This is a genomic window from Lacihabitans sp. CS3-21 (assembly GCF_024343675.1).
Classification (GTDB): Bacteria; Bacteroidota; Bacteroidia; order Cytophagales; family Spirosomataceae; genus Leadbetterella.
Window position 1 is genome coordinate 115,343 of sequence record NZ_RJUD01000008.1, and the last position, 45,140, is coordinate 160,482.

A 45,140-nucleotide genomic window follows, 5' to 3' on the forward strand; every position below is an offset into this window, starting at 1 on the left:
ACTTTTACACGCCATAGACCACATTCCGTGTGTGGCTAAAAAGGCTGCTTGGGCAATGCGTTGGATAGAAAATGGTAATTTTATTGAGCGTTTGATAGCATTTGCGGCAGTAGAAGGTATATTTTTCTCAGGCTCATTCTGCTCGATTTTCTGGTTGAAAAAACGTGGTTTAATGCCTGGTTTGACTTTCTCTAACGAACTAATATCTAGAGACGAAGGCCTTCACAGGGATTTTGCGTGCATGCTCTATACGGAGTATATCAAAAACAAAATGAATCCGGCTGATGTAACAAAAATAATTACTGACGCTGTGGAAATAGAGAAAGAATTCGTTTCTGATTCCTTACCAGTTTCATTGATTGGCATGAACGCTCCTCAAATGTGCCAATACATAGAGTTTGTGGCCGATCACCTTTTGGAGCAATTACAGCTGCCTAAGGTTTACAATGCCACCAATCCTTTTGATTTCATGGACTTGATTTCGCTTCAAGGCAAGACCAATTTCTTTGAAAAAAGAGTGGGTGAATACCAAAAAGCTGGCGTAACTTCTGACAGAGAAAAAATGTCCTTTTCGTTGGACGAAGACTTTTGATTTAAACTTAGTTTTTGGTAAAAATAATAAAAGCCTCACTCAAAAAGTGGGGCTTTTGACATTTACGATTAACCTAAACTATTTTAATTTTTTTTTAGAAAGGTTGGCATCAAATACTGACTTGTCCTTCTCTCTCTATTGCTAAAATTCCATTGATTTTTTTAAACTTCAATATGTCCTTTTCATTGGCATTTATTACAATTACATGAATTGTCTCCAGTTCTGAATGGACTTCACATTTAAGCCTTTTTAGCTCTGAAATCACGCTTTTATATTGCAAAGAATCCACTGATACTAACCATTTTACTTTTTTCATCTTAGCCATTATTAAATTTTTCCAGCAATTTAGAAAACCAAAATTTTGGAGAGCACATCAAAGCTCTCCAAAATCAATATCAACCAAATGGCGGTATTGGTCTTTTTATTGGGAAAGGCCTAGGAAATGGCTCTAAAATTATTCTTTTATTAGGTGCTTGCACCAAGCCAGCACCCACATCTCTTGTTGGATGGGCGGTCAATGGCTTAGCGGTGGAAGTAAGTTTCCTCCATAAATTCATTCCTCTAACACCCGAAGATTGAGCCCAAAGAGCCGCAATGCCCGCCACATGTGGGGTAGCCATACTTGTGCCGTTCCAGGTGGCATACCTAGCAGGCATTTTAACACTTGAAAACACGCCTACACCTGGGCCAGCAATATCAACTGCTCCATAAGTAGAAAATAAGCCACCGCATGAGAAGTTGGCAACATTCAAAGCACTATCCACAGCACCTACTGCCATTATGGAAGGACAATTGGCAGGGTGTGAAACCGGCTTTATAACTCCCGGTCTTGTGGAAGCATTTCCAGCCGCAGCTATTATTAAACAACCATTATTCAATGCATTAACTGCAACATTCTCATAAACAGCTGAATACCCAGCTCCGCTGACATTTCCACCCAAAGACATGCTGATGACAGCACAACCGTTGGCTATGGCCCAATTGATACCTGCGAGAATTCCACCATCACCACCACTACCGGCATTATTCAGTACTTTTCCGATATAGATAGAAGCATTGTAAGCTATGCCATATCTTTCTACTGCTGGTGTAGGATTCAATGGACCACAAGCTGTACCTGTGCAGTGTGTTCCATGTCCGTGACCATCCTGTACGGCCTGACCTGAAACAAAACTTTGATGTACAATGGGTCTGCCTACAAAATCTGGATGGGCAAGATCAAAACCCGTATCCAAAATAGCTACTTTAATACCCGCACCAGAATATGGATTTGAATACATAAAAGTTGAAGGAATCACTTTTGTGGCTTTTAGGCCCCAAGTAGACCCCACTGCACTTATCTCAGCCTCTTCTTCTTCGGTCATTTCTTCTTCAGGATTCTGAAGCAAAATATCGGCTAGAGAATTTACAGCATCTCTATAGCCTTTGATGTAATTTTCTGAGGATGACTCTAAAATACCTGTAGCATAAACAACTCTTTCTGGTTCCACTACCATGTTGGAATTTACAGAAAGTCCAGCAATCGCACTTTCAAATTTTGGATTTTTGTTGACAATGGCTACACCAATTTTGTCAAGCAAAATTCCATCACAGTCGTCAAGATCTTTTTCGGTAAAAATTTCCCCATCAAATTCAGTTGAATTCTTGAGATTCAACCCACTTACGGCATTGATTTGATTAATAGAGTTTTGAGAATCAGAATTCTCAGGCATAAGTACAATATACCTTCCTGTATACTCTACTTCTTCTTCATTTTTTTTTGTTTTAGACATGGCTTTAAAAAAATTAATTTTGTGCTTACTCTCTTGGTCGGTTTTCAGCATTCCCGACTATTCTTCGAACTACTTATAGAATTACAAAATCACGTCATAAGGCCTAATAAAACACTGTTTTATCAAATCTCATTTTATAAAAAAAAGATTTCTATATTTTATAAGTAGTACAAAGAATAAATTTTCATGGCTATAAATTTTATAGTTTTCATGGTGTAAAAGTACACCAAGCCACGAAACGATTTTAGCGTAGAATTTCCTGAATTTAAATACCGTAGAAATACTTTTTGAACAAGTAGAAAAAACAAAATAGCTTATTTTCTGAGGATATTTTGCAAAAAAGCTGTTAGAATTTTAAGGCCATTTTCAAAATGCTTGTTGTTGTTGATAATGATGTCGGCGTCTTGCTTGGTAGGCTTTATAAATTTTTCGTAGGTAGGTGCTACGTGATTTTCCCATCTATAAAGCACTGAATCAAGGTCATAACCACGTTCATTGTTATCTCTTATAATCCTTCGGCGGATTTTTATGTGTTCCAAGGCATCTATAAAAACTTTGAGATTGAGTAAATCTGAAATGTATGGATCATGAAAAACAAAAATACCTTCTACCACTATTATGGGTGCGGGCTTAAAAACAAGAATATTGGGTTCTTTGTCAAAAATATCGAAAGTATACTCCTGCATTCTAACTTCTTTTCCGTTCTTGAGATCGTTGATATGTTGTGAAAACAACTCAAAATCAATAGACTCAGGTAAGTCGAAATTCTCAACTTTATTGTTGTCTTTAGGTACAAGATCGCGAGTTTTGTAATAATTGTCCTGTGAAATAAGACAAACTTCGTCTTTTGTAAAATGGCTGAGTAAACTATGAAGAAAATAGGTTTTACCAGAAGCACTTCCTCCCGTAATTCCGATTATATAAGGCTTAGGCATTTATTTTACCAAGAATTGTTAAAAATTGAAATTTCGGATACAAAACTACTAAATCTCGGTGGGGAATCGACCTTTTTTTGGGAGAAAACATTTTTATCAAACCATTGTATTTCAAAAATCGTTGTGAAATAACTATGAATACAATATCGATTTTGGGTTGCGGCTGGCTGGGGAAACCATTAGCTGTAGCGTTTTTAGCAAAAAACATGAAAGTGAAGGGAAGTACAACGACCCAAGAAAAAATTCAGACTTTAGAAAATTCTGGAATCAAAGCTTTTCAAATAGCTTTTCAACCTGAATTTAAAGGAGATTCAGCTTTCTTTGAATCGGAATTATTAGTGATTAATATTCCCCCCAAAGCCAAAACCTTAGGCGAAGAATATCATCTTACACAAGTAGAAAATATTTTGACAGAATGCGAGAAATCTAAAAAGATTCAGAAAATAATATTTGTGAGTTCTACTTCGGTTTATCCAAATATCGAAAAAGAAATGAAAGAGAAAGATGCAGATTCAAACCATTTTCTGGTGAAAGCTGAAAATCTCCTTATTGATTTTAGCAAAAAATACAAAAAAGAATTTTTGATAGTCAGGTTTGGCGGTTTGATGGGAATGGACAGAAACCCCTGCAAATATTTTACTTCAGAAACAGCAAGTGATTTCACAAAAGTGAATTATATCCATCAAAATGATGCTGTGGGCTCTATTTTAAGCCTAATTGAAGAAAATATTGTCAACGAAACATTCAATATAGTCAGTCCAAAGCATCCCACAAGAGCTGAGATTTGGGAGAATTGTTCTCAAAAACAGACACAGATTTTAACTCAGACCAGAAATTCTTCAAAAAAGACCATCAATACAGATAGTTTTTTTTCAAAAAGCAATTATCAGTTTCAATTTCCAGACCCTTTGGCATTCAAGTATTTATAAGGTTTTTGAAAATCTGAGAAGCCAATGTTATGACTTCTTAGCTTAATAAATTAAAATATTTTTGGGAAACTACTTGGAAGAATTGGACAGTTGACTTAATTTTGCACCCACATTACAGGATTGGCTTATGGTGTAATGGTAACACAGCGGTTTTTGGTGCCGTTATTCAAGGTTCGAGTCCTTGTAAGCCAACAGAAAAAGTCGCTTTCGAGCGACTTTTTTGTTTTTTATACCTCATCATCCTCATTTTCCTTTTTATTATTTGCTTATCCTAAAACTTTTTGCCTAATTGAATTCCAAATAATATTCAATTCTTTAACATGAGTTTTACCGAAAAAGACCTTAAACAAATAGCTGACCGAGGTAGCGATTTAACCACCTTAGAACAGCAAATAGAAAACTTCAAATCGGGTTTTCCTTTCATGATAGCCAAAAGAGCCGCAACCATAGGTGATGGCATGATAAAACTCGACGAAAAAGAACTCAGTGAATATTTAGATGTTTTTAATCAAGAAGCCGCTAAAAAGAAACTTTTGAAGTTTGTACCTGCGTCAGGTGCGGCAAGTAGGATGTTCAAGTCGCTCTACGCAGCCAAAGACGAGGGCAAGTCAGACAAGTCGGTGGAACAATTTCATGAGCAAATCAAATCTTTTGCTTTTTATAAAAGCCTTTCTAAATTTTTAAAAACCACCGAAAAACAAGAACAATTAGAAGCACTTTTGGGCTCAAATGGGCTGGATTATGGCAACTTACCCAAAGGCTTATTAGAGTTTCATGCCTATGGGGATTCTACCCGCACCGCATTAGAAGAACACCTTGTGGAGGGAGCACAATATGCCAACAACAAAGGTAAAGTAAGGTTGCACTTCACGGTTTCTCCAGAGCACCGAAAAAAATTTAAAGAACTCATAAACAAGGTTTTAAAAAGCTATGAAGCCGAGTTCAACGTAAAGTTTGACATATCGTTTTCTGAACAAAAAGCCTCAACCGATACCATTGCAGTAGGTATGGACAATGAGCCTTTTCTAGACAGCAAAGGTAATTTACTTTTTAGACCAGCAGGCCACGGGGCACTTCTCGAAAACCTAAATGACGTTGATGCCGACATCATTTTCATCAAAAATGTAGACAATGTAGTGCCTGACCACCTCAAAAGTGAAACTATTCTCTATAAAAAAGCATTGGCGGGTTTATTATTGAGTTTCCAAAAACAGATTTTCTATTTCCTAAAAAGATTAGAAAAACCTGAGCCTTCGGTTTATATGGTAAACAAGGCTATCAGATTTATCAAAGAAAAACTCAGTGTAGAAACTCCGAAAGGATTTAGAAATTGGTCGCCTGAAGAAAAATATAAATTTGCGTTAGCCAAACTTAATCGACCGTTGAGAATATGCGGTATGGTAAAAAATGTCGGTGAGCCGGGTGGAGGACCTTTCTGGGCAAAAAACAGTGACGAATCTATATCGCTACAAATCGTGGAGTCTGCTCAGTTTGATATGAGAAACAAGAAGCAAAAAGAGATTTTTGAAAAAGCAACGCACTTTAACCCAGTAGATTTGATTTGTGCCACAAAAAATCACAAAAAGGAAAAATATGATTTACTAAAATTCAGAGACCCTAAAACAGGATTTATAACAGAGAAATCACAAAGTGGAAAAACGCTAAAAGCTCAAGAACTACCTGGACTATGGAATGGAGCCATGTCTGACTGGAACACTTTATTTGTGGAGGTACCTTTAATTACTTTCAATCCAGTAAAAACCGTGAACGATTTACTAAGAAAAGAACATCAACCCGCTTAATATTAGCTAGTTAAATATTTGTAATTATAAAAAATTGTCGTATATTCATATCATATTAACCCTAAATAAATATAATTATGAACACGAACAAATTGATTTTTGGAACATTACTCGGATTTGTAGGCTACTTTATGGGTGGTTTTTTGATGTACACCATCGTTTTTAAAGATTTATTGGCTAGCACAAATCCAGGTATGGCAGGCGTCCAAGCTGAGCCAAACATGTTGGCCATTGCGGTTGGAAACTTAGCAGCTAGCTTTCTTCTAACTTACATTTTTGAAAGATGGGCAGGAATCAGAACTTGGATGACAGGAGCAATATCTGGGGCGATGATCGGAGCATTGGTTACCTTCAGTTACGACTGTATGATTCTTGGAACTTCCACATTGATGACTTGGTCGGGCGTTTTCGTAGATGTATTGGTTTACGCTATCATATCTGCAATTGCAGGTGCTTTATCTGGCTGGATGTTGGGGTTTAAGAGAGCCTAAGCTTATAAATTGAAGAAGAGCAGCTGAAGCTGCTCTTTTTTAATATACTTTCTCACCTTTGTTTACCCATACTCCCCATTTTTTATTGTAGGCATGGATTTTTTGGGTAGGTTGGTTCTGCATATCTACTATTTCGTTTCCTTGATTCACCCACTCAAAAATACTTCCGTAGCAATTTTTCACGTTGGTGTAGCCTGCGGCCAAAAGTTTTTCTCCTATTTTTTCGCTTCTAACACCTATGGAACAGTACACAACAATCGGAGCGGTTTTGGGAATATCCTTAATGCCTTCCAAAGAAAAATTATTAAAACCTACATATCTGGCATTCCTTAGGTGACTTACTTCAAATTCTTCCAATTCTCTGGCATCCAACAATACCACTTCAGTACTTTTTGATTTCAGCTCTTGCACTTTGATAATGGGAACTGTTTTTTTAATTAAGCCTCTCAAAAGCACATCAAAAGATTTGGATTGAGCTATGGATGCAGATGATTGTAACAGAGCCAAAACGATAAAAATTATTTTTTTCATTGAGAAAAGATAGACCTAAGTAAAACAAAATAAAATCAATAAAATTTCATAAATTTCGAAAAAAACCAAATAAACAAACAATGCGATTCATCAAACACTTTTGGAGCTATCTGGTCATGGTTGGCTTGATATTTTTGCTTCATAAACCCATGGGTATACTTCCACCTTTGGGCCGATTATTCAGTCCTTTTGAAGGATTTCTACAAAACACTACGAACAAAAGTACGCTTTCAGATCAAACTCTTGACTTAAATGGGGTAAAAGAAGAGGTAAAGGTAATTTATGACAACAACCAGGTACCCCATATTTTTGCTAATAACGAAGACGACCTCTATTTTGCTCAAGGTTATGTGATGGCCAAGGACAGAATCTGGCAAATGGAGTTCTATACCATGGTAGCGGCAGGACGACTGACCGAAATCGTAGGTGAAAGGGCCTTAGAATATGACCGATACAATAGAAGACTGGGTATGGCCAGAGCAGCAGCAAAAATTGCCGAAAATCTTAAAAGTGACCCGATTTCTTCAAAAATACTAGAGGCTTACACCAACGGAGTAAATAGTTACATTGCTCAAATTGACTATAAAAACCTACCTGTAGAGTACAAAATATTGGGTTATTCTCCTACTCAATGGACACCCTATAAAACCATTTTGATGCTCATGAATATGCGTAATACCCTCAATGGTGGAAGTGACGACTTCAGGATTAGCAATGTAGTAGACGAATATGGCTTAGATACTGTCAAAGATCTTTTTCCCAACTATCCCGCAGAGGAGTCACCAATAATTCCGGTAGGTACACCATGGAACTTTAAACCCTTACCAGTGACCACTCCGAGCAAAGTAATGGCTGGAAAAAATGACGATAAAGTAATTGTAAAAATACCAAGTCCAGCTCCTGAAATAGGATCAAACAACTGGGCAGTGGGAGGAGCAAAATCTGCAACTGGATTACCTATATTGTCTAATGACCCACATTTGGGACTTACTTTGCCTTCAATATGGTATCAAATGCAATTGAGCTGTCCGACAGTTAATGTATATGGCGTAGCCTTACCTGGCTGTCCAGGGATTGTGATTGGCTACAACAAAGATATCGCTTGGGGAGTAACCAATGTGGGCAGCGATGTAATGGATTTTTATAAAATAAGATTCAATAATGCCGAAAAAACGCATTATATGTACAACAACAAGTGGACGCCGACCACCAAATACACCGAGGAGTTCAGACTTAAATCAGGAAAAATCGTAAAAGATACTTTGATTTATACCCACCACGGACCAGTGGTTTACAACGAATCAAAAGAAAGCAATTTCAACAAAAACGCTCCTGCGGGACATGCCATGCGTTGGATAGCACTAGAAACCTCGGGCTCGGACTTGATGATTTTTTACTATCTCAACAGAGCCAAAAACTACGATGACTACAGAAAAGCATTGACTTTCTATACTGCACCGGCTCAAAATTTCATTTTTGCAAGTAACCAAAACGACATAGCCATCACGCCAAACGGTAAACTCCCGCTAAAGTGGAAAGAACAAGGCAAATATATATTGGATGGCTCCATGCCCGAACATGACTGGCAAGGATGGATCCCAGCTGAACAAAATCCGACTGTCAAAAACCCTCCACGTGGTTTTGTAAGCTCGGCCAATCAGTTTTCTACTGACCCAACTTATCCGTATTATTTGGGTTGGAAATTCGCTGCACCAAATCGGGCAGTAAGAATAAATGAAAGATTGGCAGCGATGAAAAATGCCAATGCGGATAGTTTAAGGTCGATTTTGAACGATAATTATAATGTGGCAGCTAGAAGAATTTTACCTACTTTACTACCCATTTTAGAAACTTCAAAAGATGCAAGTATTGCTCCAGCCAAAGAAATTATGAAGAAGTGGGATTTGATGAACAATCCCGATGCTGTGGGTGCTACTATTTATGAGCGTTGGGTGAAAGAACTTGAAAATTGGATTTGGGAAGATGAATTTCCTGTAGATCAATTTATGCTACATCCAACGGAAGACCGAACTTTTGAAATGATCAAAAAGCAATCAAACGCAAAATGGTTTGACAACAAAAACACCAAAGACAAGGTTGAAACCATCAACGACATCGTATTGGGAAGTTTTAAGGCTACTATTGATAGTCTAACCCTACACAATGGTCCGATGACACCAGAAACTTGGGCTTGGGCTAAAGTAAAAAACACCTCGATAGCTCATTTGGGCAAAATACCAGGTTTTTCACGGACTGGTATTATAAACGGTGGAGGCAGAGGCATTGTAAACGCCACTTCAGAAACGCACGGACCATCATGGAGAATGGTGATTGAACTAGACAAAGAATGGCCAAGAGGTTATGGACTATATCCTGGAGGACAGTCTGGCAATGTTGGAAGTAAATATTATGACAACATGGTAGATAAATGGGCGGCAGGAAAGTTGGACACCTTGGTTTTCATGAAAAACAAAGACGAAAAATCCGCGAAATTGACCAGAACAATGACAATCAAACCTAAAAAATAAAATACTAGATTATGTTATACTTATTAATATTAGTAATCGGAGGCATAGCCTCATACTTTGGCCCTTGGTGGATTATAGCTCCAGTGGCCTTGTCTCTTTGTTGGTGGAAAGCCAAAACACCCAAAGAAGGCTATTTGATTTCAGCCGCAGCTACAGTGAGTTTGTGGATTGGATATGCTACATTTTTAAATGCAACGGCTGACGTGAACTTGATAGACAAAATAGCCGAAATGTTTACAGGCGGAGCAGGTTTCTTGTCGAAAATTCCGAAAATAGGCCTTGTATTTGGCATTATAACCATCATAGCGACTGCTATTGGCGGTTTTGCTGGCATGTCGGGTGTACAGATGAGGAGGTATTTTAAGTAAAATATTATAAGAAATGAAGGCTTTGGAAAGCCTTCCATTTTGTTTCTATGTATTCGATTCATATTCTCCTTTTCTTTAGATTAATCATTAAAATAATTATATTTGCACCCTTATTCAGAAAATAAAACATTTAAATGAAAAAAATAAGCTTACTATTTTTAGGTCTTTCGATGGCCATTTTGGGTTGCGACAAAGCAGCTGGTGACTCAAAAACTGGCGGTCAACCTTCAGGCAGAATTGTATATGTAAACACAGATACATTATTGAACAACTACGAATATTACAAAGACGTAGTGAAAGAATTTGACAGCAAAAGATTTGCTCTTGAGAATGATTTGGCCAAAAGAACACAATCGTTCCAAAACGAAGTGGCATTGTTTCAAAGACGTGCACAAGCAGGAGGTATGACTGAAGAGCAAGGAAAAAGCACCCAGTTGGCCCTACAACAAAAAGAGCAAGACATCATGATGTTCAGAGACAATGCAGCGGGTAACTTACAGCAAGAACAAGCCAAAAAAACGGACGAATTATTGACAAACATTCAGACCTACTTGAAAAAATATAACTCTGGAAACAAGTTTGACATGGTGATTGGCTACTCAAAAGGTGGTGGTGTTTTGTATGCCAAAGAAGACTTGGACATCACTCAAGATGTATTGAAAGGACTTAATGAAGAATACAAAAGTTCTGGCAAAAAACCAGCTGCAGCTGATTCGACCAAGAAATAATATTTTTAGAAATAGATATTCAAGAAAAGGCGAGACCGAAAATCTCGTCTTTTTTTATTTTTAAAACTTACGTTTCAACTCAAAATTCATTCCCAAATACACTTTTCTCACTAACTCATCAGCGGCTAATTCTTCGGCAGTACCTTGCCTCAAAATTTTTCCTTCAAAAAGCAAATAGGCTCGATCAGTAATAGAAAGGGTTTCGTTTACGTTGTGGTCGGTTATCAATATTCCTATGTTCCGGTGTTTCAACTTGGCTACTATACTTTGTATTTCTTCGACAGCTATGGGATCCACTCCGGCAAAAGGCTCATCTAACAAGATAAATTTTGGATCAACCGCCAAGGCTCTAGCAATCTCCGTTCTCCTTCGCTCGCCACCCGAAAGCACAATTCCCTTGTTTTTGCGTACATGTGTAAGGCTAAATTCCTCTAAAAGGGACTCCGTTTTTTCCTTACGTTGTTGATTGGTCATTTTTGGCAGAGCCAATTCCATTACACCGAGTATATTTTCTTCAACTGTCAAATCTCTAAAAACAGAAGCCTCCTGAGCCAAATATCCGATTCCTAATTTGGCACGTTTGTACATTGGCAAGCTGGTGATATCCACGTCATCAAGCCAAATCTTGCCCTCATTAGGTTTTACCAAACCAACTGCCATGTAAAAAGAGGTGGTTTTTCCAGCACCATTCGGCCCCAAAAGACCAACAATTTCTCCTTGAGCCACTTGGTAGCTCACTTCATTGTTCACAAATCTTTGACCGTATTTTTTTATAAGATTTTCAGTGCGTAATATCATGCTTTGTCAATTTGGCTGTAAAAATACCAATTTATTCTTTAAGTGAGGATGTTAAAAAATGTTAGGTCGCCCTAAAACTTTATATCCCGAACAAACAACTGCAAAGTTGTTTTATCTCTAAACGTATTTTCTTCAATCGAATAGGCCATGCTGAATTTATTTCCAGCTTTAAGAACTTGGTAAAAATCGTCCACCATTCCGAAGCCAATGGCCGCAAAAACTGAGCCTGTGTCTTCGTCCAAAATCTCCAATTTTAGGTGTTTTTCTTTTAAAATTCTCGGTTCCGCAGCTAAGGACAGGTTTTCCGAAACAAAAATAGGTTGCATATTGTGTGGCCCAAAAGGAGCCATTTGTTTCATGATTCTATAAAACTTCGGACTGATTTCTGATAAATCTATTTTAATATCAATATTAATTTTAGGAACCAATTGCTCCTCCAAAATCATTTCGTTTACGATTTGATCAAAATGAGCTCTGAATTCATCAATTTTTTCAATTTCGATGGTCATACCGGCCGCATGCATGTGCCCACCAAACTGTATCAACAAATGTGCACTGCGTTCGATAGCCGCATACAAATCAAAACCCGGCACCGACCTTGCCGAACCAGCTGCCACTTTATCGCCTGATTTGGTGAATATGATGGTTGGCCTATGAAAATTTTCAATGCACCTTGAAGCCACGATACCAATGACCCCTTTGTGCCAATTTTCAGAAAACAAAACGGTACTTTTGGCCATATTGAGCAACCAATCATCTTTCCGAATCATCTCTAAAGCCTCCTCGGTTATTCTTGAATCATGCCCTTTTCGCTCGTTGTTATTATTTTGAATTTCGTAGGCAAAACTCAATGCCTCATCAAAATCATCTGCCAAAAGTAACTGAACTGCAGCTTTTGCGTGTTTTATCCTACCAGCCGCATTGATTCTTGGTCCGAGTACAAATACAACGTTTTCGATGCTCATTTCTCCTGAAAAACCAGCCACTTGCTTAAGAGCTTTCAGCCCAGTTCGCGGATTCTCATTTATTTTTTTAAGACCGAAATAAGCCAAAATTCTATTTTCACCAACTATTGGCACAATATCAGACGCGATACTAACCATGGCCAAATCTAAAAACTCAAACAGGTTTTCAATTGGAATCTCTTTTCGAATACAAAACGCCGTAAGTAGCTTAAATCCAACTCCATTACCCGTCAATTCTTTGAATGGATATGGGCAATCTGAGCGTTTGGGGTCTAAAACCGCCACTGCATCTGGGAGTTCATCGCCTGGTTCGTGATGGTCACATATGATAAATTCTATACCATATTTCGCTTGGGCATAAGCTATTTTATCAATAGATTTTATGCCACAGTCTAGACTGATCATCAAAGTAGCCCCAATTTCTGCAGCATAATCAATTCCCAGATTAGAAATCCCATATCCCTCCTTATATCTATCTGGATTATAATACTCTATGTTCGGATAATATTTTTTCAGAAAACCATAAAACAAAGCTACGGCGGTGGTTCCGTCTACGTCATAATCTCCAAAAATTAAGATTTTCTCATTTTCATCAACCGCCTTTATCAATCTGTTAACCGCAATATCCATATCTTTCATAAAAAACGGATCGTGCAAATCTTCAATTTGTGGTCTAAAAAAGTGTTTTGCTTCGTCAAAATCTTTCACGCCACGTTGCCAAAGCATGGTGGCCATAGATTTAGAAATAGAGAGCTGGTTTATCAAGTTATTGACGATTTCAGTCTCATTCGGTAGAAGTGGTGCGGGTTTAAAATTCCAGTTTTTTTCCATAATCAACAAATTTAGAAATTATGGCACAGAAATTGAAATCAAATCAAAAGAAAACATGCAATGTTGACATTCAAAGCATCCAAGGTTTTATCCAGAAAATGTACTTTCGTTAAATTTGTCAAATAAATCGTTTAAGAGAGTGTCGTGGAGACACTCTTTTTTTGTTTTTAGGCAAATAATGTTTGAATGACTTGATAAATCCTATTTCCTATACTTATTTTAGGTTTCAAAATACGTTTTAATGAAAAAACTTCTAGGGAACCTTATTTCGTCCTCCCATTTGACAACTGAAGAATCTCGCGAGGCTATAGTACTTATTGGATCTGGAGAAGTAAATGCTGCACAAATAGCCGCTTTTTTAATGGGAATTCAACAAAAAGGCATCTCTGTGGACGAGTTGAAGGGATTTCGTGAAGGGATGCTCGAACTGGCTATACCTATTGATCTTTCAGCGTTTGACCCTATGGATGTATGTGGCACTGGTGGGGATGGAAAAGACACTTTTAACATTTCTACCACTTCTGCATTTGTGGTGGCGGGTGCAGGCCAAAATGTAGCTAAGCATGGCAACCACGGCGTGAGTTCTCCCGTGGGAAGCAGTACAGTTTTAGAACATCTAGGCGTAAAGTTTACCAATGATGTAGATTTCCTCCGCTCTAAAATAGAAAAAGCAGGCATTTGCTATCTGCACGCACCATTATTTCATCCTGCTATGCGATTTGTCGGACCAATCAGAAAAGAATTAGGCATAAAGACTTTCTTCAACATATTAGGCCCATTAATGAATCCTGCCAAAGTGCAGAAACAATTAAGTGGCGTCTTTGACATAAACACGTTTGAGTTATACAAAAATCTCTTTCTTTCTTCAGGTACAAAATTTGGCGTTTTGCATGCCATAGATGGCTACGACGAGGTATCGTTGACTGGTGATTTCAGATTTGCGAATGGGCAAAGCGATGATTTACTGAGTCCTTCAAATTTTAATTTCGAAAGAATAAATCCTCAAGAGCTCTCAGGAGGAGAAACCCTAGAAGAATCGGGAAAAATCATGATCAATATTCTAAAAAACCAAGGATCCAAAGCCCAAACCGACACCGTACTTATCAATGCCGCTATAGCCTTGAGTGTAGCAAGAGACATCAAAATAGAAGAAGGAATAGCCCAAGCAAAGGAATCACTGGAAAGCGGAAAAGCGTTTCAGAGTTTAGAACTTTTGGTGGCCTAAAAACCGTCTTAAATACGAAAATCTAGTTCATGATTTTGAATTTAAACCTAATTGAGTAAATTTGAATATTAAAATCTTCAAAAAATGGTAGCTTTAGTTGGTACTTATCTCAACGGTCAGGTAAAACTGGATAAAGAATTTCCTTCAAAAAAACCCTTGAAGGTAATTGTAACCTTCTTAGAAGAAGTTGATGTAGAAAAAAGTAATGGTATTCAACTTAGTGATTTTTCTTTTTCTAAAAGTCAAAAAAATCTCATTGATTTAAAGAGTTCGCTCAGCGATTCTTTAATTGATGAAAGAGATGGGCTATGAAAATTTTTCTAGATACCTCCGCACTTATAAAATTATATCACCAAGAATCTGGCACTCAAGAAATTGAAAGTTTATTTAATAACTTCAAGATTACAGCAATTTATCTTTCTGAATTAGCAAAAATTGAATTTACTTCTACAATCTGGAAAAAGGTTAGAACAAAAGAAATTAGTGAAAATACCGCCAAAATCACAATTGCCCTTTTCGAAACCGACTTTGACAAATTCTCATTTATTTCAATCGATAGTATGATACTTGAGCAATCAAGATTACTGTTTTCAGACTACGGAGAACTTGGATTAAGAACACTAGACGGTATTCAATTATCGACAGCAATTTCCCTTAAAACATATTCAGACTTATTCATCACATCTGATATTCTCTTAAAATCATTTTTCGAAAAAGAAGGATTAAAAACTAATATATAATATGCTTAAACTAGGTTTTGTATCTGCCATATTAGCAGATTATAGCTTTGAAAACGTTGTCGATTTTGCGGCAAATAATGATTTCAAATGTGTTGAAATAATGTGCTGGCCAGGTGATTCTGCAGACGCACGCAGATATGCAGGCGTTACACATATCGATGTGGAAAATATGGATATCAAGCACATCAATAATTATTTGAACCAAAAAAAAATAAGCATCTCTGGGCTTGGTTATTACCCAAATCCACTAGATGCAGACCCCAAGAAATCCGAGTTTTATATTGAACACATCAAGAAAATCATTAGAGCCTGTAATCAGTTGGGCGTACCAGTGATGAACACTTTCATAGGTAGAAATCAAGCACTTAACATGCAAGACAACCTTGAATTATTCAAAATACTTTGGAAACCTATCATAGAAACCGCAGAACAAGAAGGTATCAAAATAGGTATAGAAAACTGCCCAATGTTTTTTACAAATGACGAATGGCCAGGAGGTAAAAACTTAGCAATTTCGCCTGCTGTTTGGGATAGAATGTTTGAGACCTTCCCTACCCCACTTTTTGGTTTGAACTACGACCCTTCGCACATGATTTTTCAGATGATGGATGAAATCAGACCGATTTACCAATACAAAGACCGCCTGCATCATGTACACATCAAAGACGTAAAAGTGTACAAAGACAAACTCGACAGAGTGGGTATTTTGGCCAATCCATTAGAATATCATTCTCCAAAACTGCCAGGACTGGGCGATGTAAATTGGAGAGCTTTCTTTGCGGCTTTGACAGACGTCCGCTATCGTGGACCTGTAGTTATTGAAGTAGAAGACAAGGCTTATGAAGGCAGTGAAGAAGATGTACATGCTGCAATCAGAACAGCAAGGAATTATGTGAAGCAATTTTTGGATTAAAAACATCAAAATAATAGCTTACTAATATACTAAAATTTAAGTACTTAACATTCAAGATTGGAAGCTTCTCTAAGATTTATTAGAATAAAATTCCAACTTTGTAGTTTGTTTCGGGGTCAATAAGAAAAAACAACATTACAAATGAAAATGCTAACATTAATTGCCATATTGGCTTTCACATTCACTTCTTGTGAACAAACTGAGGTAGTTGTAGGAGAGAATTTCTCCGTAAGCTACAAGCCTACCCAATGCTCAGAGCCATGGGATGAGGCAGCTTATACTAACAAAGGGAATCTATCAAGACAAGAACGATTCAAACTTTTCTTGAAAGATAAAGGCGTAACCGAATTGAAAGAATTCAAGAACACGCCCGATGACAAAATTTATTGTAGTGCTTGTACTTGTCCTTCAAATGACCTTTTCTCTTTCAAAGTAAGTGGGTCAGATTTGGCAAAATTGAAGACATTTGAGCCTTTTAAAACAGCTTTAAAATAACAATTAGATTTCTAATGAAAAAGGCTGGAGCGATGCTCCAGCCTTTTTTTGTTATTTCAATGAATTGATATAACTCGCTATTGTAAGTGCATCTTTCTTAGGCACCTGCGGCATTGGGGCCATGGGCGTCGCAAAATCTGGCCAGTTTTCTGGCTTTGGATTATATATCAATTGCACGATTTTCTCGTTGCTATATTTACGTTTTGCTATTTCTTTAAATGCTGGGCCAACCACTTTCTTGTCTTCAGAGTGGCAAGCCAAACAAGTGTGTTTTTGAAGCAATGGTTTCACCGTTGCAAATGTTATTACCTCTTTTTTCGCAGTTGTAGCAGCTGTAGGCTTACCTTTTCCATCTGGTGAAACCAACTCTTTGGTCACTTTTGATGGCACAATTGCTTTTGCTTTACCTGAATCAAAAGTTTTTAATTCAGTGGTAGCCATTTTATTTCCTGCAGGAATGGCGTTTAATGTATAGTAAACTGTAGGATGAACCAGTGACCAAGAATTAGTTGCCGAACGAATGCCTTCCAGATTTAACTCATGAATATAATAAGGCCTTAAACCATCCAAAACTACTCTTAATGTTTTGCCATCTTCGCTCAATTTTACTCCTTTTATTTTCAAATCTTGCTTATTTACTGGTGGTGAACCATATACTGGATGATGTTTATACAAAAAGCTGCTTGCTGCTATTGAAGCCAAATCTTCTGCAGATTTCCTATCCACTGGCATAGTAAAGTTAATCTCAAAACCATCTGGCATCGCTTTGCAAGTTAACATTTCAAAAGGCACTTTACCGTTCCAAACCAATCTTTGCAAGCCTTGGTTGGCATCGCCTGCACTTCCCCAGCCGCGGTTGGTTTCGCCCACAAACATAGAACCATCAGGTGAGAAAGTCATACGCATAACGCCCGACTGAAAACCTCCTCGGAAATCCCAAGCTGCACCTTGATACTCGCCATTGACTTTCTCCATGAATACACGCATAATTTTAGACTGACCTTGGTCGCCAATAAAAACCTGACCAGAAAAGGGCCCAAAATCACCGTTGGTTTCGTCTCGTATGATTTCAGAGTTAGAAATACCCAAAATTCCGTGAGGCAACCAAACCACTGGCGTCTGCACCATCGGATATTTCTCTTTCAATTCATAAAGCATTTTGAATTTCTCTTCTACAACATTCTCTGGCTTGATATAATATCCATTTGCACCTCTAATTTTCCTATTGTCTCTTTCGGCAAAAAACTGATCTTCGGTTAATTTGACGGGTGAGTTTTGTGATGCCGCCCATTTCAAACTCGCTGGATGACCCACAAAAACGCCTTTTCTTAAATGCCAAATACCACCCGAACCCATCCAATCGCCTTGATTATCAGAATAGAAAAGTTCACCATCTATCATACCCAAGCCCGCAGGCGAACGCATACCCGCCGCCCAGGGCTCGTAGCGACCATCTTCATAAATTTTAAATACAGAACCTCTGGTTTTGGCTCTGGCCTCGCCTCTCCACCATTCTTCGTCACCAAAAGCTACGTTGCCGCTTACAAAAAAACCACCATCAGGAGCAATTTTTGGCCCGAAAGAATACTCGTGGTAGTGTCCTGAAACTTCCCAAGCGTGAACGGTTTCGTAACTGTCTGCTTTACCGTCACCATTTTTATCCGTCAATTTGGTTAGTTCTCCTCTTTGAGCACAATAGAATGAACCGTCTTTATAAACCAATCCCAGTACTTCGTGCAAACCTGAGGCAAACTTCCTAAAATAAGGATTTCTTGAACTTGGGTTTTCAACTACCCAAATATCACCTCTTCTTGTCGCTAAAGCCATTGAGCCATTCGGCATCATGGTTATTCCACCCACTTCGAGCAAGATCCCCTCTGGAACAGGCAAGGTAACTATCTTATAATAATCCTCCTCTTTTGGCGATTCTTGTGCCCAAGCCACACAAGAAATCATTAATAAAAAGCCTAATATTTTAACTTTCATCTCTATCGAATATTTAGAATATGATTGAATAAATGATTTTATTATCAACTGGACTCGCAACCAGTTCATTACCGTTTCTGATAGTGGCAGGGCTACTTATTCTAATAAAATAAGATTTACCATCAACGGCAAAAAGCCCTTCAGATACTTTCTCTATTTTTGAACCTTCAGCTATTCTGGCCACAATATTTCCAGATTTAGAAAGACTGATTTCTCGATTAAATTGTTTTCCTTCAACAGTCCTAATTTTATCTTGCACCTCAGTTCCTAATATTCTGTATTTAAATGTTGGTAAGTCATTTTCATCCATTGTGTAACCCAAAGGCTTATAACCAGTTGTTGATGTATCCTTTGGCCAAACTGCATACGCATCTCCAGCTAAAGCTAAGTCATGATTCAGTATGGTGACGCTACCCAATGGCCTCGAAGAACCATCTCCCCTATCTTCCCACATAGGTGTGGCATCTAGAAACTGTCCTTTCCAAATTTGTACAATGGCACCTTTGTCCAAATCATACGTATAATGCATACCCTCGGGAGAACCGACAGAAATAGCATGTACAATTCTAAAATTCTTGTCTCCAGAAGATTTCTTAAAATCCATAAAACTTCTCAAAGTAGTGTTGGTATTGGCATTCACCAAAATAGGATCGCTAGGTTTTGAGGCTATCAATGAACCTACCACATGGTGAGGAGTACTTCTAAATCCAGGACCTTCGGACCAAAAACCAAGAGCTGGCTTTAACCATCCGTCTCTTTTATTATTAAAAATCTCAAAAGTATGTTCACCAGCTGAAAGGTCTATACTGGCTTGGCGTTGTTCCGAGGCCACTGTCCAATTGTTTCCCAAAATCTCTTTATTGTCAATTTTAAGGGTGCTATTTCCACCCAATTGGGTATAAAAAGTATATTTACCAGCTACAGGAGCAGTGTAAATCCCTTTGATCACAAACACATAATCGTTTTGTTTCTTGGTTACTTCCCAAGTTAAATCTTCGGTTTTGCCTTGCTCATCAATCTTTATTTTTGACAAATCCGCATCGTGCATGTAGCTTCCATAATAAACTTTGTAAGAGAGATTTGATACCTTTCCAGCTGTTTTGTCATACTGATTTATGACAATATTTTTAAAGGCCACTGAACCATGATCTCCCTGAATTCTCAACGGCCCACTTTTGGTTTCTTCTTGGGAAATACTTCCGCGAGTTACACCAGAAAGCTCCACATTTTCGTGAAGTAGGACATTATTAAGTTTGATTGAAAGAATTTTGGCATTGGCAATTTTCTTTCCGTTTGCATCAAATCTTGGAGCTTGAAAAGAAATTTTCATATTTTGCCAAAGACCGGGAGCTTTGTAAGCATTAAATCTTGGAGCATAGCCTTCGTATCCTTTTTGGCCATCAGGTTTGCTTTCATTCCAACGTTCATAAATACCTCCACAATCATAATATTTCGGGACATTTGCACCCCAACTATCGTTCAATTGGATTTCATACCTTCCTTGTAGATAAAGACCAGAGTTTGATCCTTTGGCCATCATAAAGTCGAATTCTATGTCTAAATCTCCATGTTCTAATTTACTAAAAAGATCATAATCTAAGCCATATTTACCTTGTTCGTGTTCACAGAGGAGCACACCTGTACCAGCGACAGAAGTTACAGTATTCTTTTTGTCAATATCAACATTGACATCACTTACAATCTTCCAATTACTTGATTTAGGAATAAATGCAGACAAATCATTCAAAGGAATGGGCGTTTGACCATAGACCATACTTTGACAGAGAGCCAGCAGCAGAAATAGTTTTTTCATAAAAGAAAGGTTTTTTTGTTACAAAAATAAGGCATCATTTTCCTTAATTCGATATTTTTTAAAAATTTTTATTAAATATCTAAAATGCCTAAAACAAAAAAAGGTTGAGACCACTACAGCCTCAACCTTCTTCAAAAACATAAATATCTATTACACCACAGCTTCAGCCAAAACCAAAACCTTGTTGCTAAATACTTGCAATACTCCACCATCTACTACAATGGTTTCTTTCTTGTTTCCAATTTCATAAACCAAATCACCCGTTTTTAGCGTACTCACCATCGGTGCGTGATCTTTCAAAACTTGAAACTGACCATTTTTACCTGGTAAGATAACTGAATCTACCTCACCGTTAAAAACGTTTTTTTCTGGAGTTATTATTTCTAATATCATAGTGCTGATTTGTTAATGTGTTAATTAGCTAATTAGTTAATTCACCACACTCAATCTATTTTGATTTACTTGTGGCAATAATTTTTGTCAAAATCTTGCCTATTTCATTTATCTTTTCCAAAAGAATATCTGAATCTGGATAACTAGGGGCAAATTTACAAATTCTTAACCAGTAATTTGATTCATTTGCTTCTTTTGCGGCTATTTTCATTTTATGAATGAAATCTGCCTTACTTTCAGCATTTTGTGCCTCTATTACATTAGCTCCAATGCTAGTTCCAGATTTTAATAACTGATTTGATACTACAAACTTTTTGTTTTCTTCTAAAATTTCACAAAAAGCAATGATGTCTAATGAAAATTGAAACGTTTTGTCTAAAATTGGATTGTTCACAAATTTATGTTTTTGCTCAAAACTAAAAGTTTATGAAAACTTTGCAATCAAATAATTAACAAATTAATCAATTATCAAATTAACCAATTATTTAGATGCTTCTGCAATCAATCTTTCACCTTTTACTACTGCATCTTCAATAGTACCTACCAAGTTAAATGCAGCCTCTGGAAGGTGATCAAATTCACCAGCCATAATTTGATTAAATCCTTTTATGGTGTCATTGATATCTACCAAAACTCCTTTCAGACCAGTAAATTGTTCTGCAACAAAGAATGGCTGAGAAAGGAAACGTTGAACACGACGAGCACGAGATACAACCAATTTATCGTCTTCCGAAAGTTCTTCAAGACCTAGGATGGCGATGATATCTTGCAATTCTTTGTAACGCTGAAGAATGTTTTTAACGTTTTGAGCACAGTCGTAGTGAGCATCGCCCAATACTTCTGCTGAAAGAATTCTTGAAGATGAATCTAATGGATCCACCGCTGGATAAATACCAAGCTCAGCAATTTTACGACTCAATACCGTAGTAGCATCTAAGTGAGCAAAGGTTGTTGCTGGAGCAGGGTCAGTCAAGTCATCGGCAGGTACATAAACGGCCTGTACAGAAGTGATCGAACCTCTTTTTGTTGAGGCAATACGCTCTTGCATAACACCCATCTCAGTAGCCAATGTTGGCTGGTAACCCACCGCTGAAGGCATACGTCCCAAAAGGGCAGATACCTCAGAACCCGCTTGTGTAAAACGGAAGATATTATCGATAAAGAAAAGGATATCACGTCCTTTGCCTTCGCCGTCACCATCACGGAAGTGCTCCGCTACAGTAAGACCAGAAAGGGCAACTCTTGCACGAGCACCTGGAGGCTCATTCATTTGTCCAAATATAAATGTAGCTTGAGATTCTTTCAAAGCTTCTCTGTCTACTGAATCAAGATCCCATCCGCCTTCTTCCATTGAATGTTTGAAAGCATCACCGTATTTCACGATGCCTGACTCGATCATCTCACGAAGAAGGTCATTACCCTCACGCGTACGCTCACCCACACCAGCAAACACTGAAAGACCAGCATAAGCTTTCGCGATATTGTTGATAAGTTCTTGGATCAATACGGTTTTACCCACACCAGCACCACCAAACAAACCAATTTTACCACCTTTAACATAAGGAGCAAGAAGGTCAATTACTTTTATACCTGTAAATAATACTTCAGTGGCAGTAGCCAAATCTTCGAATTTTGGAGCATTGCGGTGAATCGAAAGACCTGGAGTATTTACAGGACCCAGACCGTCGATAGCCTCACCAACTACATTGAAAAGACGACCTTTGATTTCCTCGCCTGTTGGCATTGTGATTGGAGAACCCAAGTGCGTAACTTCTTGACCTCTTTGAAGTCCGTCCGTACTGTCCATTGCGATAGTACGAATTCTATCTTCACCAAGGTGTTGTTGACACTCAAGGATTACTTTTTGACCATTTGACTTTGTTACAGACAAAGCATCTAATATTGCAGGTAGAGAAGCGGCTTCCCCCTCAAAACTTACGTCCACAACGGGTCCGATGATTTGTGAGATTTTACCAATATTTGCCATTTATGAAATATTTAAAATTTATCTACTGATTTTTGGACTGCAAAATTATAAATTATGCATGATAAAACAAATTCGAACCAAATCTTTTTTTGTATTTTTTTTAGAGAATATCAAAAATATGGCACTTTTTATTGTAGTAAACTATGAATTTATGAAAATCCAAGTTTAACATTCCTATAAAATTCGCTTTTACCTGCACCAATGAAAACCTTTTAAATTCTTTTCGGATGAATTGAAACAAAATAACGCACCTTACTTGCCTTTTCTATCATTTAATGCTTTTTTAAAAAAAACTCCATGCCGGGTAAGATCGTAATTCCAGTTTGAAAACAAACTAGGAGCCCAACTGGGGTCAAAAACCCAAACTACCCACGAAATATTCTTGTTGTCACAATACTTTATAATGGCTTCACCATAAGATTCATCGCTAATTACTGGTATATGGGCTCCTCTTTCTTCAGCACCTGCAAATCCGATTTCAGTTAAAATCAAAGGATATTTGTCTTTTACAAACCCCCAGTCTTTTGTCCATTGTTCTTCCCAAGGTTTTGGTCTTTTCTGAGGATATGGATGAGAAACATAGCCAATACCTTCGGCATTTATGGGTTCGGAAGCTATTTGGGTTAAATCATAAGCCCAATTAAAACCTGCTACGAGCGGTATAGCGGTATTTCCATGTGCTCTGATGATTCCGATTATCTCTTCATTGAGTCTTTTCCAATCTTGCCAACTGCATGTGCCCAACTCTCCATTGTAAGTGGTAGGTTCATTGAATATTTCAAAAAAAGCAACTGTATTATTCCCCTTAAAGTGCTTGGCTATGGTTCTCCAAAACTCAAAAGTTTCTTTCTGTGTGGTTTCGTATCCGTCTGCCTGATACATTTCTGTTCTAAGATTTCCGATAGAATGCCAATCTATAATGACATACATTTTCTGACTTTTTGCCAAAAGAACCCCTTCTTCTAATAGTTTCAAGTATTTATCTTTTCCAACTCTCCGCCAAGCAGAAGGATGAACAGGAAATCTTACCACATTGGCACCCCAAGATTTCATGGCTTCAAAATAGGCCAAATCCCAGTGTCCTTGATTGGCTAACTTTTCAGGATCGCTCGTATTCAGTCCTCTTAAAATAAACGGCCTATCATTTAACACAAATTCATTGCCTTTGACCTTGATTTGGGGTAAATCAGCAGACTGAGAAAAACAGGTAAGAATGTTAAATAGTACAAAAAACAATAGATAGAGGTATTTCATTTTCAAGGTTTTGAAAACAAAAATAGCGGATTTTGAGCAAAAAAAAACTTGCACGAGGCAAGTTTTAAGATTGTTTTAGTTTAGATTCAATAGTCTGCTGGGTATGAGGAACAGCCCTGAGTCTTTCCTTCGGAATTAACTTGCCTGAATCCCTACAAATGCCATAAGTACCGTTTTTGATTCTGATAAGAGCTGCTTCAAGTTGAGAAGCGAATTTTTGCAGTCTGGAAGCAGACTGACTCAACTGCTCCTTTTCTCTAACATCAGCACCGTCTTCAAGTGTTTTTGAACCCACAGCTGTATTATCCGTACCGTTATCATTTTTTCTACTAAGAGTTTCTTTGATGAAATTCACTTCATTGTTGGTTGCGGCCAACTTTTTGATGATAATTTCTTCAAATTCTGCCAATTCGGTTTCCGAATATCTGGTTTTTTCTTCTATTGAATTAGCCATAATTAGATTAATTTTCTTTGGGTTGTTAATAAGTAGTTTTTTAAAATTTCCGCAAATATAATTCATTTAAAAAAACTCGCAATCTTTTTTTAAATATTCCTAAAAATGACTGTTTATCAATGTGTTGCTAGTACACAATTGATAACAGAAAAATGATTAAAATTTAACTTTTGAGCAATTTTACATCTGATCGAATCAGGACTTTCAACCAAATATTATTTTGCAGAAAAAAATTTTCATATATCATTTTTCACAAAAGCAATAGAATCGACTGTTTTTGAACGCAAACACCTATTTATCTATTTCTTTTTGCCAAAATAACAATATAACAAATTTTAGAATAAATATAACAATTGAAAGATTAGAAAATTTTGTGTTAAGTTTGCACCCAAATCAAATAATAAAATAAATGACCTATTTAGAGCCGGCTCCAATAAAGGACAAAGAAAATCCTTTGGAGTCAATGATGTCTAGGTTTGATGCAGCCGTGAAAATCCTTGGCATTAGCGACGAAATGTACAATATTTTGAAAGTTCCTGCCAGACAAGTTATCGTAGGATTGCCTGTAACAATGGACAATGGGAAAATCGAAGTTTTTGAAGGTTATCGGGTTATTCATTCTACCATACTTGGCCCTGGAAAAGGAGGAATCAGACTAGATCCAGATGTTACATTGGATGAGGTACGTGCTTTAGCGGCATGGATGACCTGGAAATGTGCCGTTGTAGACATTCCTTACGGTGGGGCAAAAGGTGGAATAGCCTGCAATCCACGAAACATGTCAGCAGGAGAAATAGAAAGATTGATACGAGCCTACACTTTATCTATGCTCGATATTTTCGGCCCAGACAAAGACATTCCAGCACCGGATATGGGAACAGGTCCAAGAGAAATGGCGTGGTTGATGGATGAATATTCAAAGGCGAAAGGTATGACGGTGCAAGCCGTAGTAACTGGAAAACCATTGGTTTTGGGTGGTTCTTTGGGAAGGACAGAAGCAACGGGTAGAGGTGTAATGGTTTCAGCACTTTCAGGCATGGAAAAACTTAAGCTCAATCCTTATCGTGCCACCGCGGCCGTGCAAGGCTTCGGAAATGTAGGCTCACATGCGGCAGCTCTTTTACATGAAAAAGGTGTGTCAATCACTGGAATTAGCGATATCAGCGGAGCTTATTATAACGACAATGGAATTGACATAGAGAAAGCCATGGCTTACAGAAATGCCAACAACGGCACTTTGGAAGGATTTGGTGGAGCTGAAAAAATTGATGCAGAAGAGTTGTTGTTTTTACCTGTAGATTTACTTGTACCTGCTGCAAAAGAAGATGTTATTACAAAAAGCAATGCAGGTAGAATACAAGCCAAACTGATTGTGGAAGGAGCCAATGGCCCAACATCTGCAAAAGCAGACGATATTATCAATGAGAAAGGCATTATGGTGGTTCCTGATATCTTAGCCAATGCAGGTGGTGTTACGGTTTCTTATTTTGAATGGGTACAAAACCGCATTGGATACAAATGGACTTTAGATAGAATAAATAGACGTAGCGACAGAGCGATGAAAGACGCGTTTAATAATGTTTTCGAAATTTCTCAAAAATATAAAGTTCCCATGAGACTTGCGGCCTATATTCTGGCCATCGATAAGGTTTCAAGCTCTTACAAGTTTAGAGGTGGCTATGGTTGATTCGATTGAAGATTGATTCGATTGAAGATTTACGATTGTATTGATTCATTTTAAGAATATAAATAGTACAGAAAAAGACTTTTGCTTCGGAGTAAAAGTCTTTTTTTGTTAATGACGAGCCGAATGTTTTATTAAAATTTTAACTTTGCGAAAACCTAAATTATTAAATGAAAGATTTAAAGGATAAAGTAATTTGGATTACTGGTGCTTCTTCGGGTATTGGAGAGGCCACGGCTTACAAAATGGCCAAAGAAGGTGCTAAGTTGGTACTATCTGCAAGAAGAAAAGAGGAACTGGAACGTGTAAAGAACGCTTGCGGACTGCTTGAAAATGACATTCTAGTTTTGCCATTGGATGTAGAAAATTTCGAGTCATTTGAATCGCTTAAGGATACAGTTGTTGCAAAGTTTGGCAGAATAGATATACTTTTTAACAACGCCGGTATTTCTCAAAGAGGAGGCGTTTTAGAGAGCGACCTCAGCGTTTTTCAAAAAATAATTAACATCAACCTCATGGGTGTAGTGGCTTTAACCAAAGCTGTTTTGCCACAAATGATCAAACAAAACGCTGGACACATCGTGGTTACGAGTAGTTTATCAGGAAAACTGGGTTCTCCGATGCGGTCAGGTTATTGTGCCTCTAAGCACGCTTTACATGGTTTTTTTGATGCTTTAAGAGCCGAAGTTTATGAAAACAATGTTAAAGTTACGATGATATGCCCTGGTTACATTCAGACAGACATTTCGGTTAATGCGATTGGTGCTGATGGAAATAAACATGGAAAAATGGACAATAACCAAGAGAACGGCGTTCCAGTGGATGTTTGTGCAACCAAAATTGTGAAGGCTATCAAAGCTGACAAAAGCGAGATTTATATTGGCGGGAAAGAAGTTTTAGGCGTATATTTGAAGCGATTTTTCCCTAAGATTCTGGAGAAAATTGTGATAAAACAAGCACCAAAATAATACATAAAAATCTAAACCTATAAAATCCTATGGAGAAGAATTTGCTCCTTATAAGACACTCCACAGCAGAAGATGTCACCAACTCTTCCATGGTGAGAGATATTGATAGAGAACTCACCTCTAGAGGCATAATGGAGTCTGCTCGAGTAGGAAAATACTTGAAAGATAGCGGAATAGAGATAGATGGGATTTATTGTAGCCCTTCGATAAGAACTAAAACCACGGCCAGCCTTGTTGCAGAACAATTAAAATTTGACACTGAAAATATAGTTTTTTCCGAAACACTTTATGGGAGCGGCCCTAGAGGATATTTGTCCTTGTTAAACGGCTTGGAGAATCATTTGAACACCGTTATTATAGTCGGTCATAATCCTGACATTAGTTTTTTTGCAGACTACCTCAGCAGCCAAGATTGTGGCGGAAGTATGGAAAAAGCCACCACCATTCATTTGAAGTTTGGAGATTTAGAATGGGCTGAAATTTCTCAAAAATCCGGAAAATTAGTAAAAAGAACGGATGTAATACAATTGAATTGACATGAAAAACAACAAAATTTTTAAGATTGTCTTCTTCCTTTTTGTGTTGGCTGTTATAATTGTACTTATCGACATGGCCAGACAAACTACGGCACCTTGGAATAAAAAGAAGCAGCTCGAAAGAGCAATTCCGAAATAACAGGAATTATTTAAACAGCTTCACGAAAGTAGAAGTCAACCATGACTCCTCAGATTTGGTAACTAAGTCAAGTGTATTGTCGGCAAATCCTGCCACTGCATAAATGTCGTTCACGACTTTTAGAAACTCAGCACTTTCTGGCGAATTATCGCTCACCCCTTTTTTAATATCCTCCATGGTTTCTAATATAGGCGAAAGCTCTCTCCTCCTTCTTTCTCTACCTATTTGTCTAGCGGCCTTCCATATATCTTTTTCGGCTTGAAAATACTCTTTACGTTCACCAGGCAGTAACTGCTTGTATATCAAACCCCAGCTCATAAGATCACGTAGGTTCATGTTTACGTTACCTCTTGAAATCTGGAGTTCTTCCATTATTTCATCGGCATTAAGAGATTTTGGGGAAAGCAATAACAATGCGTGAATTTGCGACATAGTTCTGTTTATCCCCCATTGTGTGGCAAGGGTACCCCAGGTATGGATAAACCGATCTTTCGCTTCTTGTAATTCCATAAAATAGGTCTGTTATATAAAATAGCACGTACAATAAGTTCCAAATTAAAATAGTTATTTTGAATTTTCAAAATATTCTGAAAGTTTTCTTTCTAAAAAAAAGACATTTGGAGTCTTTCAGGTACGTTTCTAATACAAAAAAAAGCAATATCAAAAATTTACATTCTAAAAACGTGCCAAAATAAATTTTTATAATTGAAAATTTGGCTAGGAATACTTAGAGAAAATATCAATTTCTTAGATTTAATAAGATAATTTAACGTATAATAAATAAGGTGACAGATTTTGCGAGAATGGATTAAAGCAGAAAAACAATTACAATAATTTATTAAATATCAAACATTTAATTTGACCAATATCTTGGTAGCTCCCAGCTGGCTAAGGGTTTGTTCAGAATTATTATTTACCAACACTCGCATCGTTTTATCAAAATCCTGAATTTCCAAAACTTTAATTTTATCACCCAATTTAAGATTGAGCTTGTCGATGAGCTTCAAAAAGCTATCCTGAGAAGAACCCACAGACATAAATGTGGCTTGTTGGCCCTCATGACATTCTTCCAATTTCTTATAGTTTTGAATGGCCACTTCCCCATTAATATCGGGAATGGGTGAGCCATGAGGATCAACCTTGGGAAAATCCAACAGTTGATCTATCCTATCAAAAAACCTTTGAGATTTTATATGTTCTATTTGCTCAGCAATCTCATGCACTTCATCCCACCCAAATCCAAGATGCTCTACCAAAAACATTTCAACCAATCTGTGCTTTCTGATAATTAAGCCTGCCGCCCTTTTTCCACCCTGAGTGAGTGTTAAAGGCTTATATTTTTCGTACGAAATCAATTCCTTGGAAGAAAGCTTCTTTACCATACTATTTACAGTTGGCATCTTAATATTCAAGCTTTTACTTAAATCCAACACCGAAACCTCCTCGTTTTCGAGGCTTAAATGAAACAAAGCCTTTAAATAATTTTCCTCTGTCAAAGTCATCATGCACAAATTTATCCCATTTTATTTTCTGAAGTAAATATTTAATCTAAAATTTTTGTTAGACTATTCTAACATTATAGTTTTATTCTACTACCTTTGTGTGTTGATTAGAATCGTTTTATGAAAAAATATATATTTATAGTACTCACTTTCATAGCCATGACACAGCCAACCATGGGTCAATTCGAACTAAAAGGCCAAGTATTGGCCAGAAGTAATGGCGAAAAACTACCATTTGCATCTGTAAAAATAAAAGGCACCACCACCGGAACGACCACCAACGAAGACGGTGAGTTTATCTTCAAAGATTTAAAAAAAGGCAACCATATTTTTGTTTTTAGCTATGTAGGCAAACTCCAAAAGCTCTACGAAATAAAAATCGAAAATAATACCTCAATTAAAATAGAGTTGAATGATGACCCTAGCCAATTAAATGAAGTAGTAGTGACAGGCAACCTGAAAGAAATGAGCAAATCGGAGAGTGCCATTCCGATTGATGTTATTACCCCATCTTTTTTTGCAAAAAATCCTACGCCAAACATTTTTGAGGCCATGCAAAGTGTAAACGGCGTGCGACCACAAATCAATTGCAATGTCTGCAATACAGGCGATATACATATCAACGGCTTAGAAGGACCTTACACCATGATTCTGATAGACGGCATGCCTATTGTTTCGTCGCTTGGGTCTGTCTACGGTTTGTTTGGCATACCCAACGGACTGATAGAGAGAATAGAAGTGGTAAAAGGACCTGCCTCCACGCTGTATGGATCAGAAGCAGTCGGTGGCCTGATAAATATCATTACCAAGGTTCCATTAAAAAGTCCAAAATTTAGTTTTGAAACTAATAGCACAAGTTGGGGAGAATGGAATACCGACCTAGGAGTAAAATATAAATTAAGTAAAATCAGTGCACTTTTGGGTATCAATTATTTTGATTATAACCAAAAAATAGACAAAAACGCTGATGGGTTCACTGACTTGAGCTTGCAAAGGAGGATTTCGATTTTCAATAAGTTTCAAACCAAAAATAGCTCTTTGGCTTTGAGGTATTTTCATGAAAATCGGTGGGGAGGAGAAACAAATTGGACAGTAAAATATCGAGGAACAAACCAAATTTATGGCGAAAGTATATATACAAGGCGATTTGAGATGATTGGAGCAACAAATTTCTCCAACAATTTGTCGGTCAACTACTCTTACAACAGTCATAAACAGGATTCTTACTACGGCACTGTGCCATTATTGGGTACACAGCACATTGGGTTTTTATTGAGTAAATACCAAAAGACCATTGGTCAAAACGATTTGTTGGTAGGCCTTCCATTAAAATACAATTTTTACGATGACAACACGGTGGTCACGCAGTCGGAAAACCTAAATAAACCCCAAAAACTGTGGATTCCAGGAATTTTTGCTCAACACGAAAGAAAAATAGGAGAAAACATAAAAACCATGGAAGGTTTAAGATTGGATTATAACCAAACCCATGGATGGATATTTACGCCAAGAATCGCTCTGAAATGGAACAATAAACTCAATATAGTAAGGCTTAACATTGGCAAAGGATACAGAATTGTAAACGTTTTTGCAGAAGAACATGCAGCGATGACGGGTGCAAGAGAAGTGCAAATAACTGAAAACCTAAAACCCGAACAAAGCTGGAATATAAACCTAAACTACAACAAAAAGACCATCATCAATGAGGGTTTTATAGGCATAGACGCTTCTGTTTTTTATACCTACTTCTCCAATAAAATCATCCCAGATTATGACACGCCTGACAAAATAATTTATAAAAACTTAAGTGGCTATTTGGTATCGAAAGGAGCAAACATAAATTTGGATTTCACTTTTAATAATGGTTTGAAAATATTGGGTGGTGTAACGTTTTTAGATGTAAAGAAAACCGAAAATGGTACTAAATCAGTCCCTTATTTTACTGAAAGACTATCTGCCAACTATGTGGTTTCCTATGAAATCATCAAACCAAAGATACTGATTGATTATTCGGCCAACTTGGTGGGGCCTATGCGTCTGCCGCTACAAAACGAATATGATCCTCGCCCTTCGAAATCACCAATTAGCAATATTCAAAACCTACAGGTGACCAAAGAATTTAATGCGAATTTTAAAATTTATGGGGGAATAAAAAACATTTTCAACTTTGTGCCTTACAAAAACCTGCCCTTTATTATTTCCCGATCACAAGACCCTTTTGATAAAAAAGTGATTTTTGAAGAATCCGGAGCGGTCCAGCGAAATGCAGAAAACCCTTATGGCCTAACATTTGACCCAACTTATGTGTATGCTTCGTTGCAAAGTCGGAGAATGTTTTTGGGCATTAAATACAATATTCAGTAAAACCATAAAGGCAGAATTCAACCATTTTAGAAAACAACTTCCGTTTCCTTGATAAAAGTGAACCTAAATTTAGCATAAAAAACTCCCTAGATCTTGTCTAGGGAGTGAATTTCAGCTTCGCCCAATGACCAGCACTTAGTGATCGAATCTTATCAATCCTTTTTTGGTGGTGTTGGCGGTGACGGTGGTGACGGTGGTGACGGCACGCTTTTGGGTGATATTATACTTTTTGGTGCTTTCGGTGCTTTTGGAGAAATTACACTTTTTGGAGCTTTTGGGGCTTTAGGTGGAGATGGTGGTTTAGGTCTGTCTTTCAATATACTCAACCTGATTTCAGCTGGCATCAGCTCAATAATTTCATCAACATTTCTTTCTAATTCCACCGAAATGGACTCCATCGGTGCTGATATTTCGTCCATTTTAGCAGATATAGCATCCATTGGTGCTGATACCTTATCCATTTGCGACGATAACTCGTCCATTTGTTTGCTATACTGATCCATTTCTTTGTCGTACTCAGCCATTTCTGCATCAAATTTCTTCGAAAAAGCATCCAAATCTTTGTCACCGAATTTTTTGTTGTTCAACTCGCTGGTGTATTTTTTTGCTGCCAATTCCATCTTTTTCCCAATAACCTCCATTTTCTTACCTATTTCCTCCATAGGTTTAGAATTGACTTCCATTTGGGAGCTAAACTTTTCCATTTCTTGGCTTTGCTCTTCCATAAGTTTGCTTTGGGCTTCCATTTGCTGCTGATTGACCTCCAGAGCCTTCAGTCTGACATTTACTTTTTCTTGCACTTCGGGGCTCAGTTGCACCTCTTTGCCATTGTAAAAAATCTTGTTGTCTTTGATTCTAAAATCATTTTTATTGTTTTGAATCACAATGGAAGCCTCATTTCTCTTCGGCGAGATGAGCGTATCAGCGGTGGAAGAACTGCTGTAGATCGTCTTAGAAACCGTCGTTTTTTCTTCATTTTTTTGAGCAAAAGCAAAAAACGTTACAAACAAACCCACCACTATCCAGATGCTCTCTTTGTTGAAATTTCTTGGTGAACTGATGCCCACAATGCGTTGAACACGCTCCAATAAAGAGTAACTTTTTTTACCAAAAGCCATAGCCAATTTGGGTGTGTATGTGGATTCTTGCAATTGCACCAAAGTCTTAGCCAACAATAATTTGCTACCCGAAACTTCAAGAGCCATGTCATCGCAACAATTTTCTCTTTCTTTTCTGATTTGGGCAGAAAGCAACCACATGGCTGGATGGAAAAAATAAATTACATCTAACACTGACTGTAAGCCATTTAACAGAAAATCTTGGCGTTTAAGGTGAGCCAATTCATGAGCCAAAATGGTCTCCAATTGTTCCTGACTAAACCCAGAAACCAGACTGGCCGGAATCAGAATTACGGGCTTCAGAACCCCCATAATCATAGGCAACGAAACCATCCTTGAAACCTTCACATGAACGATTTTCGTGATATTCATCTTCTGTTTAATGTCAGACAAAATCTGGGTTAATTTCTCATCAAATTGATTTTTTGGGCTATTTTTAAGCTGATTCACCCACAAATATCCCAGAATTAACCTAGAAAAAAGTATGGCACATCCCAACACCCAAATGCCCACCACAAGCGGAAGATTGGTTTGGAGAAAACTTAACATAACTTGCACACTGCTAAGCATTTTTGGAGCCAGAGCCACACCGCCAAAGTTTTTTTCTGAGGAAGAATACTCCCTGATAACAAAGAAAGTAATACCGCTAGCCACAAATTGCAGCAACAACAAAGTCATACCTGACCAATATCGGGTATTCGCTTTTTTGGTAAAGATTACTACCAAAAAATAAACCAAAGTGACAGCCAAAATCTGCCATAAAGCGTGAACGAGCGTCCAGCCAAGTGTCTTGGCCAAAGGATTTGAAAAGAATTCTGTGATGTTTTCCATAAGATTTTTTGAATTTCACTCGGTGACTGAGCGGAGTCGAAGCCACCGAGTGGATTGTTTAATTTTTTAAAATAGCTTTTTCATAAATTGTTATTTGTCTTGTTCGAGTTGTTGGATGAGTTTTTTGAGTTCTGAAAGTTCTTCTTCCGAGGCGTGATGATTGCCCAGAGCCTGCATCACCAAGCTCATGGCATTTCCTTGGAAGGTGGAATCTATGAAACGATTCAATAGCGATTTTTGGGTGTCTTCCTCCCCTATTTTTGCTTCAAAAATATGTTGTTTCCCCTCTGCGTTTTTCGACACAAGGCCTTTCTCAAACATGATCTGCATGATTTTCAAAGTGGTCGTGTAGCCCGTTTCCTTGGTTTTGTTGATTTCCTCATTTACTTGTTTTACCGTGGCACGGCCCATTTGCCACAATACTTTGAGTACTTCAAGCTCCGACTCTGTTGGTTTTTGGAAAGTTTCCATCTATCTACGAATTGATTCGTACAAATGTAATACGAAAAGATTCGTACTTCCAAATTTTTTCTACGAAATTTTTCGTAGGTATTCGTTTCTTTACAACAAAGGAATTGCACAAAGCACACAATGCTAGACGTTTATCACATTCTTTGTGAAACTCTGAAATCAACTCTGTGCAATTCGTGGTAAAAAATCAAAGCCCCAAAACCCCTCGAATCTCCAAAAGCTTCTCCTCATACGAAGACCCCACAGGTATCTCCTTACCCAAGATCCAAACAGAATTGCGGCTAATTTTCTCGATTTTCGACAATGAAATAAGATAAGAACGATGAATTCTGACGAATTTATCGAAGGGCAGTTGGCCTAAAGCATCCGAAATACTCTGCCTCGAAAGCAGTTTTCGGTTATTCAGTACATAAGTCATGTAATTTCCTTCGGCTTCTATGTAATGGATTTCGTCGAGCAATACTTTCTCTTCCTCATAGCCAGTTTTCAAGAAAATAAAATCTAGCTCATATACTTTATTCATATCCAGGGCTTTATTGCAGGCTTTTGTAAATCTGGCCAAAGAGAAAGGCTTCAAAAGATAGTCGATGGCGTCGAGTTCAAAGCCTTTTACGGCATACTCCGAATAGGCCGTTGTAAAAATCACCATTGGGCATTTGGGCAGTATATTCACAAACTCAATCCCCGATATATCCGGCATATTGATATCCAAGAAAAGCAAGTCTATTTTATTGGTTTGCAGATAGGGTATCGCATCAAAACAGTTGGTAAAAGTAGCCTCCAAGCTCAAATAAGGCACTTTTTCAGAGAGCATTTTCACCACCTCCAAAGCGTGTGGTTCGTCGTCGATGGCGATGGCTTTTAATATCATTCTTATTTTTTTTCTACCACAGAGGTCACGGAGTTTTGCACAGAGGATCACAGAGTTTTTGATTCTCACGCCATTATCCAATACAAATATAAAAAAACTCCGTGTAACTCCGTGAATTTCAACTCTGTGTCCTCTGTGGTGAATTAACACCCCCTCAATACACCCCCAACACCAAGCTCACAAAATAATCATGATCCGTGGCCTGAATCTCCAGCTTATGGCGGTTCGGGTATATCAATTCCAAGCGTTTTTTTACGTTTTCTAGTCCTATGCCATGGCTTTGGTCGTCTAGCGTATCTTCGGTTTTTTGATGGATGCTGTTGTGCACCTTAAAATACAGATGTTGGGCATCGTGCGTTAGCGTGATGTATATCCACGACGCCGACCTGAAACTGATGCCATGCTTAAAGGCATTCTCAATAAACGGATTGAGCAGCATCGGGGCAATAAAAATCTCACGGTCAGCATTTTGTATATTCACCTCTATCTTTATGTCCTGATTTTCGTCTATCCGCATACGTTGGATATCTATAAAATTGTTGAGGTACTCTATCTCCTTCACCAACGGTATGCGGTCTTGGTGGTTTTCGTGGAGCATAAACCGCATCATGTCGCCCAGTTTTTGTATGCCGTCAGAGGTTTGGGCGGCGTTTTCTCTCAGCGAAACCGAATACAGCGTGTTCAAGGCATTAAACAAAAAGTGTGGATTGATCTGCGACCTCAGATTGCCCAACTCGGCCGTTTTTTGGCTGATTTGCGTCTTGAGTTGCGTCTTTTCTTTCGTAAACACCTTCCTTAGAAAAGCCAACACCACGGCTGCAATAATAAAAACCATAAACATCGTCACCATCCACTCGGCATGCCAGCCAAACGGCACCTGCTGAAACGAATGCCAACCAATAAACAGAATACAATACATGCCAAACGTACCCACCAACAGCGTCAGCCCAAACTTCAGCAAGCCAGTCTTAAATTCCGACGATCGGTAATCTCGGTAATTGGGCAAAACCTCCAGATAGAAAAAATTCTGAGCAAAAAATACCGTAAACGCTCCAATGGCCATCATCGAGAGTTCCTTTACGGCCCCATACCAATAATCCTTGCGGGGAAGGTTGGCAAAAAACGCCAGAAAAAGCAGCAAAACCACCATAGAGGCCACCAAAATATGACCAATAAAACCACCCTCCTGCTCCTCTTTGAGTTTGGCCTCCACGTAATAATACAGCTGAGCAAAAAGCTCATAAAACACCAAAACTATCACCACCGCTATGCTGTCGGTCAGCAAAAACAGCTTCCGAAACTCCGAAAACACCCTGAGGCCTACAATCACCTCGGGGTCATTGGAACTCATGGCTCGATAATACAGCCTGAAATAATTATGCACAAAAACACTCCCCACCACCAACAGCACCGTCAGCACCGCATACACCAGTGTACTCACCGACGACTCCGCCGCCCGCAGCTTCGGAAACAGCCCCACATGAAACACCGCCCACGCAGCAAAAAACAACACCCCCCCGCCAGCTATCGGAAATATAGCGTTCCAAAAATGCGAGTAATGATCCAGCTCACGCCAAATCAGCCACATCACATTGCCCGGCACCCTGGGTTGCAGTCCATAAATAAAATTGTCAAAGCCATTGGCCTCCTGAAACAACCGCCTCACCACATAAATGGCGACACAAACAAAAACCAACAAAACCTCTAAGCGACGACCCTTTAAAATTTTCTGCATAGCATTCTTCTATTTTTAATTTCTCCGCCAAGTGCCTAGGGCACAAAGAGCCTTTAGTTCTCTCTGTGTCCATAGCCGCCTAAGCTTTTTCATAATTCTACCCAAAAGTAGGAATGGCACCCAAGCCAAATGAAAAAATGTTGTGAAAGCCACCAAAAAAGTGACCAAAAACCATAAACCTCAAACTTTGGGCAGCCACGCCGCCTACGTCAGGCGTGCCGGCAGAGCTACGCTCGCAATCTTTGCACTCCCGTGCTTGATTGTACTCCAACTTCTCGCGGCTTCGCCAGCTGCGGGGTATCCGTTACTATCCCTGCTGCGGGGATTGGTGGGTGAAGAAATATTCTGCTAAAATTTGTAGAAATATGAGGCTCAGATAACACCAGAACGCATTGTTACTTATCGGATGTTGAAAAAAACATTTATTTTAATTAAATTTACTAAAAACAAAATTGGAACAAATACTAATAATACATTATAGATTTGCATGTTTTAGCATCGAACTTCTTAAAATCCGAAATGGTCAAAAGTTCTTTTATCTCTTTAATCGACAAGGTAAATACTTTTATATTTTCGATAATTTTAAAGACCTTTATTTATATTTAAACCGAGACATGCCGACGTGGATTTATAAAACAGAAGACGAATCAGTATTTGATTTTGAAATAGATTTATTATTGTCAAAAATTTACACATGATAACCGTAGTTTGTGCCATAATAATTATGGAAAAAAAGATTTTTGCAGCCCAAAGAAGTCAAAAAATGACAATGCCATTAAAATGGGAGTTTCCCGGAGGAAAATTAGAGCAAAATGAAGATGAAATTTCTTGTATTAAAAGAGAAATTAAAGAAGAATTAGACATCGATATAATTATAGTAAAAAGATTAATCCCAGTAATCCACAAATATTTAAATTTCGAAGTAAATTTAATTCCGTATGTTGCATATTATCAATCTGGAGATTTAAAGCTCAATGAACATATGGACTTTAAACTACTTAATATTAATGAATTAAACACCCTTGATTGGGCTGAAGCTGATATTCCAATATTAAAACAAATTATACACACGTAATTATGCTAGAAGGGATATATGAAGAATTGGTAACAAAACTTGTAAATCATAAAATTGAAGAGCTCGATAAAGCTACTTTCCAAATAAAGAAAACAGATATTGATAAATCTGAAGCAGCACAAATTCTATCAAGTCATATAAGTAAATCAGTTAGACATGCATTAACTCTAATTAAAGGAGATGATATCCTTGATACCCAGATAGAAATTGCGAATAAAATAATTCAATTTTTGAAGGATGAATTTAAAAAAGAAGATTTTGAAGAAGATTTAATCGAAACTGAAGGAAAAATATTAAAAGCTGTTTTCTCGAAAATCGACACCCATTTTTCGGATTTAGATTTACACTTAAAAGAAATTACTCCTTACACAAGATTAATTCATAGTGAACTATTTACAGGAGGCAACTCTGGAACATCCCTTGAAAGCGAACTTAGAAAAGAAATTCTTTCTTCTAATAAAATAGAATTATTAGTATCCTTCATAAAATGGCAAGGAATTAGAATTTTGGAAAAGGAACTAATTGATTTCACAAAAAGAGGTGGCAAGTTAAGGGTAATAACAACAACCTACGTTGGTGCTACAGATTCAAAAGCAGTAGAATTTTTATCCTCTCTCGAAAACACTGAAATTAAAGTATCTTACAACACTGGAAATGAGAGGCTTCATGCAAAAGCATATTTATTTCTAAGAAATTCAGGGTTTCATACTGGTTATATAGGTTCTAGCAATTTTTCAAGATCTGCCTTAACTGATGGTTTAGAATGGAATCTAAAAATAACAACCAACGAGGTTAGCCATATAATAGATAAGTTTAGAAAGACTTTTGAATCATACTGGCAAAACCCTGAATTTGAAACCTTCAACAAAACCATCCATAGTGAAAAACTTAAATCAGCTTTAAAGCAAGGTAAATTTTCAAAAGAATATTCTAATTCTACGACCTTTTTTGATATAAAACCCTTTCCATATCAGAATGAAATATTGGAAAAACTAGAGGTTGAAAGGACTGTCCACAATAGATATAATAATCTAATTGTAGCTGCAACTGGAACCGGAAAAACAGTAATTTCTGCATTTGATTATAAAAACTTTCAGTTAAAAAACAAATCCTCAAAATTACTTTTTATTGCACATCGTAAAGAGATTCTACAACAAGCAATGGCAACTTTTCAAGGCATTTTGAAAGATAATAATTTTGGTCAACTTTGGGTGGATGGAATAGAGCCAACTAGTAATGAATATCTTTTTGCCTCAATACAAACATTAAATAGTAGAATTGGAAACCTTAATTTTAGACCTGAATATTACGATTTCATCATTTTTGACGAAGCTCATCATACACCTGCAAATTCATATCGTCCAATTTTAAATTATTTTAAACCAAAAATACTTTTAGGACTAACAGCAACGCCTGAAAGAATGGATAATGAAGACATTCTAGAATATTTTTGTAATAAAATAGCTGCCGAAATCAGGTTACCAGAAGCTCTTAATAAAAAAATACTTTCTCCATTTCAATATTTTGGAATAACTGACAATATAGATTTATCAAACGTTAAATGGGATAAAGGAAAGTATTCTGTAAGTGAACTAAATAGCATTTACACAAAAAACGACATAAGGATTAATCAGATAATCAATAGCTTAGATAAATATACATTAGACGTACATGACCTTAGAGCAATTGGTTTTTGTGTTTCTGTGGAGCATGCCGTTTTTATGGCGGAAAAGTTTAATTTAGCAGGGCTAAAATCGAGATATTTAACTAGCAAAAATAGCAATCAAAGAGATGAAATAAGGGAGGAATTCAAAAAAAAGGAATTCAATTATCTATTTGTTGTTGATATTTTTAACGAGGGAGTTGATATCCCAGAAATTGATACTGTATTATTCTTAAGACCAACAGAAAGTTTAACGATTTTTCTGCAACAATTAGGTCGAGGGTTGAGATTGGCAGAAGGCAAAGACTGTTTAACTGTACTAGATTTTGTTGGCAATTCAAGACCAGAATATGATTTTGAAAGCAAATTCAGAGCCTTAATAGGAAAAACAAAAACATCAGTTCAAAAAGAAATAGAGGATGGCTTCCCCCGTTTGCCATTGGGTTGTTCAATTGTTCTTGAGAAAAAAGCGAAAGAGACTATTTTAGAAAACATAAAAAAAGCTACTTCTCTTAATATTAATCAGTTAATAAACAAAATCAGGAACTTCAAATACCAAACAACACTTCATTTTTCATTAAAAAACTTTATTGATTTCAATGATATTACAATTGAAACTATTTATAAAAAAGATAGTTGGTCGAGGTTATGTAACAAAGCTGGAATTATAGAAGATTTTAGTTCAAAAAATGAAAAAGAAATTTTTGGAGCAATTTCAAATAAATGGCTATCTACAAAATCCTTAAGCTATTTTAAATTTATTTTGAAACTTGCCAATATAAATTTTAAAATCACCATTTCTGATTTTTCAGAATCAGAAAGAATTATGCTTTTAATGTTACATTATGATATTTGGCAAAAACAAGGTGGCTTTAATTCATTAGAAGATAGTATTAAGGAAATTGGCAAAAACAGAGTCCTTGTAAATGAAATAATTGAAGTCCTTGAAATTTTAATTGATAAAATTGATTTCTTAGAATCCGATTTAGAATTACCTTATATTCAACCATTAAAATTACATTCAAGGTATACTAGAGATCAAATATTAGTTGCTTTCCAATTAAGCACATTCGAAAAAAAATCATCAAACAGAGAAGGTTGTGCCGAAAATAAAGAATTAAATTCAGAGGTATTATTTATTGATTTAATCAAATCTGAGGAAGATTTTTCTCCAACAACAATGTACGAAGATTATGCTATAAGTGAAACCTTATTCCATTGGCAAAGTCAAAATGCCTCTAAACCAGAAATAGGTAAAGGTTTATCATATGTAACTCAAAGAGAAACAAATAAAAAAATATTACTATTCGTTCGGGAAAAAGCTAAGGATGAAAATGGGAATACAATGGGTTATGTTTTTATTGGAGAAGGAAATATCAAAGATTACGAAGGATCAAAACCAATGAGCATAAAGTGGGAATTAAATGAACCCATGCCAAATAATCTCTGGAAAGATTCTGCTAAATTGTCAATTGGATAAAATTTCAATTAATTCCGACTCATACCACCCAATACTCCCCACAACCCATCATCAAAAAAGCAATTCTTTCAAAGCTTATCTGTGGTGGATTATGAAACTTTACTGTCTCTAAAAGATTACCCAATTCCCATTTCCCAAATTTTGCTATTTTTCAGTAGCACGCACCTTGCCTCTTTCAATAAATTCTCTCCACCACCAAATAAATTCCTCCAGCCAAAACCCATATCTGTCAGATTTTTAGCTTATTTTCGAGCCCTTTATTCGCTAAAGATGAAAAATATACTAAAATTACTCCTTACCCTGGGTTTGTTTTCTTTTGGACATGTTTCTGCTCAAAATTATGTGTCTGTTCAAACCCAAACGGTGCTGCCTGCGGTGGCTGATTTCAAACAACAGGTAAGCAAAGAAATTCTTTCGCCGCCCGAGTTAAAAATTGAAAATAAGCGGCTTAAAGACAAAATGATTATGCCGTCTTATGATGCCCCAATAGACAGTGTGAGGTTATTTAAAGGCCAAGCCAAAATATCGCTTCCTCAAGTAGCAGTGGCTCCTCCGGCTCCATCTGTGGGTTTTGTGGGTTTGATTGACAACAACACTAGTATACCACCAGACGTAAACGGTGCTGTTGGGCCAAATCATGTGATGACCACCCTTAACACCGAGATAAAAATACAGAACAAAACGGGAGGTGCGGTGAGTACTATTACTGATAATGGTTTTTGGACTATTGAAGAAACTGTCAGCGTTTATGATCCCAAAATTTTATATGACCCTTTTACACAGCGGTATTATTTTATAGATTTAGATGGTTCTTCATCTGCAGCTACTAATATTCTTTTTGGGGTATCCCAAACCAACGATCCTACTGGTGCTTGGAATCAATATAAATTTAAAACCAACAATGGAGACCCTGGCATTTGGTTTGACTTCCCTAGTGTGGGTTATAACAAAGATTGGATAGTAGTATCAGGAAATATGTTTGGCGATGCACCTTCCTATACCTTCAATAAAGTAAAATTGTTTGTAATCAAAAAAAGTGACGTTTTGGCGGGCATTGCAACTACGCCTACAGAGATTTCAGTAACGCCAGGCTTTACTATTTCGCCAGCTGTAGTAGCAGACAATACAACCACTACTATTCCTTTAATTTGTACTTGGAACAACACTACTGGTCAGTATAAAGTTTTTCAAATATCAGGTGTGCCACCAGCAGTACCAACGCTTTCTGATGTAGGGTTTCCTAGTGTAGGAGCTGGCAATAGTTGGTCAGAATATACGCCTAGTTATAATCAAGCTCCGCAATTGGAAATGACAGACGAATTTAATGGAATGGATGACGGTGACCATAGAATGTCAAACGCAGTGCTGAAAGGAGGGAAATTGTGGGCCGTACATAATAGTTGGAGTATTAGTTCGGGTATATTTAGGGGAGTAGTGCGTTGGTTATCAATAAACCCCACTACAGCTGCCATCAATGAGTGGGGTAAAATAGAAGATACTGGTATAACAAACATGGGTAATTTTAGTGTGCCCACAAATAGCTTTTCTTATCCTAGCATTGCCGTGAATAATAATGAAGATGTAATGATAGGCTTCGGGCATCATTCGCCTACTATTTATGGAACTGCATCTTATGTTTTACGTAAAAATGGCGATGCCAGTTTCAGCTCAGTATACCAATATAAAAACGGCACCAACAAATATTATAAAACTTATAGTGGCTCAGCAAACAGATGGGGAGACTACACCATGACCATGGTAGACCCGAGCAATGGGTCTGATTTTTGGGTAATTGGCGAATATGCAGACACACCTACCGATAGCGACAAATGGGCCACTTATTGGGCTAAAATAATACCGAATGTGGTGTTGCCTAGCATAACGTTGGGCAGTATGCCTTCTTTAAATTTATGTGCCAACAAAGCTTATGCTGTTCCGTTTTCGATTACAGGAAGCTTTAATGCAGGCAATGAATTCAGAACACAAATATCCAATGACCTAGGTTCTTTTGGTAGTCCGTTGCAGCTGGGAGCCTTAAGTTCTGTTTCGGCAGGAAACATCTCGAGTACGGTGCCCAATACCCTTAGCCCAGGCGGAACAGGGTATGTGTTGCGGATAGTATCCACCAACCCAGTAAGCACAAGTACGAATACGGTCAATGTGACCGTTATACCGCAAACGAGGGAAATCAATAGCTCCACCGTTGCTCCTTTTGAGGCCACAGAATACATCAACAACAGTGGCTCATTAAACCTAACTGGCACGAGGGAATTTAAGGCAGGAAAAGCTATCACTTTAACGCCTACGATGGGAAACAGCATAACTATTCCTCAGAATTCGGTATTTACGGCCAGAATAGTTACCTGTCCTTATTGATAACAACCATTTATATTAATATTGAATCTTAATCGTATAAACAATTAAATATCGCCATGAAATCTCTCATAAGTGTCTTTCTTTTAATGGTTTTGGTGGGTTGCGAAAAAACGGTAATGGAGACTGGCTCGCTGGTAGTCAATGTAAGTGTAGGACCCCTATGCCCAGTAGAACCCTGCAAAAAAACTCCAAGTGAAATCAAACTTGCCTATGAGGCTTATAGCCTAGTATTGACAGAGGCCATTTCAGGTACTTTGCTTGTAGAAAAACCTTTGAGCTACGACGGCACGAGGGGGACTTTTGGCGTATCCACCTTGGAAGTAGGCGATTATAAATTAACGATAAAACCTGACAACGTTTTTTCGAGAAAGGGATTTCCGAAGGACATAAAAATTGAGAGTGGGAAAACCACAACGGTTGACATCAGCATTGATACGGGAATTAGGTAAAAGATATGCCCTGTGCTAATTGAATTTTAAGAATTTCAATCCACTTTAGTTTGAAGTCAACTGAGGTAATACCATTTTGCTTTTAATCTGGGTTCCAAAAACTCAAAAAATTCAAACGCATACAGATTGAAAGCATTGAAAAACCACCTTACCTTTGTATGAAAATCATCAAGCATGCCCAACCTAGAAAAATATCTGGAACTAATATTAGCCAACATCATCGCCTACGCACCGAAATTGGTGGGGGCCATTGCCGTTTTAATTATTGGATTTTGGATAGCCAAAAAACTGGAAAAAGCGGTCATTGAACGCCTAAAACGCTCCAATTTCTCGCCCGAAATCACTTCCTTTTTGGGTTCAATATTTGGCATCGCTCTCAAGATAGCCATATTGTTAATGGCCGCTGGCATTGCGGGTTTTGATACTTCAGCACTGGTGGGTATGTTGGCTGCCGCCGGTTTTGCGGTGGGGTTGGCTCTTCAAGGTGGCTTGGGCAACTTCGCCTCGGGTATATTGATCCTCATTTTTAAACCCTACAAAGTGGGCGACTGGATAGACATTAACGGCAAGTTTGGCAAAGTGGAGGAGATTCAGATATTCAATACTATCCTCGTCACTCCTGGCCACAAAACCCTGATTATTCCCAATGCCCAAGTGACCTCCCAAATCGTAACCAACTACTCCAAAAAAGGATTCATCCGGCTAGAAATAGACATACACATGCCTTATGAGGAAAGTTTCCCAAAGATCAAAGGCATCATAGAGCAAGTGCTCGAAAAAACTCCTTTGGTACTAAATGAACCCGTACCACAAATTGGCATCGAAACTTTCGATAACTTTTTTGTAAAAATCAGTGTAAAACCCTACGTTAAGCCTGACGATTATTGGGATGTGACCTATGACATCAGGTCCCGACTAAAAGCAGCTTTCTCAGCAAATCACATTACAGTAACCTACCCAGAGTCTGTCCGTCAAGGAGAAATTGGAGGGTAATTTGTTAAGGTGATAATTAGTTAATTTGCTAATGGGTTAATGATGTAATGGGTGCTTTTGACTCAATATTTAAATACTGGAATTTTTATAAAACTGTCTGCGTACCACTTGATTTGGAGTGGCACCTTAGCGTCTTTTATGGTTTCGGTGCTAACCTCTTTACCAGTTCCATAGTTGATTTCCCAATCGAGGTTTTTGTTGATAGATAAAACAACCGCCAGCCTACTTCCCGCACCGATGGTCTTGGAAGTAAAAAATGAATCCTTAATGCTCAATGTTTCTTTTTTATTTGGGATTAAAAGCTGCCTTTTCTCTCTGTTTTCAATAAAACTGGCCCTTTGAAGGGAGTAACTTA

At 37.6% G+C, this 45,140-nt stretch carries 43 protein-coding genes, 1 tRNA gene and 1 pseudogene (1 of these 45 cut by a window edge); 24 read left to right on the forward strand and 21 right to left on the reverse strand.

Annotated features, from left to right (window positions below; genetic code table 11):
- On the forward strand, positions 1 to 592 hold the 3' portion of the coding sequence (locus EGI24_RS07270) for a ribonucleotide-diphosphate reductase subunit beta (RefSeq protein WP_255047701.1). The gene continues 395 nt to the left of window position 1, outside the view; only the last 592 of its 987 coding nucleotides appear in the window; its start codon lies off the left edge, out of view; its stop codon occupies positions 590 to 592.
- A gap of 109 nt (positions 593 to 701) precedes the next feature.
- Here the strand turns inward: EGI24_RS07270 and EGI24_RS07275 are convergent, their stop codons facing one another.
- The 3 genes from EGI24_RS07275 to udk all read right to left on the reverse strand — a co-directional run bounded on the left by EGI24_RS07275 (position 702) and on the right by udk (position 3,299).
- A complete protein-coding gene (locus EGI24_RS07275; protein WP_255047702.1) occupies positions 702 to 908 on the reverse strand; it encodes a hypothetical protein in 207 nt (68 codons plus the stop codon).
- Positions 909 to 987: 79 nt separating this feature from the next.
- Positions 988 to 2,364: a S8 family serine peptidase gene (locus EGI24_RS07280; protein ID WP_255047703.1), complete on the reverse strand. Its 1,377-nt coding sequence runs from the start codon at positions 2,362 to 2,364 to the stop codon at positions 988 to 990.
- A gap of 314 nt (positions 2,365 to 2,678) precedes the next feature.
- Entirely contained in the window at positions 2,679 to 3,299 is a 621-nt protein-coding gene (gene udk / locus EGI24_RS07285; RefSeq protein WP_255047704.1) for a uridine kinase, read from the reverse strand.
- A gap of 134 nt (positions 3,300 to 3,433) precedes the next feature.
- On the opposite strand from udk, the gene EGI24_RS07290 reads away from it, so the two are divergent.
- The 4 genes from EGI24_RS07290 to EGI24_RS07305 all read left to right on the forward strand — a co-directional run bounded on the left by EGI24_RS07290 (position 3,434) and on the right by EGI24_RS07305 (position 6,521).
- On the forward strand, positions 3,434 to 4,228 hold the full coding sequence (locus EGI24_RS07290; RefSeq protein WP_255047705.1) for an SDR family NAD(P)-dependent oxidoreductase: 795 nt from the start codon (positions 3,434 to 3,436) through the stop codon (positions 4,226 to 4,228).
- Between the two features lie 121 nt (positions 4,229 to 4,349).
- Positions 4,350 to 4,420: transfer RNA gene (locus EGI24_RS07295), tRNA-Gln, on the forward strand.
- Between the two features lie 128 nt (positions 4,421 to 4,548).
- Complete coding sequence (locus EGI24_RS07300) at positions 4,549 to 6,030, forward strand: DUF4301 family protein (RefSeq protein ID WP_255047706.1); 1,482 nt, start codon at positions 4,549 to 4,551, stop codon at positions 6,028 to 6,030.
- 77 nt (positions 6,031 to 6,107) lie between these two features.
- Positions 6,108 to 6,521, forward strand: a complete 414-nt coding sequence (locus EGI24_RS07305) for a hypothetical protein (RefSeq protein WP_255047707.1) — start codon at positions 6,108 to 6,110, stop codon at positions 6,519 to 6,521.
- A 39-nt stretch (positions 6,522 to 6,560) separates the two neighbouring features.
- On the opposite strand, the gene EGI24_RS07310 is transcribed toward EGI24_RS07305, so the two are convergent.
- Complete coding sequence (locus EGI24_RS07310) at positions 6,561 to 7,052, reverse strand: rhodanese-like domain-containing protein (RefSeq protein ID WP_255047708.1); 492 nt, start codon at positions 7,050 to 7,052, stop codon at positions 6,561 to 6,563.
- Positions 7,053 to 7,132: 80 nt separating this feature from the next.
- Here EGI24_RS07310 and EGI24_RS07315 point away from each other — a divergent pair, with 80 nt between their 5' ends.
- From EGI24_RS07315 to EGI24_RS07325, 3 genes are all read left to right on the forward strand, one after another.
- The gene (locus EGI24_RS07315; protein WP_255047709.1) at positions 7,133 to 9,580 is read left to right on the forward strand and encodes a penicillin acylase family protein; all 2,448 of its coding nucleotides are present in this window, start codon (positions 7,133 to 7,135) and stop codon (positions 9,578 to 9,580) included.
- A gap of 11 nt (positions 9,581 to 9,591) precedes the next feature.
- A complete protein-coding gene (locus EGI24_RS07320; protein ID WP_255047710.1) occupies positions 9,592 to 9,948 on the forward strand; it encodes a hypothetical protein in 357 nt (118 codons plus the stop codon).
- Between the two features lie 134 nt (positions 9,949 to 10,082).
- Positions 10,083 to 10,676 (forward strand): OmpH family outer membrane protein, encoded by a 594-nt coding sequence (locus tag EGI24_RS07325; protein WP_255047711.1) that lies wholly within the window; start codon positions 10,083 to 10,085, stop codon positions 10,674 to 10,676.
- A 60-nt stretch (positions 10,677 to 10,736) separates the two neighbouring features.
- Here EGI24_RS07325 and lptB read toward each other — a convergent pair whose 3' ends face one another.
- Together lptB and recJ are read right to left on the reverse strand one after the other, a co-directional pair.
- The gene (gene lptB / locus EGI24_RS07330; protein ID WP_255047712.1) at positions 10,737 to 11,474 is read right to left on the reverse strand and encodes an LPS export ABC transporter ATP-binding protein; all 738 of its coding nucleotides are present in this window, start codon (positions 11,472 to 11,474) and stop codon (positions 10,737 to 10,739) included.
- A 71-nt stretch (positions 11,475 to 11,545) separates the two neighbouring features.
- Positions 11,546 to 13,270, reverse strand: coding sequence for a single-stranded-DNA-specific exonuclease RecJ (gene recJ / locus EGI24_RS07335; protein ID WP_255047713.1), 1,725 nt, complete (start codon positions 13,268 to 13,270; stop codon positions 11,546 to 11,548).
- 241 nt (positions 13,271 to 13,511) lie between these two features.
- On the opposite strand from recJ, the gene trpD reads away from it, so the two are divergent.
- The 5 genes from trpD to EGI24_RS07360 all read left to right on the forward strand — a co-directional run bounded on the left by trpD (position 13,512) and on the right by EGI24_RS07360 (position 16,643).
- On the forward strand, positions 13,512 to 14,495 hold the full coding sequence (gene trpD / locus EGI24_RS07340; RefSeq protein WP_255047714.1) for an anthranilate phosphoribosyltransferase: 984 nt from the start codon (positions 13,512 to 13,514) through the stop codon (positions 14,493 to 14,495).
- An 84-nt stretch (positions 14,496 to 14,579) separates the two neighbouring features.
- A complete protein-coding gene (locus EGI24_RS07345) occupies positions 14,580 to 14,807 on the forward strand; it encodes a hypothetical protein (protein WP_255047715.1) in 228 nt (75 codons plus the stop codon).
- Complete coding sequence (locus EGI24_RS07350) at positions 14,804 to 15,235, forward strand: type II toxin-antitoxin system VapC family toxin (RefSeq protein WP_255047716.1); 432 nt, start codon at positions 14,804 to 14,806, stop codon at positions 15,233 to 15,235. Before EGI24_RS07345 ends, EGI24_RS07350 begins: the two co-directional genes overlap by 4 nt.
- Position 15,236: 1 nt before the next feature.
- On the forward strand, positions 15,237 to 16,148 hold the full coding sequence (locus EGI24_RS07355) for a sugar phosphate isomerase/epimerase (protein ID WP_255047717.1): 912 nt from the start codon (positions 15,237 to 15,239) through the stop codon (positions 16,146 to 16,148).
- A gap of 141 nt (positions 16,149 to 16,289) precedes the next feature.
- Entirely contained in the window at positions 16,290 to 16,643 is a 354-nt protein-coding gene (locus EGI24_RS07360) for a hypothetical protein (protein WP_255047718.1), read from the forward strand.
- A 51-nt stretch (positions 16,644 to 16,694) separates the two neighbouring features.
- On the opposite strand, the gene EGI24_RS07365 is transcribed toward EGI24_RS07360, so the two are convergent.
- The 7 genes from EGI24_RS07365 to EGI24_RS07395 form a co-directional block, all read right to left on the reverse strand.
- The gene (locus EGI24_RS07365) at positions 16,695 to 18,629 is read right to left on the reverse strand and encodes a c-type cytochrome (protein WP_255047719.1); all 1,935 of its coding nucleotides are present in this window, start codon (positions 18,627 to 18,629) and stop codon (positions 16,695 to 16,697) included.
- A 13-nt stretch (positions 18,630 to 18,642) separates the two neighbouring features.
- The gene (locus EGI24_RS07370; RefSeq protein WP_255047720.1) at positions 18,643 to 20,442 is read right to left on the reverse strand and encodes a family 16 glycoside hydrolase; all 1,800 of its coding nucleotides are present in this window, start codon (positions 20,440 to 20,442) and stop codon (positions 18,643 to 18,645) included.
- A gap of 150 nt (positions 20,443 to 20,592) precedes the next feature.
- Positions 20,593 to 20,835, reverse strand: coding sequence for an ATP synthase F1 subunit epsilon (gene atpC, locus EGI24_RS07375; RefSeq protein ID WP_255047721.1), 243 nt, complete (start codon positions 20,833 to 20,835; stop codon positions 20,593 to 20,595).
- Between the two features lie 55 nt (positions 20,836 to 20,890).
- The gene (locus EGI24_RS07380) at positions 20,891 to 21,229 is read right to left on the reverse strand and encodes a four helix bundle protein (protein WP_255047722.1); all 339 of its coding nucleotides are present in this window, start codon (positions 21,227 to 21,229) and stop codon (positions 20,891 to 20,893) included.
- Between the two features lie 87 nt (positions 21,230 to 21,316).
- The gene (atpD, locus tag EGI24_RS07385; RefSeq protein WP_255047723.1) at positions 21,317 to 22,822 is read right to left on the reverse strand and encodes a F0F1 ATP synthase subunit beta; all 1,506 of its coding nucleotides are present in this window, start codon (positions 22,820 to 22,822) and stop codon (positions 21,317 to 21,319) included.
- A gap of 252 nt (positions 22,823 to 23,074) precedes the next feature.
- On the reverse strand, positions 23,075 to 24,076 hold the full coding sequence (locus EGI24_RS07390) for a glycoside hydrolase family 5 protein (RefSeq protein WP_255047724.1): 1,002 nt from the start codon (positions 24,074 to 24,076) through the stop codon (positions 23,075 to 23,077).
- A 64-nt stretch (positions 24,077 to 24,140) separates the two neighbouring features.
- Positions 24,141 to 24,530 (reverse strand): TraR/DksA C4-type zinc finger protein, encoded by a 390-nt coding sequence (locus EGI24_RS07395; protein WP_255047725.1) that lies wholly within the window; start codon positions 24,528 to 24,530, stop codon positions 24,141 to 24,143.
- 409 nt (positions 24,531 to 24,939) lie between these two features.
- Here EGI24_RS07395 and EGI24_RS07400 point away from each other — a divergent pair, with 409 nt between their 5' ends.
- The 4 genes from EGI24_RS07400 (at position 24,940) to EGI24_RS07415 (ending at position 27,857) form a co-directional block, all read left to right on the forward strand.
- Positions 24,940 to 26,217 carry a Glu/Leu/Phe/Val dehydrogenase gene (locus EGI24_RS07400; protein WP_255047726.1) on the forward strand — a complete coding sequence of 426 codons (1,278 nt, stop codon included), beginning with the start codon at positions 24,940 to 24,942 and terminating at the stop codon, positions 26,215 to 26,217.
- Positions 26,218 to 26,384: 167 nt separating this feature from the next.
- The gene (locus tag EGI24_RS07405) at positions 26,385 to 27,182 is read left to right on the forward strand and encodes an SDR family oxidoreductase (protein WP_255047727.1); all 798 of its coding nucleotides are present in this window, start codon (positions 26,385 to 26,387) and stop codon (positions 27,180 to 27,182) included.
- A 29-nt stretch (positions 27,183 to 27,211) separates the two neighbouring features.
- Positions 27,212 to 27,718, forward strand: a complete 507-nt coding sequence (locus EGI24_RS07410) for a histidine phosphatase family protein (RefSeq protein WP_255047728.1) — start codon at positions 27,212 to 27,214, stop codon at positions 27,716 to 27,718.
- Between the two features lies 1 nt (position 27,719).
- The gene (locus EGI24_RS07415) at positions 27,720 to 27,857 is read left to right on the forward strand and encodes a hypothetical protein (RefSeq protein ID WP_255047729.1); all 138 of its coding nucleotides are present in this window, start codon (positions 27,720 to 27,722) and stop codon (positions 27,855 to 27,857) included.
- Between the two features lie 6 nt (positions 27,858 to 27,863).
- Here EGI24_RS07415 and EGI24_RS07420 read toward each other — a convergent pair whose 3' ends face one another.
- A complete protein-coding gene (locus tag EGI24_RS07420) occupies positions 27,864 to 28,367 on the reverse strand; it encodes a GbsR/MarR family transcriptional regulator (RefSeq protein WP_255047730.1) in 504 nt (167 codons plus the stop codon).
- A 335-nt stretch (positions 28,368 to 28,702) separates the two neighbouring features.
- Positions 28,703 to 29,362, reverse strand: a complete 660-nt coding sequence (locus EGI24_RS07425; protein ID WP_255047731.1) for a metal-dependent transcriptional regulator — start codon at positions 29,360 to 29,362, stop codon at positions 28,703 to 28,705.
- 117 nt (positions 29,363 to 29,479) lie between these two features.
- Here EGI24_RS07425 and EGI24_RS07430 point away from each other — a divergent pair, with 117 nt between their 5' ends.
- Positions 29,480 to 31,723, forward strand: a complete 2,244-nt coding sequence (locus EGI24_RS07430) for a carboxypeptidase-like regulatory domain-containing protein (protein WP_310586075.1) — start codon at positions 29,480 to 29,482, stop codon at positions 31,721 to 31,723.
- A gap of 152 nt (positions 31,724 to 31,875) precedes the next feature.
- Here EGI24_RS07430 and EGI24_RS07435 read toward each other — a convergent pair whose 3' ends face one another.
- From EGI24_RS07435 to EGI24_RS07450, 4 genes are all read right to left on the reverse strand, one after another.
- On the reverse strand, positions 31,876 to 33,672 hold the full coding sequence (locus EGI24_RS07435) for a M56 family metallopeptidase (RefSeq protein ID WP_255047732.1): 1,797 nt from the start codon (positions 33,670 to 33,672) through the stop codon (positions 31,876 to 31,878).
- A gap of 90 nt (positions 33,673 to 33,762) precedes the next feature.
- Complete coding sequence (locus tag EGI24_RS07440; RefSeq protein ID WP_255047733.1) at positions 33,763 to 34,143, reverse strand: BlaI/MecI/CopY family transcriptional regulator; 381 nt, start codon at positions 34,141 to 34,143, stop codon at positions 33,763 to 33,765.
- A gap of 187 nt (positions 34,144 to 34,330) precedes the next feature.
- Positions 34,331 to 35,014 carry a LytTR family DNA-binding domain-containing protein gene (locus EGI24_RS07445; protein WP_255047734.1) on the reverse strand — a complete coding sequence of 228 codons (684 nt, stop codon included), beginning with the start codon at positions 35,012 to 35,014 and terminating at the stop codon, positions 34,331 to 34,333.
- A 154-nt stretch (positions 35,015 to 35,168) separates the two neighbouring features.
- Positions 35,169 to 36,494, reverse strand: coding sequence for a sensor histidine kinase (locus EGI24_RS07450; protein WP_255047735.1), 1,326 nt, complete (start codon positions 36,492 to 36,494; stop codon positions 35,169 to 35,171).
- Positions 36,495 to 36,563: 69 nt separating this feature from the next.
- On the opposite strand from EGI24_RS07450, the gene EGI24_RS07455 reads away from it, so the two are divergent.
- Positions 36,564 to 36,722, forward strand: coding sequence for a hypothetical protein (locus tag EGI24_RS07455; RefSeq protein ID WP_255047736.1), 159 nt, complete (start codon positions 36,564 to 36,566; stop codon positions 36,720 to 36,722).
- A 124-nt stretch (positions 36,723 to 36,846) separates the two neighbouring features.
- On the opposite strand, the gene EGI24_RS07460 is transcribed toward EGI24_RS07455, so the two are convergent.
- Positions 36,847 to 37,020 (reverse strand): hypothetical protein, encoded by a 174-nt coding sequence (locus tag EGI24_RS07460; protein ID WP_255047737.1) that lies wholly within the window; start codon positions 37,018 to 37,020, stop codon positions 36,847 to 36,849.
- A 423-nt stretch (positions 37,021 to 37,443) separates the two neighbouring features.
- On the opposite strand from EGI24_RS07460, the gene EGI24_RS07465 reads away from it, so the two are divergent.
- The 5 genes from EGI24_RS07465 to EGI24_RS07485 all read left to right on the forward strand — a co-directional run bounded on the left by EGI24_RS07465 (position 37,444) and on the right by EGI24_RS07485 (position 44,785).
- Positions 37,444 to 37,824, forward strand: a complete 381-nt coding sequence (locus EGI24_RS07465) for a (deoxy)nucleoside triphosphate pyrophosphohydrolase (protein WP_255047738.1) — start codon at positions 37,444 to 37,446, stop codon at positions 37,822 to 37,824.
- 2 nt (positions 37,825 to 37,826) lie between these two features.
- A complete protein-coding gene (locus EGI24_RS07470) occupies positions 37,827 to 40,967 on the forward strand; it encodes a DEAD/DEAH box helicase (protein WP_255047739.1) in 3,141 nt (1,046 codons plus the stop codon).
- 270 nt (positions 40,968 to 41,237) lie between these two features.
- Complete coding sequence (locus EGI24_RS07475; RefSeq protein WP_255047740.1) at positions 41,238 to 43,343, forward strand: hypothetical protein; 2,106 nt, start codon at positions 41,238 to 41,240, stop codon at positions 43,341 to 43,343.
- 56 nt (positions 43,344 to 43,399) lie between these two features.
- Positions 43,400 to 43,792: a hypothetical protein gene (locus EGI24_RS07480; RefSeq protein ID WP_255047741.1), complete on the forward strand. Its 393-nt coding sequence runs from the start codon at positions 43,400 to 43,402 to the stop codon at positions 43,790 to 43,792.
- Between the two features lie 174 nt (positions 43,793 to 43,966).
- Entirely contained in the window at positions 43,967 to 44,785 is an 819-nt protein-coding gene (locus EGI24_RS07485) for a mechanosensitive ion channel family protein (protein ID WP_255047742.1), read from the forward strand.
- A gap of 62 nt (positions 44,786 to 44,847) precedes the next feature.
- Here the strand turns inward: EGI24_RS07485 and EGI24_RS07490 are convergent.
- Positions 44,848 to 45,140, reverse strand: a pseudogene (locus tag EGI24_RS07490) (peptidase S15); the annotation flags it as partial.

Bases quoted from the DNA above. Each gene is read 5' to 3' on its own strand.
- EGI24_RS07275 (WP_255047702.1), bottom strand. From the start codon at position 908: ATGAAAAAAGTAAAATGGTTAGTATCAGTGGATTCTTTGCAATATAAA.
- EGI24_RS07280 (WP_255047703.1), bottom strand. From the start codon at position 2,364: ATGTCTAAAACAAAAAAAAATGAAGAAGAAGTAGAGTATACAGGAAGG.
- udk (WP_255047704.1), bottom strand. From the start codon at position 3,299: ATGCCTAAGCCTTATATAATCGGAATTACGGGAGGAAGTGCTTCTGGT.
- EGI24_RS07290 (WP_255047705.1), top strand. From the start codon at position 3,434: ATGAATACAATATCGATTTTGGGTTGCGGCTGGCTGGGGAAACCATTA.
- EGI24_RS07300 (WP_255047706.1), top strand. From the start codon at position 4,549: ATGAGTTTTACCGAAAAAGACCTTAAACAAATAGCTGACCGAGGTAGC.
- EGI24_RS07305 (WP_255047707.1), top strand. From the start codon at position 6,108: ATGAACACGAACAAATTGATTTTTGGAACATTACTCGGATTTGTAGGC.
- EGI24_RS07310 (WP_255047708.1), bottom strand. From the start codon at position 7,052: ATGAAAAAAATAATTTTTATCGTTTTGGCTCTGTTACAATCATCTGCA.
- EGI24_RS07315 (WP_255047709.1), top strand. From the start codon at position 7,133: ATGCGATTCATCAAACACTTTTGGAGCTATCTGGTCATGGTTGGCTTG.
- EGI24_RS07320 (WP_255047710.1), top strand. From the start codon at position 9,592: ATGTTATACTTATTAATATTAGTAATCGGAGGCATAGCCTCATACTTT.
- EGI24_RS07325 (WP_255047711.1), top strand. From the start codon at position 10,083: ATGAAAAAAATAAGCTTACTATTTTTAGGTCTTTCGATGGCCATTTTG.
- lptB (WP_255047712.1), bottom strand. From the start codon at position 11,474: ATGATATTACGCACTGAAAATCTTATAAAAAAATACGGTCAAAGATTT.
- recJ (WP_255047713.1), bottom strand. From the start codon at position 13,270: ATGGAAAAAAACTGGAATTTTAAACCCGCACCACTTCTACCGAATGAG.
- trpD (WP_255047714.1), top strand. From the start codon at position 13,512: ATGAAAAAACTTCTAGGGAACCTTATTTCGTCCTCCCATTTGACAACT.
- EGI24_RS07345 (WP_255047715.1), top strand. From the start codon at position 14,580: ATGGTAGCTTTAGTTGGTACTTATCTCAACGGTCAGGTAAAACTGGAT.
- EGI24_RS07350 (WP_255047716.1), top strand. From the start codon at position 14,804: ATGAAAATTTTTCTAGATACCTCCGCACTTATAAAATTATATCACCAA.
- EGI24_RS07355 (WP_255047717.1), top strand. From the start codon at position 15,237: ATGCTTAAACTAGGTTTTGTATCTGCCATATTAGCAGATTATAGCTTT.
- EGI24_RS07360 (WP_255047718.1), top strand. From the start codon at position 16,290: ATGAAAATGCTAACATTAATTGCCATATTGGCTTTCACATTCACTTCT.
- EGI24_RS07365 (WP_255047719.1), bottom strand. From the start codon at position 18,629: ATGAAAGTTAAAATATTAGGCTTTTTATTAATGATTTCTTGTGTGGCT.
- EGI24_RS07370 (WP_255047720.1), bottom strand. From the start codon at position 20,442: ATGAAAAAACTATTTCTGCTGCTGGCTCTCTGTCAAAGTATGGTCTAT.
- atpC (WP_255047721.1), bottom strand. From the start codon at position 20,835: ATGATATTAGAAATAATAACTCCAGAAAAAAACGTTTTTAACGGTGAG.
- atpD (WP_255047723.1), bottom strand. From the start codon at position 22,822: ATGGCAAATATTGGTAAAATCTCACAAATCATCGGACCCGTTGTGGAC.
- EGI24_RS07390 (WP_255047724.1), bottom strand. From the start codon at position 24,076: ATGAAATACCTCTATCTATTGTTTTTTGTACTATTTAACATTCTTACC.
- EGI24_RS07395 (WP_255047725.1), bottom strand. From the start codon at position 24,530: ATGGCTAATTCAATAGAAGAAAAAACCAGATATTCGGAAACCGAATTG.
- EGI24_RS07400 (WP_255047726.1), top strand. From the start codon at position 24,940: ATGACCTATTTAGAGCCGGCTCCAATAAAGGACAAAGAAAATCCTTTG.
- EGI24_RS07405 (WP_255047727.1), top strand. From the start codon at position 26,385: ATGAAAGATTTAAAGGATAAAGTAATTTGGATTACTGGTGCTTCTTCG.
- EGI24_RS07410 (WP_255047728.1), top strand. From the start codon at position 27,212: ATGGAGAAGAATTTGCTCCTTATAAGACACTCCACAGCAGAAGATGTC.
- EGI24_RS07415 (WP_255047729.1), top strand. From the start codon at position 27,720: ATGAAAAACAACAAAATTTTTAAGATTGTCTTCTTCCTTTTTGTGTTG.
- EGI24_RS07420 (WP_255047730.1), bottom strand. From the start codon at position 28,367: ATGGAATTACAAGAAGCGAAAGATCGGTTTATCCATACCTGGGGTACC.
- EGI24_RS07425 (WP_255047731.1), bottom strand. From the start codon at position 29,362: ATGATGACTTTGACAGAGGAAAATTATTTAAAGGCTTTGTTTCATTTA.
- EGI24_RS07430 (WP_310586075.1), top strand. From the start codon at position 29,480: ATGAAAAAATATATATTTATAGTACTCACTTTCATAGCCATGACACAG.
- EGI24_RS07435 (WP_255047732.1), bottom strand. From the start codon at position 33,672: ATGGAAAACATCACAGAATTCTTTTCAAATCCTTTGGCCAAGACACTT.
- EGI24_RS07440 (WP_255047733.1), bottom strand. From the start codon at position 34,143: ATGGAAACTTTCCAAAAACCAACAGAGTCGGAGCTTGAAGTACTCAAA.
- EGI24_RS07445 (WP_255047734.1), bottom strand. From the start codon at position 35,014: ATGATATTAAAAGCCATCGCCATCGACGACGAACCACACGCTTTGGAG.
- EGI24_RS07455 (WP_255047736.1), top strand. From the start codon at position 36,564: ATGCGAGTAATGATCCAGCTCACGCCAAATCAGCCACATCACATTGCC.
- EGI24_RS07465 (WP_255047738.1), top strand. From the start codon at position 37,444: ATGATAACCGTAGTTTGTGCCATAATAATTATGGAAAAAAAGATTTTT.
- EGI24_RS07470 (WP_255047739.1), top strand. From the start codon at position 37,827: ATGCTAGAAGGGATATATGAAGAATTGGTAACAAAACTTGTAAATCAT.
- EGI24_RS07475 (WP_255047740.1), top strand. From the start codon at position 41,238: ATGAAAAATATACTAAAATTACTCCTTACCCTGGGTTTGTTTTCTTTT.
- EGI24_RS07480 (WP_255047741.1), top strand. From the start codon at position 43,400: ATGAAATCTCTCATAAGTGTCTTTCTTTTAATGGTTTTGGTGGGTTGC.
- EGI24_RS07485 (WP_255047742.1), top strand. From the start codon at position 43,967: ATGCCCAACCTAGAAAAATATCTGGAACTAATATTAGCCAACATCATC.